Source organism: Bacillus sp. AFS073361, from assembly GCF_002567005.1.
Classification (GTDB): Bacteria; Bacillota; Bacilli; order Bacillales; family Cytobacillaceae; genus Neobacillus.
On the sequence record NZ_NUZU01000003.1, the window covers coordinates 57672 to 115342 of the forward strand.

Below are 57671 nucleotides of genomic sequence, written 5' to 3' on the forward strand. Positions count from 1 at the left end.
TGAATACGGTTGTCCAAAGAATAAACGATGTCCAATATGATCATATCCAGGACAGTGCTTATCTCTCTTCAATGATCGAGGACAATACGAATTCTTTATTTCCCCAATCCATATCAACTGAGCGCGTAGATCGGGTAGCTGCAGGTTTAACGGAAGGGAAAATTATCATTGCAGTGGATGGTTCCCCTAATCTAGTCATTGTTCCTATTACTTTATTTGAAGCGTTTATAGCGATGGAAGATTATAGCTACTCCTGGATAATTGGAAATTTTTTTCGTTTATTACGATATGTTGCATTGTACCTTTCGACGATTGTTAGTCCAATGTATGTTGCAATCATGACCTATCATTATGAATTGATTCCTGCCCCATTACTAGAAACTTTAGTGGGTTCAAGAGCATCCGTCCCCTTTCCACCGTTTTTAGAGGCATTTTTTTTAGAAATCATGATTGAAATGGTAAAAGAGGCAGGTATTCGATTACCCTATAAAATCGGACAATCACTTGGCGTAGTGGGTGGTATTGTCATCGGACAGGCCGTGGTTGAAGCGGGGTTAACTAGTAATGTATTGCTTATTTTAGTTGGACTCGGAACCTTAGCATCCTATACGGCGCCGATCTATAAATTTAGTAACACCATACGGTTTATTAAGTTCCCAGTAATTATTCTTGCCCAATGGTTTGGGTTGTTCGGTGTATTTTTGGGACACCAATTTATATACGTTCATTTATTAAGGTTAACGTCTCTCGGACGTCCTTACTTAAGCATGTTTCCAATTCGAACAACATCATTTCAAGATCTTTGGTTCAGACTTCCTTTTTCAAAGCAGCAAGAAATCCCGTCCACCCTTAGACCACAAAAGAAAAGAAAAGCAACCGGGAATCGAGAAAACCCAGAACCAGTGAACGATTTTTATGAATAAATCGTAAAGGGGTATTCATTTGCAAGTGAATAAAAGGCATCAAGTTTCTCCCTATTTAGTTTACTTTATAGTTTACAATTCACAGGTTGGAGTTGGTATTTTAGGATTCCAAAGGACTATTGCTGCGAAAGCAGGTTATGATGCATGGATTGGTGTAATCGTGGCAGGGTGTTTCGTCCAAGTGTTCATATGGATTATGTATAAGCTGCTTGAAAAAGCGGATGGAGATATTGTTGATGTCCATTCAAAGGTGTTTGGGAACATTCTCGGAAGTGTTTTGAGCTTTATCATTATGATTTATTATTGGCTGGCAAGCGTCTCAGTCTTACTTGGATTTATTGAGATTATTCAAGTATGGATGTTCCCTACATTACCTACTTGGATTCTAGGTACATTAATACTTGGATTAGTATATTATTGCGTGTCTGGGGGTTTTCGGGTTGTTGTCGGTGTTTCATTTTTATCATTTATTTTTCCACAAATAATGCTTATCGTCCTTTATATTTTCCCTTTAAAGGAAGCACATTTTTCAAATTTACTGCCAATCATGAATCATTCTTATAATGACATGTTTGATGCGGTGAAAAATTCCATGTATACATTAGCTGGAACAGAAGCGCTACTCATGTATTATCCATTTATTAGAGATGCTAAATCTTCAAAAAAATTCGCACACTTAGCTGTCCTGTTTACTACCCTACTTTATACGGTTTCTGCGATTGTTTCATTTACGTTTTATAGTGAAATTCAGATAAAAGAAACAATTTGGCCAGAATTATCTTTAATAAAAATTATTCGTCTTTCTTATTTGGAGCGCTTTGAGTACCTATATATATCAATGTATCTCATCATTGTTTCGGCCTTACTTTCCCTTCTATTATGGTGTTCTACTAGAGGTCTAAAGAGAATTTTAAAAAAGAAACAAAAGAACTTTTTTATCATTTTAAGCCTACTTAGTGTGGTAATATCTCAATTAATAACCGAACAATTTAAAGTAACACTGGATAAATATGTAACTCAAATGAATTTATGGATCTTTTACGGCTACATCCCAATCCTCCTAATAATTTTCACAATACTAAGAAGGAGAAAACAAAATGGCTAATCGAACCTTAATAGGAATATGGGTTACTATTTTCTTATTATCCGGTTGTTCTCTGATACCGACCAATATCGTCAATCAAATAAATATGAACCAGGGTGCAGGATATGATTGGGCCGGAAAGAATACGATAAAAGGAACCATTACCTATCCAATTTATAAAAAGGATAAGCCCTCTACCACTAAAGTCAAAATATCCTTAGGTGAAACGAGTAAAGAAATTCGGAGCAACATAAATAATGAGTCACGGTATCCAATAGTCAGCGGTCAATTACTGGTTGTACTTTTTGGGGAATCACTAGCAAAAAAAGGGATAACTGATGTTGTTGATACCCTAAACCGTGACCCTTCCATAGGCAGTAGGCAGTATTATTCAAATGGCTGTTGTCGATGGAGATGCCAGTGAGCTACTTAAAATAGAGAAATTCAAAACAGAAAATGTTTCGTTGTTTGTACAAGAAATGCTGGATCAATCCATGAAATCAGATAATCTTCCTGAATCAAATTTACAAACATATTTATTTCAATTTACCCAAAATGGACAGGATCCCTACTTGCCATTAATCAAACAGATAGAAGATAATATTAAAATTATTGGCATTGCGATATTAAAAGATGATCGATATGTCTTCCCTATTTTTATGGAGGAAGCATTCACTTTTAAATGTTTAGTTGATAAATATAAGCAGGGCTTACAGCGTTTCACATTAGAAAATGGTGAAATGGTCGTTCTAGATAATCTTCGTTCAAAAGCACATTATGAAGTAAAAATTAAAAAAGGCAGACCGGAATTTACAATTAATCTTAAGATGAAGACAAGGCTTCAAGAATTCACATCTCCAAAGAAAAAAAGGGTAGCATTGGATAAAAAACATATCCAAAAGGAAATTGCCGGGCAATTAGAAAAAAACTCCTTAAAACTCATCAAAAAGTTTCAAAAACATGGCGTGGACCCTTTAGGTCTAGGTGCAAAATATAGAGAGCATGATCGCAGTTTTAATAAAAAAAAATGGAAGAGATTCTATCCAACAGCAAAAGTTCATGTACATGTAAATGTGAATATCAAACAAACTGGGACTGTAAATTAATTCTTAAAAATGAACCGGATATTTTTTTTGAAAATGGTCAAAATAAAATTAGGGCTTGTAGCTCAAGTGATAGAGCAACCTGTAGTCCTTCACGCTGACTACAGTGTGTTTTGTGGGTTCAAATCCCACCAAGCCCTTTCACTTAATAAATTTCAGCATAGCAAAGGGACTGACAAAAGTCAGTCCCTTTTTTAAGATTATAATAAGCCAAAAAATCTAACCGTTTGTGTAATAATCAGTGGAACAAGAATCGCAATAACCGTCGGAATTAAGAAGGCCAAGAAGGTCCATTTCTTACTCTTTGTTTCTTTGAATATATTCAGCAAGGTAGTGCCGCACGGGTAATGAAGGAGTGAAAATAACATCATATTAAGTGCAGTAAGCCATGTCCAGCCATGGTCTAAAAAGATTTTCTTCAAATCTACTAAGTTATCGACTTCTGTCAATGAACCCGTTGATAAATAACCCATCAAAAGAATTGGAAGAACAATTTCGTTTGCTGGTAACCCTAAAATAAATGCCAACATGATGTAACCGTCAAGACCTAGCATTTTACCAAATGGGTCCAAGAATTCAACCATATACATCAAAATACTTGTATCACCAATATAAATATTTGCAATTACCCAAGTTAAGATAGCTGCAGGTGCAGCAACTTTAACGGCGCGAACTAATACAGACCAAGACTTGGTTAAAGATGACCGAATCACGGTATCAAATATCTTCGGTTTACGGTAAGGCGGTAATTCTAATGTGTAATGAGTTGGTACTCCTTTTAGGGCCGTTTTCGACAGAACCCATGAAACAAAAAAGGTTACCACTATACCAAATAAAACAATACCTACAACGACACCTGTAGTAACTAGTGATGCTGCCCCACCTGTAAAATTGGCAGCCATGAATAACGATGCTAAAACAATTAAAGTTCCCCATCGGCCATTACATGGAACAAAGTTGTTTGTCAGGATGGCCAGCATCCGCTCTCTTGGTGATTCAATAATTCTTGTTGAAATAACCGCTGCCGCATTACAGCCAAATCCCATCGCCATTGTTAATGATTGCTTCCCATGGGCACCTACCCTTTTAAAGAGACGATCCATGTTAAAGGCTACCCTTGGAAGATAACCATAATTTTCTAATAATGCAAATGTTGGAAAAAAGATCGCCATCGGCGGGAGCATAACACTAATCACCCATGTCGTTCCTCGGTATAAACCGAGAACAAGGACTCCGTGCAGCCAATCTGGTGCATGCAAGAAGGTAAAAAATGATGTTATATACCCCTCTAAGAATCCAAAAAACTCAGCTAACATGGAGGATGGGATATTTGCTCCAGCAATTGTTAAATAAAATAGAACTCCTAACATAGCAATCATGATGGGAAAACCAAAAATTGGTGAAGTTAAAACCGCATCCAGTTTTTCGGTTCGAGTATCCCTTTTTGATTTGGTATAGGTGATTCCTTCGCCACACAATTTATGACTGCGATCGTAAAGGTTTTGAACAATGTCATCTCTCAGCTTTGGTGTCGACAGCTCCTGAGCTTCAGCATAAAGCTTTTGAATACTCATTCTCTAAACCACCTCCTGCAACCAATCGGTTACTAATTTCATTCAGTAAAGATTCATCTCCATCTAGCAATCTCAAAGAAACCCAACGAGAGGATAATTGATCTCCAACAAATTCACGTACCTTAGGTTCAATTATTTTAATCTTAGCTTCGATCTCCGCAGGATAGGACACCTGAACCGGGTTGCATTCAATCACCCCAGTCACAATCCGATCAATGGTATCTAAAAGCATAGGAAATCCCTTTTTGTTCCTTGCAGAAATCTTGATGACGGGAACCCCCAACCGATTGGTCAACAATCGCTCATTTATCTGAATTCCTTGTTCTTCCGCAACATCAATTAAATTGATGCAAATGACAACATTTGTTGTCATCTCTAATACCTGCAACGCTAGATTCAAGTTCCGCTCTAATGAAGTCGCATCTAGTACCACAACCGTCACATCTGGTTTTTCAAAAACGATATAATTTCGCGCTACCTCTTCATCCGTTGAATTCGAAAAAAGTGAATAGGTGCCAGGAAGGTCAATAAGATTGAACGTTTTATCTTTATGCTGAACAGTCCCTTGCGCAAGTGAAACGGTTTTTCCTGCCCAATTTCCTGTATGCTGTCTGAGGCCGGTTAAGGCATTGAACAAGGTACTTTTCCCCGTATTCGGATTTCCAGCTAAGGCAATTCGATATTCATTACCCATTAGATACCAGCTCCCCCTCTATTCTTGAACTTTCCTCTCTTCGTAATGCGATGGTTGTTTGGCTGACACGAAAAGCAATTGGATCTCCCAACGGACTTTTTCGGATCACCTCTACAAGCGCTCCATTCACAAATCCTAAATCTAATAATCTTCTTCTCATGACACCCTCTAGATTTATATCAGTTATTTTTATTAAATTTCCTTTTTGACCATTCACAAGTTTGATAATTTTAGGGTTATCCATCTCTCTTTCCCCACCTTCAAAGTTTTTACCTTGTGCAACTTTTCTTTAATTATATGTAAAAATTCTAAAAATGTCTCCTATTTTGTAAAAATAATTATTATTTGTGTGTGGACCCTTATCTAAAAAAAGGAAAAAAAGCCATTTTTATTCATAGGAGTACTCTATATCACTGAATTTTTAACAGGTTATGGTAATCTGAAGTTATTTTTTAAATATTCTTTTAAAAATGTTGATGGGGTGATTAAATTTTTTGTTTTCGGGAACGTTTTTTATTTAAGAACTACAAACAAAACCCCTTATGGTAAAGACTCCATTAGGGGCTTATTTTTGAGAGTGCTTATAAGGAACCAACCGTAAACCTCTGCCATTCTGGCGGCAGGAGTTGTTGATATCTACGTTGTAAGAATCGATCATCAATCAACACGATGGTTCCATGGTCCTCTTCTGAACGAATTAACCTTCCTCCAGCCTGCAGTACCTTGTTCATGCCAGGATACACATAGGCATAGTCATAACCATTTTTGTTTTGTTGATTAAAATGATCTTTAATGAGATTCCGTTCAAAACACAACTGTGGCAAACCTACTCCGATCACAACTACCCCGTTTAAGCGATCACCAATTAAATCAACACCCTCCGAAAAAATTCCTCCAAGGACCGCAAATCCCAGTAATGTTTCCGTTTGATTCGGTTTAAAGGCATCCAAAAAGGCTTCTCTTTCCGTTTCAGTCATCCCAGCTGCTTGAATAATCGTTTTCGTTACTTCATCCTGCTGCTTGAATTGCTCATAAACAGCTAATAAATACTGATAGGATGGGAAAAAGATAAAATAATTCCCAGGCCGCTTTTTTATCAATGATTGAATACCTGCTGCGATCGATTCCTTCGTCTGCTCTCGATCACGGAAACGAGTGGACAATGGATGAATATAAACATCGACCTGATCACTTGAAAATGGTGAAGGAATGGATAGCGCATAATCATCCTTCTGCCCGCCGAGCAGATCTTGATAAAAGTTAATAGGCGAAAGTGTTGCTGAAAAGAATATCTTCGATCGATATCCCTTTCCCATTTGATGAAGAAGCTTAGAAGGATCCATGCAAAAAAGCTTTACAATGAGATCATTTTTCACTTTTTCTACGTAAATGACATAATGTTCATCCAAAAATTCTTTGATTTTCAAAAAATTATTGACGATAAAGTACTCTTCCAAAAGAGTTGGTGAAGCTTCTATAGGAAGTGCTTGTTCGCTAATTTCTACAAATTGAACCAGGGAATCAATCAATTCGCCATCCAGATGTTCAAGCGTGAACTCTTGCTTATCTGGATTTTCTTTTTTTAAAGATAGAAACCAGGCATTAAGCTTACTGGCTGCGTCAAACAGGGATTTATTAACACCTTTAAATTCCTTTTTCAATTGTAGAAATACATCTTTGTTTAGGGAGGATGAAAACATCTCCCGGCCGCGGTCGACAAGATTGTGGGCCTCGTCAACCAATAGGGCAGTAGACTTCTTTTGCTCTTCCAACAACCGTTTTAAGGAGACACGCGGGTCAAATACATAATTGTAATCGCAGATGATGCTATCGACGGCATAGGCAAGGTCAATCGAAAATTCAAAGGGGCAGACTGTGTGTTTCTTGGCGTAAATTTCGATTACTTCTCGATTCATGCTAGTTTCATTAGACAAGATATCAAGTATCGCATCATTGATTCGATCATAATAACCATTAGCGAATTCACAATAATCCTTTTGACAATTGGTTTCTTCCTTAAAACAAACTTTATCTTTCGCTGTTATCGTAACGGTGCTCAAACAAAGACCACAAGAGCGCATTTTCTTAAAAGCATCTTCTGCTGCTGTACGGGTAATCGTTTTAGCCGTAAGATAGAAAACTTTGTCCAAATGCCCTTCTCCGATGGCTTTTACAGATGGAAAAAGTGTTGAGATTGTTTTTCCTATGCCGGTTGGCGCTTTGGCAAACAGATTTTTCTTATCGAAAATCGACTTATAGATCACCCCAGCTAATTTCCGTTGCCCCTCGCGGTAGGTTTCAAATGGGAAGGTAAGCTCTTTACAGCTCGCATTTCGCTTTTTTCGATGACTAGAGAGAAGGTTTGCATAAGGGGAATAGTCCTCCATTACATTTTCTAGAAAGACTTCAAGTTCTGTGATGTTGTATCTTTCTTTGAAAAATATCTTCTCAAGTGTATCTACGTGGACATAGGTAAGCTGAACCGTGATTTTCTGTAAATCATTGTCCCTCGCATACATTAAGGCATACAGTTTCGCTTGTGCCCAGTGCACGGGATAGCCTTCTTGCTGGATCTGCTCCGAAGCATGCGAAAAAGATTTGATTTCATCGATAATCACCTCTTCATCACGAAACAATAACCCATCACACCTGCCATCTATAGTGAAAGAAAGTTCTCCTGCCTTGACCTCTGTACGGAGGTATACTTCTTTCTGATCGGATTCGCCATACGTTTTCTGGATCATTTGATGAATTCTTGTTCCATCTAACATTGTTGATGGTGATCGAAAACGCGAATCGATACTTCCGCTCCTAAAAACATGTTCAACGAGAGTTCTTACTGATATAGAAATAGTATCTGACACTAAAACCACCATCTTACTATAAATAATTATGGGAATATATGTTTGCTTTTATTATATCAGTTTTTCCTCTTCTTTGGATAGTTTCCAACCCATCAATAAAAAAACAGGTAAGGACCAACCAACATCCTTACCTGTTTTTTTGGTGAATCACTATGACCGAATTTGTCCAGTTCCACGGACAATCGCTTTCGTTGTTGTTAACGCTCGGAGGCCCATTGGTCCGCGGGCATGAAGCTTTTGTGTACTAATTCCAATTTCTGCGCCATAACCAAACTGCTCGCCATCGGTAAATCGGGTGGAAGCATTATGATAGAGGACCGCTGCATCCACTGCCTGGAAGAACAAACGAACATGGTCAAGATTTTCACTGATGATGGCCTCGGAATGTTTCGTTCCATACTGATCAATATGATCAACCGCTGCCTTTACATCAGTAACCAATTTTACCGCCAAAACTGGTGCTAAAAATTCATTTTTCCAATCCTCTTCCGTGGCCTGCTTTACAAAGGGATAGGCAGCTGTTAAAACTTCATCTCCACGCAGTTCCACTCCCCGGTCATGAAGCGAATATAATAATTTTTCTGCATATGGCCATTTTTCGTGAATTAGCACGGTTTCCGCTGCATTACAAACGGATGGCCGATGTAATTTTGCATTGATCGCAATATCGATAGCCATGTTTTCTTTAGCAGTTTCATCAATGAAAACATGACAATTGCCTACGCCTGTCTCTAAAACTGGAACTGTTGCATTTTGAACAACTGATTGAATTAACCCTGCTCCGCCGCGAGGAATAAGCACATCGAGGTATTCATTCAATTTAAACATTTCAGCGGCTGTTTCACGGCTCGTGTCCTCTAAAAGTTGAACGGCATCTGCTGGAATAGCCGTTTCAGTGAGTGCCTTCTGCATGACATGAACAAGCGCTTTATTGGAATGGATCGCCGAGGTGCTCCCTCTTAAAAGAACAGCGTTACCAGCTTTTAAGCACAGACTCCCTGCATCAACCGTAACATTAGGACGCGCTTCATAGACCATTCCAATGACCCCAAGCGGAACTCGAATCGTTTCGATTTGTAACCCATTCGGACGGTTCCATGCTTCAATTGATTCGCCAATTGGATCCTTTAAATCTACCAACTGTCTTACTCCATCGACAATCTGTTCAATTCTTTCATTTGTTAAAAGAAGGCGATCCAAAAGCGAATCGGAAAATCCATTTTCTTTTCCTGCTTCTATATCTTTTGCGTTTTCGGCGATTAACCATTCTTTCTCCGTCAATAAATGGTCCGCCATTGTTAACAACGCTGTATTTTTGTCTTCAGTTGACAGCATTCCCAATTGTTTAGATGCCCTTTTCAATTTGCTGGCCTTTTCTAATAATTCACTCATTTATTTTCACTCCTTTGGCATTGTGACCCAATTATCCCGATGAATCACTTCTGCTTTTTTATTAATCGAATAATCTTTTGATTGTTCACTCGGCAAGCCTTTTACTTTTAGTAGATTCTTAGAAGAATAGTAGCTTTGTCCTTTCCCAACAATTCTCCCTTTTTGATTGCGGACCACGACAACATCTAAGGCATTAAACTCTCCAATTACATTGGTCACTCCCACTGGCAGTAGACTTTTACCTTGAAACAATACTGCATTCACTGCCCCATCATCAATTTCGATTACACCACCAACCTGTGAGTGGTAGGCGATCCATTGCTTCCTCATTTGCATTTGTGTTTGGAAGGGCCCTCCAATATAAGTCCCATCCCCTTTACCAGCTAATATATCCACCAATTTTTCCTTTCCCTTACCTGTGCCGACAAAAACACTGACACCGAGGGAAAGAGCTTTTTTTGAAGCTAGTAATTTTGACTTCATTCCGCCTGTTCCTACCGAAGAACCAGCCTCGCCTGCAACTCCTAGGAGGGTTTCAGATATCTCGGGAATAAAATGATATTTTTTAGCTTCTTTAGACGTTTTGGGATTGCCATCATATAAACCATTCACATCCGTTAAGATCATCAGTGCATTGGCATGTAAGAAGCCACTCACAAGAGCAGACAACATATCATTATCACCGAAAGTCAATTCATCAATTGCCACCGAATCATTTTCATTTATTATCGGTAATACACCCTTTTGAAGCAACTTCTGAATCGTATTAAAGAGGTTATGAAACCGGACCTGGCTATAGAAGTCTTCTCGCGTTAATAAGATTTGGGCAGGTACAATATTAAACTCATTAAACAACTGAATATACTGTTGCATCAGTAGCCCTTGACCAACAGCAGCCGCTGCCTGTTTCCCCGATACCGTTTTGGGACGTGTCGGATAACCAAGTGAGCCAAAACCTGCGGCAACAGCTCCGGATGAAATAAGTAAAACATCATGCCCTTGTTCTTTCAAGAAAGCAAGTGCCTCCACATGGTCATGTATTTTTTCTTCAGAAATTGTCCCTGAGGCATTCGTGAGTGAACTGCTCCCAATTTTTACAACCACCAACTGTTTTTTCATTTCCCTCTAACCCTTCTTTTAAAATAAAAAAAACGACTCTTCTGTCCTTATAAAAAGGACGGAAAGTCGTTTCCGCGGTACCACCTTTATTGATGCCATGCACCCACTTTGGACCCGTAACGAGGGTGACGGCTTATGTTTGCATAAGCAGTGTGTGTGTGGGCAGGTTCAACCTTTTTCCGTGAGAAACCTTTCAGCCGGCGGGTTTCACTCTCTAGCACGTTCCCAAGATTTACTAATCCCAAACTATTTTTCGATTTATAATTTCTTTGATTATCCTTAGAAAATGATAAAAAGTCAATAGAATAGTTTAAATTTTTAAAATAAAAAGCTAACCGAAAGTTTTCCGGATAGCTTAAATGTCAGTCTTATTTATTGATTTGTTTATACCACGTAGTTGCGGCCTCGACTTCGCTGTAGCTTAATTGGTGTCCATTATGCTCCCAGTGAAGATGGACTTTGGCATTTGCATTTTCCAACATCTTTTCTAGGTCACCTGATTCCAGAGGCGAACAAATCGGATCATTAGTTCCTGCGCCAATAAAGACATTTACCTCTGATAAATCAGGCAATTCAATCCCTCTTAATGGCACCATTGGATGATGGAGAATGGCTCCTTTTAAGGCATCTTTGTAATGGAACAACAAACTTGCAGCGATATTCGCACCATTGGAATATCCAATTGCGATGATATTCTTACGATCAAATTCATAAGTTTGTGAGGCTTCGTCTAGGAATTCATACAATTCTTTTGTACGAAGAATAAGATCCTCCTCATCAAAAATCCCTTCAGCTAATCTGCGAAAAAAACGCGGCATCCCATTTTCAAGGACATTTCCGCGAACGCTTAAAAAAGAAGCATCTTCATCAATTTTCCCTGCAAGTGGAATCAAATCTAACTCTGTTCCTCCGGTTCCATGCAGTAATAAAAATGTTGGCTTCGTGGCGTCTTTCCCTTTTTGAAAAATATGTTTCATCGTATCGGTCCCCTTTCTTAGGTAAAAGTTCCTTACATTATTGTTAGAAACTTGGTCATTCCCTAATCGTAAAAGTTTCTTTAATCTCTTTATTTCAATTATCTCGAATATGAGATAATATTAATACTAAATGAATACCTCGTCAACTTTTTTGATTAATTGTAAAAAAAAGCACCCACTGGATGCTTTTCTTTTGATAACACCTATGTTAGGACGCTTTTCAACAAAATCCCAAAAGTAATTCCAAGAAACATCGAAGTTAGTGTTCCCAATAAAAAATACTCTGCCCAGTCCCGATCATCCATTTGTTTAAAGCGAGCAATCGATTTGGCAGCCACAATAAATCCAATCGCTGGGTAAGCGCTATAAAATGTTAACAATAAGACTAGTAATCTCTCAATATAGCCGATTAATTTCCCTCGTGAAAGATCATGCTTACTGAAAACTGTATAATTGTATTCTTCTGTTAATCCTTTTTTACCCCTCCGGCTAAACTCAGCTTCATTTCGTTCATTTTTAAATGAATATTTCCCCTCAAAGGTCAATAATTGATTGGGCAGGGAACCGAGGAGGATCTTGATCATATGTCCGCTTACAGTTGTTGTTAGAATAACAATAATAATAAAAAACAGAACAGACTCTATGAAGCTTAATCCGCCTTTCTGTTGAACAAACCCTTCAATGTTAAACCGAAAGCAGAACACACATACGAAAAGAATCACCCCTAAATGCAGAACCTGATCTAAAACAAAGTAACCGAGCCGCTTCATGTTATCTTCGTTCGTCATTTTCAATTTATCCATCAACATAATCTTGAACCAATCCACAAAGAGATGTGATGCTACAATACCAATTAAAGGGATGAACAAGGATTTAAGGATATTCTCAAAATTAAAGTAGAAAATCCAGAATCCAACTAATACAATGCCCGTAGTTAAAAGATGATGGCTGACATGTTTCCATAAATTACTTCGTTTATCAATCACCATGTCATCTGTTTGTAAATAAAAATCAGCAAGAAAGTGGGCAAGAACTAGACTTAAAAACAACATGGTTTCTCCTCTCTCTAAAGGCTGGGACTTAAGAATGAATGAATGTGTATAGGTTCCTGCAAGTGAGTCCGGATTCTGGTGGTAAGGTTTTCATTTGTTGTTTGTGGATGAATCGCACTGTCAGGATACGCTTTTTCTTGTAATGAATGCAGTATACTAATAATCTTTGAAAAAGTATTTAGGATCTCCTCACTATTTCCCTTTTTAAAATGACTTGATATCGTGGGAGCGGTTTTGCGAAGAATCTTAGCAATCTCCTTTTGCTGTTTTAAAACAAGGAAGAGTGTGCATACCATTTTCTGGATATCCGTTTGACTTTGTATCAACTTCAACTGTAAATATAATAAAGCATTAATAAGTGTTTCAAATTCATTCCTGAACTTATGGTAAGGGAACGACTCCTTTGATTCATTAGGATAGAATTGATCTAATTCGAACTTAAAAAGCATTCTGTTTTTTTCTTGTTTTATTAAATCATTTGCATATCTTGCTTGTTTAACCAATGGATGGATCCATTTTTCAATATCCAGTTCTTTTACTTCCTTGTCAATATCTCCAAAGGCCAAGCCGAAATAAGGCATATGTTCCTTGTATTTCCACACCCTGCTTACAAAAAAGGCAATCGTATACGCAGTTGAATATCCAGGACCAACAAAAATAATTTCATCTCCGGCACGATGCTTGATTTGGATCGGCCCAAGATCCTTTGTCCAATACGTGATCCAGTCCACCACTTCATCCAAATAAACAGTAAGTTCCTCCCCCCTATTTGGGGTGGAAGAATTACTTACATCCAAAATAAAAATCGATATCGGAACATTCATTTATTATCCCCTTCAGTTCCTAGTTAGATTATATAATCTAATTTTAATTAAGTTAGATTATATTGTCAAAGAAAAACCAAATTAGCTCAATTCGTGGAACTACTTCTTGTGAACTATAAGTAAACTATTCCTCCCGCTTCTGAAACTGTCCTATTAAATACTCACACATTCTCTCCGAATGGAGTCTTACTGCTATATAAGGTGGACGGACTCCTTTTGCCGCTTCTAATGGCAAACCAAGCCATAAAACCTGCTCATCAATCAAGATAAATGGAAACGGAAAGCTGTTGCTCCATATCTGATTGGGCTGTAGTTCTTCCCATGATTCTTCCGCCAAAACGGTCAATTTCACGGACTGGCTTCTTTTTTGGAGTTGTTCCTTCCACTGTTCAGAAAGATCCGTTTGCGGCGGCAAACAAAGAATAATTGATCGTTTTGCTGACCCAAGGTCTAGGAATACTTTCTCTAACTTACGTGCATGCATCCATTGCAGCCTAGGATGCTGATTCTTGATCCATTTTCCAATATCCTTCGTCCCGATTGTTTGCTGCATACGACCTTGATGTTCCACAAGCTGCCTTAGTGTTTTACCATTATACACATGTTTTCGAATAAATGATTGATCGCTGACATGTATGAACTTTCCCTTTGTTCTGGTGATGGCCACATTAATCAAACGTTCACTATCCTTACCAGTGAGAAGCATCCCTGCTCGTGTTTGCGGTTCACTGTCCACCGTGTCAAAAATCATGACATCACGTTCACTGCCTTGAAATCTGTGCACGGTCGCAGAAATAATGTCAGCGGTTGAACATTCCTTTTCATATAAGTCAGCAAGCAGTAACTCCATTAAATTAGCTTGCGCGCGGTATGGGGTCACATAACCAATTGAACGAGCCCCAGCCACATAGGACTCATGTATTAACTGAAAGGACAATAATACATGCCATATATTCATGCGTGAATTCGATGCTTTTTCTGTCATGCCATACACCCCTGAGTGACTTGTATCAAGAAGAACAGATGCCATTCCTTGAAAGGGTGAAAGATCTACGATTGGTTTTCTATTTTTTAGAACACTTTCATGATCGCCGACAAGCGAGTGGTAAATATACTGATTCGTGAAGGAGGAGATATCCGGATGCATCCTCCGTTGCTCTTTTAATAAAAAAAGGTGGGGATGCAGCATTCCATCGCGAACCCAGTCAACCACACCAGCGCGATGGAAGATATCTTCTTTTAACCACAAGGTGACTAATGGATCCCGAGAGGAGGCAATTGGTGGTAACTGTTTAAAATCACCACAAATGATCACTCGCTTTCCAAGAGTCGCAGCAAAAGCTGCTTGAGGGACATAAGCCATGCTGGCTTCATCCAGGATGACAAGGTCGAATTCTTTTTCATAAATTGCTGCATCACCCGCCGCTTTGGCAAGTGTTGACCCCACGATGTACGCATCCTTAATAAATTCAAGCTCTTTTTGGCGGATTTTTTCAAGAACTCTGGCAATTTTAGTTTCTAGTTCAAGCAAATGATTCGTGTCTCTTTTACTAAAAGAATGAGCGATATCTTGCTTTAAATTCCGTCTTTCCGCTAGTAACAGTTCCTTCTCCACTGCTAGCTGAGGATCTTCCTTCTGAAGGAGTTGACTAGTGGTCACTGCTTCATAATCGGCAAATTGTTCGCCTGTATTGAACCCATAGCGGAGCACATCCCCCTCACGAAAACGGCCTTTCTTTTGAATAAAGGCTGATATCTCATGAATGAGGACATCAACCGCTTGATTACTATGTGATAAAATTAACACTTTCTTTTCCTGGAAATACTTATTTGCGGCTACTCGGGCCAATGTATAGGTTTTCCCTGTTCCAGGAGGACCCCAAACGAATGTAACGGGGTTGTATTTGGAACGTAAAACGAGTTCATGAATATTGCTTTTACTTTTTTCAATTGGATGCTTAGCAGGCATAGAGGGGTCCATCAATCTTTTTACTCGGATTCGTTTTTGCTTATTTTTTTTCATTTCATCCAGACGTTCAATGAGCTGTTCAAGTAATTCCCATGGATCATGAAAAAGCTGTGCTTCGTGAATTAAATCTCCAAATGATTGTTCCATGGCAAGCATAACTCCCTTCCCTTCAGAAGAAAGTACTCGACCGCTCTGTTTCATACTCCCCCACTCAAGTCGAACCTGAGAACCGATAGGTATACGAATCGAAAAAGCGGTATCGAAGTAGTATGTATAAGAACCCTCCGTGGATAACAGCCTTCCATTTGTAACAAGAAACTTATTGCTGCCATATTTTTTTAAATGGAGGATTTCATTCTGTAACGCTTTTTGCCATTCTTTAATAAAATTTATAACCTTCATTAGAATAATCCCTTCTAGATGCATATCCTTAATAAAAAAGGAAAATTTGTGCTGATTCCAAATATTATACATTAAATAGAGATGGAGGGATATTTCTAATGAGTAATTTAGATTTCTTAGAAATAAGCCGGAATTTTAAGAGTTATTATCAAGCCTTACGGGATGCCCATTATTATTTAAGAAATGATCCTGATTTAAGCCAGGAAGAATTACACGCAGTTACAAAGGTATTGAGTAAATTAATTTATGGATTTATTCGGATTAAAGGGGTTTCTTTTCGAGAAATGGACCGCGAGCAATTCAAACAAGAATTTAATCTGTTTCATCAGGATTTTCTAAATGTCATTAAAAACAGCGGAGAAAATAATGTAGAATTCGAGCAATTCGCTGCTCTAATGGATGAAGTTATTGGGATTGCTGTAAAGAGAACCATTGCTCTTGGAAAAATAGAGAAAGTAAAACAACAAGCTTTATTTGAAAACGTTGAAATTGAAGAATTACCCGATGAGATAGAATTAGATGAAATAACGGATGAGCATGAATTGGAATTAAGTAGTGAAGTTGAAAATCATGATGCCGTTGAAGACATACTTGACGATACGATTGAAGAAATTGAAGAAATAGAAGAAATTGAAGAGATGGAAGAAATTGAAGTAATTAATGAAACAGAAGAGACAGTAGCTGAAGTTAAACCAAGAAATACTACTTTGAGAACTTTTAGTACTGATTTCGGGGCTCTAAAAAATGAATTTCAAGATGAAACTATTAATGATGAAGGTAGAACGTTTAGTACTGATGTTGAAACTCTAAATAATGAAGTTGAAGTTGTCTTATTTGAAATTGTAAATGATGAAGAAGATCAACCAGAACCAATTAATGAAGTGATAGGTTCAGAAGCGGTAATTGAGGCAGAGGCAGCCACTGAGACCCCTAAAAAAGTGAAATATAAATATATTGATGCTGCTCCAGTTGTGAATTATTATCAGGAAAATGAAAGTAGTGACAATTTCCGATTTAGACCTCGGAGGAGAAGAAATAGATAACACCCAAAAAAAGACCAATTTGGTCTTTTTTTATTAAAAAAAATCGCCAAAAGGCGATTTTGAATAGTATTAGATTGAAACGTCACCAATGGAGAAGGAGCAATTCAAAACATCAGAAATCTTCGCTAATGTGGAAACCTGAACATCGACTTCGCCTTCTTCTATCGCAGCAATCGTTCCGGCAGATAATCCTGAAAGCAAAGCTAATTTTTCTATCTCAATTTCACGATTTAATCTCATTTTCTTAAGTTGATGTCCAATATGGTTCATAGTAAGCCTCCTCATTATGTAAGCGATTTCATTTTGCTGATTTTATTATATTAAACTACTTAAATATTTTCAACACTTTTAATAGTAGAAGAAGAAAGAAATCTGAGTATTCCAAGTAACAATAATAGCAACTTAAAATACTCAAATTTCAACATAGCCACTGGAATAATAGCCTATTAATAACCGGTACCTTGACCGCCTGTAATAATCGCAATACTGGAACTTGCACCAATTCTTGTTGCGCCGGCTTGGATTAGCTTTCTTGCAGTATCTAAATCTCTCACACAGGCCGAAGCTTTAACACCCATTTCTGGACCGACCGCTTCACGCATAAGTTTAATGTCTTCAGCAGTAGCACAACCAGGGCCAAATCCAGTCGACGTTTTCACAAAAGCAGCTCCAGCCATTTTTGCGAGAATACAAGCTTTTTTCTTTTCTTCGATTTCAAGAAGGCCTGTTTCAATAATGACTTTTACTGGTGCATGACCATTCGCCGCTAATACAACACCTTCAATGTCTTTTTTCACTGTCTCAAAGTCCCCAGATTTTAGAGCACCAATATTTATAACCATGTCAATTTCAGTAGCGCCATTTGCAATCGCGTCACGCGTTTCTGCACACTTAACAAAAGTGCTCGTTGCTCCAAGTGGAAAACCAACAACGGTGGTTATTCCTACACCAGAACCTTTTAATTCGTGGGCTGCGGTTGCCACCCAGTAAGGATTCACACAAACAGTGGCAAATTTATGTTCTTTAGCTTCTTCACAAAGCTTCACAATTTGGTCTTTGGATGCTTCCGGCTTTAAAAGTGTGTGGTCAATCATCCGAGCCACAGATGGCCCAGTAATAATCGATGATGCTGTTCCTTCTTTATATGTCACATTTCCAGAAGTTGAAGGCTTCACTTCCTTCAACGCTTCTTTATTCGTTAATTGCTGCATAATTTGATTCGTAATTTGTTCTACTAAAGCTTCAATTTGCATCGTGCTCACCCCACATTATTATAATCGATCAACAATTCCGGCAATGACAGCATCAAAAGAACCATTAGGGTCTTCTAAAATGTCTCTTGCCGATCCACCTTCTTCTAGAATCAAGACATAATCGCCAACCCCTGCTGAAAAACGATCGAAGGCAATCATGGCATCCCCAAATTCCTTACCTGATGCGTCCACAGGGATAACTACCATGAGCTTTTTATTTTGATGACTTGGTGTTTTAATCGTTGATACGACATTTCCAACCACTTTTGCTAGTTTCATTATTTTGCAACAGGAAGAATTTTCTCGATGTCTGAATGTGGTCTTGGAATCACGTGAACAGATAAGAATTCGCCAACACGCTGTGCTGCATCCGCACCTGCTTCAGTTGCTGCCTTAACCGCACCAACGTCGCCGCGAACCATCACACACACTAATCCTCCGCCTACATTTACTTTACCTAGTAAAGTCACATTTGCTGCTTTTGTCATGGCGTCTGCTGCTTCAATTGCTCCTACTAAACCTTTAGTTTCGATCATTCCTAATGCGTTGCTCATTTATATTTCCTCCATTCGATTAGTCACATTATAGTAGTCGATAATTCCTAAGATTCCAGCATCTGATGGAACCAACTCTTTATTAAGCGGTAAGGATGATTCCCTGCTTTTTGCTAAGTAAACAAGATCTCCTTCTCCTGATTGTCCAATCGTATCTATAGCCACAAGTGGTTTACCTTTATCCTTCAATTGCTGATCTACTGGTTGGACAATCAGGAGCTTTAAACCTATTAAATTCTCATTTTTATGTGTACAGACCATATTTCCTATCACTTTGGCTACAAACATTTTTCAAACCTGCCTTTTTTCTATATAACTCTGAGTTAAACACTCCTATTTTTCTCTCTAAACTGTATATCAGCGAATCTCAGATTTAGTACTAATTCCGCCCCAGAAAACGACTTTCGATTTCCATAATCTTCGTCACACGACGATCATGACGGCCGCCGGCAAACTCCGTTTCCAACCATGTCTTTACTAATTGTTTGGCAAGGCCTTCACCAATAAATTGACCGCCGATTGATAAAACGTTCGCATTATTATGCTCCTTACTGTTAATCACAGAAGATAAGTCCCAGCAAACTGCACCGCGGACACCAGGTATTTTATTCAATACCATTCCGCTTCCAATGCCTACACTATCAATCATAATACCAACATAGTTATCATTCGTTGCTACCGTCTCGCCAACAAGAAAAGCGATATCTGGATAATCAACAGATTCATTTGCTTTACAGCCATAATCTAAATATTCGTAACCTAATTCAGTTAAATAGGCCTTTAACTTTTCTTTTAGTTCGTATCCACCATGGTCGCAGCCGATCGCAACTTTTTTCATGAATTTTGTTCTCCTTTGGCAAATGCATTGATAATCACATCAAAAACATGAGCGTTTAAGCTCGCGCCGCCAACCAATACACCATCAATATCTGGCATCGCACTGTATTCTGCAGCGTTCCTCTCATTCGCAGACCCGCCATATAAAATCGAAATACCCTCCGCTTTTTGACCCATTAATTGTCTTAAAATAGAACGAATGTACGCGTGTGTTTCTTGAGCCAGTTCAGCTGTTGCTGATTGCCCTGTTCCAATCGCCCAGACAGGTTCATAAGCAAGAATAAAATGGGCTGTATCAATATCCTTCAACGCACCGATAATTTGCTTGGATAAAACCTGTTCTGTTTGCATAGCACTCTTTTGACCTAACGTTTCTCCGATACAGATGATTGGAGTAAGACCAGACTTGAGCGCTTGCTGAACCTTTTTGTTCACTAACTCGTCATCTTCAAAAGAATATTGTCTTCTTTCTGAGTGGCCAATAATGACATATTCGCAGCCCACATCCGTCAGCATACTGCCTGATGTTTCCCCAGTATAAGCCCCTTTGTCGGCCCAGTGAACATTTTGACCGCCCAATCCTATCGGTTTTCCAGATTGTTTGATAAATAATTGAGTCGGATATAGAAGTTGGGTTGGTGGACAGATAACCACTGACACATCATGACTGCTGTTTATTTTTTGAAAAAATTCAGCGGTCTCATTAAGGTCTTTGTTCATTTTCCAATTAGCAATCACATAAGTTTGCCGATCACATTGGAGCTCTAAGCCGCCTAGATTTTGACCAATAACATCTCTGACAAGATTTTTAATATAGCTTTCAATGGATTGTTCCATTTCCATTCACCTTATTCTGATTTAGGTAAAATACCTTCTACATCACCGTTAGGACGTGGTATTACGTGTACTGATAGAAGATTCCCTACGCGTTGGGCAGCTTCTGCACCAGCTTCAGTGGCGGCTTTTACTGCACCTACATCTCCACGGACCATAACAGTCACGATTCCTGCGCCCACTAATTCTCTGCCTACCAAGGTAACGTTTGCAGCTTTAACCATCGCATCTGCTGCTTCAATCGCACCTACTAAACCTTTTGTTTCAATCATACCTAAAGCTTCTTGACCCATTTTAACTCCTCCTCTAGTAATCTCTAATTTTGATTTTTCTTGATTTTTCAGTTGCTCTTCTTGTGAAGTGACTGTTTTATCTTCTTTTGCTTTCGCCATATCCTAACACCTCACTATATGATTCTTAATCCATCTACTAAAACGCAGCGGCGCTGGCGAGTAAATGTTTTTGCACTGGTTAATCCTTCACCTGTTGGTCCGGCAATGGTTAGTGTGGTAAAGCCTTCACTTTCAAAGCCCAAGCCCGAAACTGATGGCCCATTTTTCACAAAAATCGTTGCTTGAATTTCTTGTGCCATCTTAGTTAGATTCGTAATATTTTGCGAATGCATTATTGCTGTGTGCCGGTTGCCTTTCTCTGCAATAACAGCCAGTTCGATCGCTCGATCCACATCGGTCACTCTGACAATCGGTAAGATTGGCATTAACATTTCTGTCATTACCAATGGGTGATCCTTAGTGGTTTCAGCGATTATTAACTTAACATTTGGGCTTGCCTGAATGCCCGCTGCATGTAAAATCACCGCTGCGTCTTTACCAATGAAGTCTCTGTTTGGATAAAACTTATCATTCTTCTTTACAAGTACTTTCTCAAGCAGTTTTTCAAATTGAAACCCTCTAAGTTCAATTGCTCCGTTTTTGACCATTTCTGCTTTTAGGGAATTAGCTGCCTTATCAACAACGAACACTTCTTTCTCTGCGGTGCATAATACGTTGTTATCAAAGCTGGCACCTTTCACAATATCAACAGCGGCCTTGGAGATAATAGCAGTCTCATCAACAACTACAGGTGGATTTCCTGGTCCAGCGGCAATGACTTTTTTACCAAGTGCCATCGCTGCTTTTACAACGGGTCCTCCTCCAGTTACCACGAGCGCGTTCACCTGCGGATGATTCATGACTTGAGCTGAAGTTTCAAGATTAGGAGCTGCCACAGATGTGAGCGTATTTTCAGGTCCACCTGCTGCGATAATTGCTTGGTTTAATAGCTGAAGTGTTTGAATGGAAACACGTTTCGCACTAGGATGCGGGTTATAAACCACTGTATTTCCAGCAGCTATTAACGAAATGGAATTATTGATAACTGTCGCTGCTGGATTGGTTGAAGGTGTGATGGATCCAAATACGCCAATTGGTGCATACTCAACAAGTGTCAACCCATCATCACCCGAAAAAGCTGTGCTAACTAAATCTTCAATTCCAGGTGTTTTATTCGTCGCCAGGAGAATTTTCGCAACTTTATCTTCCACTCTGCCTAAACCTGTTTCCTCAACAGCAAGCTTTGCTAACTCTTCGGCATGCTCCCGGCTCACGGCTCGCATATTCTCAATCATTTTTTCTCTGATGGAAATGGGCAGTTTGCGAAGCTTTTCCCAGGCCAGTCTAGCTGCAGCCGCTGCTTCATCAACCGTTGAAAACACGCCATTGCCTAACTTGACATCATTTTGTGATGTGACAGTTTCAGCGGGGAATGTTGATGAATTCTGCCCTAGTTGACTGAGGACCTGTTCGACCATTTTTTTGATATCGGTTTCATTTAATTGCAAGGTTAGTTACCTCCTTTATTAAAGGTTAAGGCCCCTTGAATTTCAATTTGATCAACAATACCGACGATTGCTGCATCAACAGGGACACCGTTTGTTATCTCTGTTTGTCTTGCCGAACTTCCGCTGACAAGTAAGACGACTTCTCCCACACCAGAGCCAACGGTATCAATGGCAACAAGCGGTTTTCCATCTTCTTCAATGCTCTTCAAATCAAGCGGCTGAACGATCATTAGTTTTTTTCCTTTTAATTTTTCCGCTTTTGTAGTTGATACAATGGAACCAACCACTTTACAAATGATCATAATGTCCCTCCTTTCGAGGAATCAATCGGCTTAAATTGAATCTTTAATTCCTTAGCCAGATCTATTGCTGAAGGTGTGACCCGGCTTTTTTGCGGAATCTCAATTTCCTTGAGTCCCTCCTGAAAAGCTCTTTCTACATGTTTTGCTAGAACGAGAGATTGCTTATCAAGGTAGGCTGCATATTGCTCGTCAACTGTATTAACCAATTTACTGAGCGGTACCCACTTGACCTGATCCATTTGGATTCTCCTTATGTAGGACTGTATCCGTTCCTGGACAGTTTGCGGGGCATGGATTTGTTGGTACACATTTGGTTCCACACCATTATTGGCGATGACAATCGGTTTACCTTTTAATTGATATTGGATAGCCACCCACGCTGCTGTCTCGTCATCCACCGTTAAGGCTAGTTTTGAAAGCAATCCGTACGATGCTTGAGGAATTACGAGAACGGAAGATTGATCAATCAGTGTTCCCAAATCCTCATCTGACATCTCCTCTAACAGCACACAAGAAAGCCCTTTCATTTTTTCTTGTAAAGGAAGCCATTCCTTTGTAATTAGCCACGTTACGTTATATGTATCTACCAGCTGGGTAACCGCTTCCAAAACAGTTATTGGATCGGAAGAATGATAACCTAATAGGATTGTAATTGGAGTATCCTTTTTAGGGTCCATTTTCTCTTTTAAGTAGGCTTCCACTACCTGCTGGACAAGCAGTTTAACCTGCGTTTTAACATCCACCAGCATTACTCCCCACCCACTTGTTTCGGAGTTTGGATGGAAATAATCTCACCCATTTGTCCATTTTTGATTCCAGCTGCATTGGCTTCATCCAGGTCAATATGCATTTCAAGCTTGAATTTAGGAGAAGTGCGAATTAAAACATTTGAAAAAATGATCCCGCGGACTCCATCCACTTTTACTTGAACAAGGTCCCCATCCTGAACGCCAAATGTTTCAGCATCACTCGTGTGCATATGAATGTGGCGAGCGGCAGAGATCAAGCCTTCACGAATGGTAATTTGCCCCCGTGGTCCTTGTATGGTAATTGATTCTGATCCGTTAATATCCCCAGAATTACGAATCGGCGGCTTGACTCCCAAGGTAAATCCATCAAATAATGATACTTCTACCTGTGTAATCCCCCTAGCAGGTCCGAGGACACGAACACTATGTATTCTCCCTTTCGGACCGATAAGGGTGACCGTTTCCTTTGCTGCAAATTGGCTGGGCTGTGACAAATCTTTTAACTTCGTTAATTGGTAGCCGTGTCCAAACAAACGCTCAACATGTTCAGGGGATAAATGGATATGCCGGTTAGATGCTGCAATGGGAACTGTCTTAGATTTCATAAGGGAGTTTTTGACAACCTCTTTGACGATCTCCCTAATTTTTTCTTTATTCATTTAGGTGCTCACCCCCAAAATCGAGTAATGCCCTGGCAGTATACTCATCGGTAATGAGGACATTGGCATGACGACCTTTTAACGCCCCATAGATGCCTTCGACTTTTTTGTTACCGCCTGCAATGAGGATACCATATTCTTTTTCCGCTAAATGTGAGAGTTCGATACCAATGGTTCGATCGTTCAATGTTTGATGACTAATATGGCCATTGATATCAATAAATCGAGAACAGATGTCACCGACAGTATAATTTTCCCTTAGTATTTCAATGTCACTGTCTAAAAAATATCCCGCATGCATAAGTGTTGATTGTTCACCAGGATCCCCAACAGTAAAAATGGCAATATTGGCTTGTTTGCCTAATTCCAATATTCTTTTAACATGTCGGTCTGCTATGATTGCCTGTTTGACCACAATGTGGTCTACGACGGCAGGTACCTGCAGAAAATGTGGAATTGTCTGAAATGCATGAGCAAGACCATTAACGATTTCTGATGCATAGGTATTGGATTCTGAGTAACTCACCCCTCCATTTAGCTGGACAATTGTTACATCCTTTACATTCTTAGGTTGAATTTGTTTCACTAGTTGATATAAAGTTGTCCCCCAGGTAATCCCAATTGTATCGCCGCTTTGGACAATCTTATATAAATAATCTGCGGAAACCTCCCCCAGTTTCACTTTGATCAGTTCATCCTTAAATTCGGGAATCGATGCGACAATGCAATCCTTTAATTGAAACTTTTCCTTGATCTGCATAGCCAATTCCTGAACGTCTTCAGCGGGATCGCATATTTTTATATGGACTACTCCTTCTTCAACAGCTTGAACTAGAAGCCTAGATACGGTGGGGCGGGAAATACCCAACTTTTTCGCAATTTCCTGTTGGCTGTAGTCTAATTGATAATACATCCTAGCCACTTCCACCAGGCGTGAAATCCTTTCATCCGCCATCTTTTATTCACCTAATTTTCAATGTTATTAAACTCATTTTTCACAAAAAGTAAACGGTTACAACGTTTTGTAAAAAAGAAATTAACATTTGTTCAATCTGAATATCTAAGTTATGAAATTATGTAAAATCAAATTGAACATTTGTTAATTTAATTATAACCGACGTAAATCATCTGTCAATCATTCTATCAAAAGATTTCGACATTTAATTACTAGATTCTTTATATCCTTAGATACTTTTTAACCTATTACATTTCTCCTCATGAAAAAAAGAACCCATGTATGTACACAATTGTATATACATGGGTTCTCATTTTTTTAGTTAACGTATCTTCTGGAGGGATTCGGTAAGTGTTTTCACAAGGAAAGTTAGATCCACCTGTTTGATTGTTAATGGCGGGGCAAGTGTTAACACATTATTGTATCCAGCTACGGTTGCGCCGTTCTTTCCAATGATAATCCCTTCCTGCTTACAGTTGGCAATGACTTTATTGACAAGGTCATTAGAAAGTGGTTCCTTGGTCCGCTTATCCTTCACTAGTTCAATTCCAATTAACAGCCCTTTTCCACGAATGTCCCCTACATATGGATGATCTTGTAAAAGATTCCTTAAATCGTTTAATAGCTGAGCCCCTAAATCTCGAGAACGATCAAATAATTTTTCAGTTTCCATAATCTCGAGATTTTTTAAAGCGAGCGCACATGCCGCTGGATTCCCCCCAAATGTATTGACGTGACGGAAGTAATCATATTCTTCTGTACCTTTAAATGCTTCGTATATGTCTTTGCGGACCGCTGTTGCAGAAAGAGGCAAATAGGCACTTGTGATCCCTTTTGCCATTGTGATGATATCGGGTTTCACGCCATAGTTCATATACCCGAAAGGCTTACCTGTACGGCCAAACCCGCAAATAACCTCATCAACTATGAGCAGCGCCCCGTGTTTTTCACATACTTCTTTTGCGGCTTTCATATAGCCATCCGGCGGAATGAGGACACCTCCGCCCGTAATAATCGGTTCCATAATCATTGCGGCTATCGTTTCACTTAACTCCCATGTCATCGTCCGATCGATTTCTTTTACCGAGGATAGTTCATTTGGATCGTTGACATTTATATCATCCCGGTAGGAATCAGGTGGTGAGACATGGATAAATCCTGGTGCAAGCGGTTCGTACTTGTACTTTCGCTGTGCCTGGCCGGTCGCTGCGAGTGCCCCCATCGAATTTCCATGATAAGCACGATAGCGGGAAACGATTTTGTAACGGCTTTGTTCACCCTTTTGCTGGTGGTACTGCCTTACGATTTTAAAGGCCGCTTCATTTGCCTCAGAACCGCTGTTAGAGAAAAAGATAACATACTCATCGCCTAACATTTGGTTCAACTTTTCAGCGAGTTTTATGGCTGGAACATGGCTTTGTGAAAGTGGAAAATAGGCCATTTCCTTCAGCTGTTCATAGGCTGCCTCAGCTAATTCGGTCCTTCCATAACCAATATTCACACACCAAAGGCCGGCCATCGCATCTAAATACCGTTTTCCATCAGCATCAGTTACCCATGAGCCCTCTGCCTTTGCTGCAACTAATGTCGCTTTGGGATTATAAGGTTTCATGGAGTGCCAGACATACTTTTCATCCTGTTCCAACAAAGTTTCTTGTGAACGACTCGTTTGAACCATCTTTTTCCCTCCATTACTTGTACTTTTTAATTCTTTAAAACAGACGTATCCCATTTTGATGCATTCATATATATAGATAAACCTCCTAATTTTTATCTCTTTTTATAAAATTTTCTAATAATATAAACCTTCTAAACTCATTTTCTCGTATCCAAAGCATACATTCATTAGACACAATGTGAAATGAGGCAGAGTATTTCTTTGACGATATGAGCAACTATCAGCCATTATTCCAATATTTGATATTTAGGATATTTTATACTGGATGGGGAAGATGCTAAATAGTCTTGGACCAGCAGCATAAATTCAATGGCAACTCGTTTTTCATGTTCCATAAAGTCTTCACCGAGAATGCTTTCAAGCTTTTGCAAGCGATGATAAAGTGTCTGCCTGACTATAAAAAGCTTGCTCGCCGCCTCCTGTTTTGAGCCATTGCACTCTAAATAAACCTTTAATGTCTCTAACAACTTGCCATTATATTTCTGATCATATTGAATCACTGGCTGTAAATACTCTGCAGCAAACTCTTGTAGATTGATATGTTTACTCATTTGCGAGATCAACCGATATAAATGCAAATCTTCATAAAAATAATAGTCAGCTTTATTAGACATCTTTTGCTGAATTCGCTGAGTTTCTTTTGCTGTTTGATAACTTTTATGTATTTCATTTAAATTTCCGATAAAACTTCCAGCAGCAATCATTATTTTCGCTGAACATTGTTTTCTAATAAACTCTGATTCAAGTATGGATTCGATTGCTGTTTTCATTCGTTCCTTTACATTCTTCTTGGTCCGGTTGTTTACCAGTATGAACGTTATTTCATTTCTTTTTTCAACAGAAAACACCGTGAAACCATTTTGTTCCAGGACCGAACGAAATAATAGTTTTAAATACGTTACATCTTGAGTAATTTTCTCTTTGAGGGGAATAAGCCTAGTAATTAAGACTACAGCTTCATTGGTTTTTGTTTTGACCCGATTTTGCGCAAAATATTCACTAATGCTTTCGGGGGAATGTTCACCTTCAAGCCAGCCATACAACCACTCAAACTCCTCGACACGCTTTTTTTCTTCAACATACATATCTCGTAATAAATGCTGTGCCAGCGCTGTAGCAGTCCGATCTAAAATCAATACATCGTATTCAGTGATTGGTAGATTTTTAGAATAAATAAATAACTCCGCACATTCTTGCCCAAATAAGAAAATAGGTTGGGAGGCAATGTTATCACATGGGTCTGTTTTATATGTCTTGAGCTGGTGAATGACTGTTTTTTGTTCGAGTAGATTGATGTCTGGAATAAATTCATAATCCTCATTTTTCAAACGAAAAATAACTTGTAAATCCAGAGAAGAATACAAACATTTTAGTATATCTTCATAACTTTCAATCGTTAACAGTCGTTTATTTAGGCTTTGGGAGTAATTTTCCAAATCAGATATCTTTTGGTATTGCTGATTAATAATCAGCGAGTGAATATCTTGAGTGATTTGTACAAACGGAACTTCCTTTGAAAAAACGATGATGGGGAAATTATGCTCATTAGCAACTTGTATGACCTCCGCAGGAATCTCTGTGATGTAAGTTCCCATTTCAATACATAATCCTGCAGCTTGGTTATCAAGAAACTCTTTTACCATCGAAACAAATAAGTTCGTATTCTCCCTCCAAGCAATCCCTGTTGAAAGAATAAGTTCATTTCCATTAAGAAGATTACGAATACTCGTGGCCTCGACAACATGAACCCATTTGACAAATCGTTTAATACCTTTTTCTCCCGCAATAACGTGGGATTGTTCAAAGTTCTTTCGCTTTAAGATATCTGCCACTGTTAAATGGAAATGGTCTTTAATCATTTGGTTCTCCTTAGAAAATATCATCAAAAATATTGGTTTAAAAAGGATTGGCCTTGCAACCAATCCTTTCATTTATTTCTAATGAATGATAGGGAAGTATACCTTTATTTCTCTAGGCATGGACTAGCTGGTGTGGTTTTGCTTTAATAATAGACTAGTAAAATACTTACGGGCATTTGCTGTTCCAATCTTAAGTATTTCGGTTATATTTCCGTTTGGGTGGACAAATTCAACGGTGGCCCCGTTTAGATGTTCATTTACACCACTGATCTGATACCCCTTTTGGATAAGAAAATCAATTTTATCTCTTTCATCTAAAAATTGCTGATAATCTGACATCCAAGCTCCCCCTATTAGATTGATAGTGTTTCGCTTTGGTTGACAAGTGCATTTTTATTATATTTGGCTCGCTTCAAATATTGGCCCGAACCTGGTTTACCTACAAACTGCTTGTCACGGACAACAAATTCCCCACGGGACAATACGGAAACTGGTTCACCAGTGATCTTCATTCCTTCGAATGCGTTATAATCCACAGCCATATGGTGGGTTTCAGCCGAAATTACTCGTTCGATATTCGGATCAAAAATCACAAGGTCTGCATCTGCCCCAACGGCGATTGTCCCTTTTTTCGGGAATAAACCAAATAGCTTCGCACTTCTAGTGGAAGTAATATCGACAAATTGATTTAGACTAATCCGTCCTTTTTTCACTCCCTCAGAGAATAAAACCGACAAACGATCCTCAATAATCGGGCCTCCATTCGGAATTTTAGTAAAATCATCTCTTCCTAAATCTTTCTGCCCTTTAAAATCAAAGGAGCACTGATCGGAGCCGAGAGTTTGCAGTTGACCGCTCTTCAAAGCATTCCATAAAACATCTTGATTCCACTTTTCTCGAAGCGGCGGAGACCAAACATATTTTGCTCCTTCGAAATTCGGTTTCTCTAAGTAGCTTTGATCAAGGACTAAATATTGCGGGCACGTTTCCCCCCAAACATCAAACCCTTTGCTGCGTGCTTTAGCAATTTGTTCTACTGCATCCGCACAGGAGACATGGACCACATATAGCTGTGAGTTAGCAAGCCCCGTGAAATTTGCGGCACGTCCAGTCGCTTCCCCCTCTAATTCTGGAGGTCTTGTTAAAGCATGGTAAATTGGCGCAGTATTCCCTTCATCAAGGGCTTTCTTGGTTAAGTAATCAATGACATCTCCGTTTTCTGCATGGACCATCACCAAGGCACCGTGTTCTTTTGCGGAAATAAGTGTTTTAAACAAGGTTTCATCATCTGCTTGGAATACATTTTTGTATGCCATAAATACCTTAAAGGAAGTAATACCTTCTTCATTAATTACCTGTGGAAGTTCACCCAGGACATCTTCATTGATTTCTGAAATCATTAAATGGAACCCATAATCAATGACAGCTTTCTCTTTCGATTTATCATGCCAGGTTTGAATAGAATTTTTCAGGGGCTCACCCTTGTTGGTTAAGCAAAAATCAATAACCGTTGTCGTACCCCCGAAGGCAGCTGCAATCGTGCCTGACTCAAAATCATCCTTTGTTACCGTTCCGCCAAAAGGCATGTCGAGGTGAGTGTGTGGATCAATCCCGCCCGGAAAAACAAAACAGCCCTTTGCGTCAATAACTTCCGCACCGATCGCTGATAAATTCGAGCCGATTTGGGTGATCTTGCCGTCCTCGATTAATATTTCTCCTTGATATGTGTCAGCAGCGGTAACAATCGTGCCATTTTTGATTATTTTTTTCATCGATAATTCCCTCCGTATCATTTATTTGATAATATCTGCTTTAAATTGGGCTACGCCGCTTAAGGCAGCTTGACGTTCATTCCAAGTCATTGGTGCTAATTCCCTCGTGGCCTCCACCATGTCAATGGCTCCATCAACTGGACAAACAATCGAGCATAAATTACAGCCGACGCAATCTTCTTCACGCACCTTGAGGTAACTCTTTCCATTTTCGTCTGTCAGCATATCGATACATTGGTGCGAAGTATCTTCACAGGCAATGTGGCATTTATTGCAATTAATACAAACATCCTTATTGATTTGAGCAACGATATTGTAGTTTAAATCCAAATTGCCCCAATCAGAGAATCTAGGAACGGATTTCCCAATGATATCAGAAACCGAAGCAATCCCTTTGCTATCGAGGTAATGGCTAAGACCTTCAATCATGTCCTCGACAATGCGGAAACCATGGTGCATAGCGGCTGTACAAACTTGTACACCAGTTGCACCCATCAACATAAACTCAACGGCATCCTTCCAGTTAGAAATCCCCCCAATCCCTGAAATTGGAACGTTAATTCGTGGATGTCTTGCACATTCTGCCACCATATTCAAAGCAATTGGCTTTACTGCAGGTCCACAATAACCGCCGTGTGCTCCTTTTCCGGCAACATGGGGAATGGTATTCCATGAATCAAGGTCGACCCCCATCAAGCTATTAATCGTATTAATCATAGAAATCGCATCAGCACCACCATTACAAGCCGCTTCGGCCGTCGCTGTTATATCGGTAATATTTGGCGTTAATTTTACAATAACAGGTGTCTTAGCTACTTCCTTCGCCCAATAGGTTTGCCTTTCAACTAAGGCTGGTACCTGACCGGAAGCAGAACCCATGCCACGCTCAGCCATCCCGTGTGGACATCCGAAATTTAACTCAAGCCCATCTACCCCGACATCCTCAACACGTTTAACAATCTCATGCCACTTTTCTTGCTTCGGTTCCACCATGAGTGAGGCAATAATGGCATGGTTTGGAAATCTCTTTTTCGTTTCATAGATTTCTTTTAAATTAACATCTAATGGTCTGTCAGTTATTAGTTCAATATTATTAAAGCCTGCCACTCTTTGTCCGTTAAAACTTACAGCAGCAAACCTTGAAGATACATTCAGAATAGGATCACCCAGCGTTTTCCAAACTGCCCCACCCCACCCTGCTTCAAAGGCTCTCTGTACTTGATAGCCAGAGTTGGTCGGCGGTGCTGACGCAAGCCAGAACGGGTTCGGAGATTTAATCCCTGCAAGATTAGTACGTAAATCAGCCATTTATTTTTCTCCTCTCTATTTTCATTTGAGATATTAGTTTGACATCCCTACGAAGGAAAATTGCTTATGAATCGCATAAGCAACATCTTTACCTTGTTGTGCAGCCGTAACAACCATGGCGTCACCATTGCCTTTTCCAAACACAACATCTCCGCAGGCAAATACTTTAGGGTTGGAAGTTTGTAAGGTTTCAGAGTCGACCTTGACTACCCCGCCATTATGCTCGATGCCGAACTCTTCAATCAGTTTGAGGTGTCTGGTCTGACCAATTGCTTTCACCACAGCATCGACCGGCAGGACATGCTCTGACCCCTCAATGGCTGTTGGACGTCGTCGACCATCTTTTTCAGGTTCGCCAAGTTCCATTTTGATACACTCAATGCCAGTCACCCTACCAGTTTCATCACCAATAATCTTTTTTGGAGCCGTCAACCAGCGGAATTCCACACCGTCCTGTTTGGCAAATTCATATTCAAAGTCGTAAGCGGTCATTTCTTCTTCCGTTCTTCGATATAAGATTTTGACGTTTTCTGCCCCTAATCGGACAGAACAAGTTGCCCCATCTATCGCGGTATTTCCGGCCCCAATGACAACAATGCGTTTTCCAACAAAATCTTCAGATAACTGACCGCTTTTGGTTGCTTTGACAAATTCAATCGCATCATATACACCCTCTAGGTTTTCACCTTCCACGCCAAGGTTTGGTACATGAGCCATACCTACTGCCAGGATAATATAATCAAAATTTTCCGTGATCTCTTCTACAGAAATATCCTTACCGACCAACGTGTTAGTTCTAATATCGACATTCAATTTCTCAACCTGTTCAACTTCCCAGAAGGAAATTCTTTGCGGTAATCGGAAAGATACAATTCCGTACGTATTTAAACCGCCCGCTTTCTCAGAACCTTCGAAAATTGTAACCTCGTATCCTAGCCTTGCCAGTTCTCTAGCTGCGGATAGTCCCGCTGGCCCCCCGCCGATGACAGCCACTGTCCTACCATTGGCCTGACCTGGTTGAAAAAGTGTTTGATTATTTACCATTGCCCAATCAGTAGCATATCTTTGTAAATTACCAATCATAATTGGTTTAGTAGAGTGATTCAGCACGCAAGCACCTTCACATAATTCTTCAGTAGGACATACTCGCGAACAACTTGCACCAACAGGATTGGATGACATGATTGTTTTGGCAGATCCTAATAAGTTTCCTGAAGCAATTTTTTTAATAAAAGTAGGAATATCAATACCTGTTGGACAGGCTTTAATACACGGAGCATCGTAACAATAGAGGCAGCGATTGGATTCTTCCACAGCCTCACGGTTTGTAAGCCCACTTTCCACTTCTAGAAAGTTTTTTTCAAGATTAGATAAGGAAATACGCTGCATTTTATCATTCGCCATAAAGAAACCTCCTTCATTTATATACCGATTTTTAAAACTTTTTGAAGGCAGAAAGTTGTCCTGTTTTTTTACTGAGATTAGAATGTAAGCGCTTTATAAATATGATACTACCAAAAAGGGACCAACTCCTTTTGTTCATATATGTATTTTGCAGAAAATTCTGCATCCTAATTTAATTTTACAGACTGTAAATAGGCATTTCACCTGACAATCTGTAAAAGAATGCATGCAATATATTAACCATTATGTAAAAAAGTAAGATGTCTCCTAAGAATGTAGAATCAGAGAGGGTACATTGATGTATGTAAGCATTAAAAGGAATATTGGATAAAGTTTTCATAGAGGGCAGGATTTTTTTGTATTCTTTTCTGATACTTTTTCAATTTAACATAATGATATCAAAAAAAATGTAATATTATATCGAATTGTCAATTTTTCTTACATACTTTATTTGGTGGCCTTGTAGAGTTTGATTACCTGAATTTTACATGTTTAATAGGACTTCCTCTCTCTTATAAAAACAAAATCTTTGATAAAGTATGAGTAAAAACTTCTCGACATTTTCTACTACTTAGGAATTCCGGTCTTTTAAAAAAAAAAAGTACCCACCTTAAAGGAGGTACACTTAAATCAGATTAATTCAAAAAATATTTAGCTAACTCGACCACCATAGCTCCCATTCTTTCCTTCTCAGGGACCACAATTCTTTCGATTCCCTCATCTTTTAAAGCTGCTTCGGTTACTTTCCCAACCGCACCAGCAACTACCTTTTTATTGAAAGCGGTCACGATATCTGCATAGATATTATGTTCTCTCGAGTATTCAAAAAGCGAGTGGACCTGGGTAGCTGTGGTAAAGCAAACCGCGTCACACTTATTGAACTGCAGTTCATGTATTAACCGAACTACTACCTCTTTATCTGGTGCAATATGCTGATATGGAAGAATTTTTTCTACAGTTGCCCCACGCTCTTCTAAAAATTTTGTTAACGCAGGTGCTGTTTCACCATGGAGTTGAACCATAACTCTTGTTCCCGAGAAATCAACGGATTCGAGTGCTAGTGCTAATCCTTTTGTTGTTCCATCCACATCGACCACAAGTGGTTTTAGATCATATTTTTTCAGTGCAGACAGTGTTTTGTATCCTCTCGAGGCGATCTTGGCCTCACGGATATTCTTTAAAAATAAATCACTTAATCCAAGTTTTGCAGCTAAATCCACAAGTGTTTCAAAGCCAATTCCAGTGGTGAAAATCACCCAATCCGCCCCATTTTCCACGAAATCACGTATATCTGGTTCTACTTCTTTCTCTGCTAAAAATACTGTCCCTTGAAGGGGTCGAACGAGAGGAACACCTCCTTGTTTTTCAATTAGTGTACTTATTTCTTCTATCTTTCGCGAACCACAGATAACGACTTTCTTTCCGGTCAAACCCTTTTCCATTGTACATACCTCTCAGACTAATTTTTCTTTTGCGATTTGTTCGATCTTATGCGAAGGATAAACATTCATCCCACTTTTACCAACTTTCGCTACTACTGCCATTGCCGTTGCAACGTTTTTAGCTTCAATGGCTTTATAAGGTCGTAATGGACCAACCATGAGTACATTGATAATGGCACTTGTTTTTGCGGCAATTTTTTCTCCGAAACGAAATTCTTTTCTGTCCCCTAATAAAAGTGATGGCCTAAAAATATGTAGAGATGGTAAACTTAAATTATCTAAAGATTCTTCCACTTTACCCTTTACTCGATTATAAAAAATACTTGATTTAGCATTTGCTCCCATTGCAGTGATAATAAGAAATTTCTCTACCTCACAAATTTTCGCTATTTTAGCTGCCTCGACCGGATATTCATAATCTACTTTTCGAAATGCTTCTTTACTTTTTGCTTTTTTAATGGTCGTTCCTAAACAGCAAAAAACGTCCGTTACCTGAAATAATTCTCGGTATGTATGAAGTTCCTCAAAATTAACAACATGCACTTCACATGTAGGATGATGACTTACAATTGGTCTTCGTACTAACAAATGGATTTTTTCATAGGTTTTTTGTTGGATGAGGATATTTACCAATTCTTTTCCTACTAGTCCAGTAGCACCTAGTATTAGCGCTGTTTTTCTTTTGTTTTCCATATCTAGACTCCTTTTATTCCAACCAACTGCCTTATTAAGATTATTACACAAACTTTGAATTAATAGGTGGATTTTTGTTCAATTATTTTCAGATTGGACATACTTATGAATGTGAATTTTTAATAAGGGAGGAACATATATGCCAAACGATTTTCAATTTAGTAATTTTATTAATGAGGTTTCACTGCAAACAAAAATGGAAAATGTGTGGAGTAATACCTGTGGGTCATGGCAAAATTGCAATGAAGACACCATCCAATCTTTCTTAGCTCAGTGCCTTGATTATAATATTGATCCACAATACTGTATGAGCTGGGTCGAGCAGCATAAGGATATCATACCTGATTGGACGAGTGTATCTGAAACCTCGCTGGGATGGATAAACGAACATACTTCAACAGGTTCGGCAATCTCGATTTCAAAGGAGGATCTTAGTTGAATTTTAGGGAGGGCTACTAATCCCTCCTTTTTCATTTTAGACGGTAAAATCATCTTTTGTAATCTTTTCATTTACCCTAATGAGGATAATTACACTCCTCTGGGAAATGAAAGACAGTTTTATTTACCGTTTAGTGAATTTTTATCTCCATATGGGCAATGAATGACCTGTTCATTTGCCCTAAACATCACAAGTATTCAGTGAATTCTATGGATTAACTCTACTAATCTTTCTAAACCAACAATGAGTCTTGGGGAGGGTCTGCAGTAGAGCTCTTCCTCAAGAATTATAATTCGATCATCACTTTCATATCCTAGTTTTTCAAATCCTTCACGCTTCTTAACAATACTTTTGTGGATTTTTTCTTTTCTCACTCCTACCCAAGCAAGACAAATGAAATCAGGTTCACGGCATAATACATCCTCCCATTCCGTTTGAACGCTTGCTAAATCCACATCCTGAAAAATATTCGCTGCTCCAGCAGCCTCAGAAATCTCCGTGAGCCAGTTTCTTTTACCTGGGGTAAAAATTGGCTTTGGCCACCATTCCCAGTACAATTTTGGCTTGTAATATTGATTTGCACTTCTCTGTTTAACTTTATCAAGGCGAAAACGAAATTGCCTTACTGCTTCTACTCCAAGTTTATGCTCTCCGAGTGCTTCAGCCGTTATCATTAAGTCATTTTCAATGTCTGTTAGTGATTGCGGATTTAACACAAGGTGTGGAATTCCACGTATCTGTAAAGCTTCCACATTTTTCTCCATCCCTGGAACACTTAAAGATGCAAGGACCAAATCTGGTTTTAATTCTTCAACCAAATCCATATTAATTGACAAATCAGGACCTAATTTAGGCAGACTTTCAATTGAAGCCGGCCAATCGGAAAAATCGTCGACTCCTACCAACATGTGTGTTAAACCGAGATATTCAATAATTTCTGTATTACTCGGGCATAAGGAAATGACTCGCATCTTTTAATATCTCTCCTCCCTATTTAGCGATTAATCATAAAACGCATGGATATCAATTACTATCCATGCGTCTTTGACCAAGTTTATTTCCGTTCACCTTCGACCGCTTCCACCAACTGAAATAAAAAGCGGTAAATGAGTTGAAATGCCTCACCTATGGTTAACTCTTCCTTGTAATCCTCGACAAAATTTAAGGCGAAATTCAAATTCCATAAGCCGTCATCTTGACTGAACATTAAATCAAATTTCGCTTCATCCCCGTTTAGGAGGCTATTTAAATTTTCCCTTAATGATTTTTCAAATTTCTTTTGCAGCTTTAAACCTAACATAACATCATAGGTCCCAAAGACATCATCTGCTTCTAAAGAAACAGCTTCGACACTTATTAAATCAAACCAATTTGATTCAACGTAAATAAACTCATTTTTATGCTTTTTTAAGTAATCAAGACGCTCATTTAAAAATGCTGATGATTCATTCTTCAACATGTTTTCTGTTTCTTTATCACACCGCTCAATGTATGCGTCAGCGAATCGGATACTCGCATCTTTCTCTGAAAGTTGAAGGTTTCCAGCTAGTTGGTTTTTTTCAGCATACTCCTTTTCTTCTTTAAAAAGTGTGATTGCCCCTGTCTTTTGATTGGATTGCCTTTCATCTATGTATTGTAGGATATGGTCTTTTATCATCTAAATTGCTCCTCCTTATTTTCACAGTTCCTTGTTCTCCTTATTCTACTATAAAATGAAAGGAAACAAAAAAATAGAGGTGACTTTATAGTCACCCCCATTATTTATGATTAATTTTCCGCTAATTTAGCCTTTACATTCTGTGTAGAAGGTTTTACATCCCCTGGATCTTCCGCTTGCTTCGCGCGTTTTATAAATAACGCTAGCACCAATGCAAGACCGGCGATGAAGACTGTAACAAAGAATGCATCATTTATACCCTCTAACATGGCCTTCATTTGAATATCATGCTGCATTTTTAATTGCATCGCTTCTGTAATTTTTACTGACGGATCTGCTGGCATTGCCTTTTTAGCTGCTGCAATTAATTCTGTTGCATGAGATTTCGCACGGTTTGTCATCACTGTGACCAACAATGCCGTACCAATCGCACCAGATACTTGAGACATCGTATTGTTCATCGCTGTACCGTGTGGATAAAAGCGAGCTGGTAACTGATTCAAACCGTTCGTTGTCACTGGCATGTTAACCATTGACATCCCAAACATGCGGATTGTATATAAAATAATTAAATGAGTATATGTTGTTTCAAGTGTTAATTTACTAAACATATAACTTGTTACCACAGTAATCCCTAAACCAATAATGGCTAACGTACGTCCACCAAATTTATCGAATAATTTCCCTGTTATTGGCATCATAATTGCCATTGAAATCGCACCTGGCAGTAACAATAAACCAGCATCTAAAGGAGAAATTCCTCGAATTGTTTGGACATAAATTGGTAAGAGGATCATCCCTGAAAACATCGCCATCGTAACAATCATAGAAATAGCAGATGATAAAGCAAACATTGGGTATTTATAAATCCGGAAGTTAAGAAGTGGTCGTTCTTGACTTAATTGACGAAGGATAAATATTACTAAACAAATAACACCGATTGCGAGGGTACCGTAGACCTCAAGACTATCCCATCCTTTTGTACCTGCTTTACTAAATCCATAAAGAATTCCACCGAATCCAACACTTGATAACACCACAGATAGGAAATCCAAGCGGATATCGACTTTCTCCTTCTTATCTTTAAGTAAGAAAACTCCAAGTAAAACAACAACAATCGCGATTGGTGTGACAAAATGGAAGAGCATTCTCCAGTCATAGTGTTCAATAATCCAGCCCGATAATGTTGGTCCAATGGCTGGAGCAAACATTAACACTAAACCAAAAACCCCCATCGCCATTCCACGTTTTTCAACTGGGAAACTGGTTAACATAACGTTCATTAACAATGGCATCATGATCGCTGACCCTGAAGCCTGAACCATTCGACCCGTTAATAATAATGGAAACGCATGGGCAAAACCTGCTAAAATGGTTCCTGCTGTAAACAAAATCATTGCAGCTAAGAATAACTGGCGAACAGAAAATTTTTGAATTAAGTAGGCTGATAAAGGAATGAGAATTCCGTTCACTAACATAAATCCAGTTGTCAGCCATTGAACTGTAGCTGCTTCAATCTCTAAATCCTTCATGATTGAAGGCAATGCTATATTAAGTAATGTGTTATTTAAGAAAGCAATAAAAGCTCCAACCATTAACACGGCAAGGATTCCGTACGGTGGTTTGCTAGTCTTTTTTATGGTTTGATCCATTAAATTTCCCCCTATAATAAATGTTCAAATTTTTATACCCCTGTTTCACACTTACATAATAATATACGCTCAGTTCAACTTTTGCAATTAAAAAAACCTGAAAAATTATGGATTTGTAATCATGTATTAAATAATGTACTATATTTTTATACTATTAGTACAATTTGAAATAAGTGGTGATTTTATGAATGACCGAAAACTGCATGTGGTAAATATGGCTCATCAATTATTTATCGAAAAAGGATTTCAAGCAACGTCTATTCAAGATATTTTAGACTATAGCGGGATTTCCAAAGGAACATTTTATAATTATTTTTCGTCTAAAAGCGAATTATTAATCGCTATTTATAAAACAATTTACAAGAAACTAGAAAAGGACCGAAACGATTTATTAATCGGTCAAAACCCGGCCAGTATTGAGATTTTCATTAAGCAAGTGGAATTACAAATGATTTCTAATAGGAAAAACAAATTACTTGCCCTTTATGAGGAAGTACTAGCATCAAATGACGCAGATCTCAAACAATACATCAAACGGGCGCGTTTAAATTCGCTTCGTTGGTATTACAATCGGTTTATCGACATCTTCGGTGAAGACAAAAAACCATTTCTCTTGGACTGTGCGATTATGTTTCAAGGGATAATCCAATATAATATTCAATACAATCGATTGGCCCATGAATCGGGTGAAAAAGTAAGTAGTGTGGTCCGCTACTGCGTCGCGCGAATGGTTAAAATGGTTGATGAAGTGGCTGAATCAGGGGATCAATTAATCGAACCTAAAACTTTAGAAAAATGGGTCCCTGATTGTCCAAAAAACAATCATGAAATATTAACCCAGTTGACGAAATTAGCCTTAACAATAAGGACGTCAATAACCAAGAGTATTAAGGATTTAAGTGAGCAAAACAAATACCATGAACTTTTAGATTTTATACAAGAAGAAATCATCCATACAAGATCCCCAAGAAAGTTTCTTATTCAAAGTGCCTTTCTATCTTTAAAGCAAAACCCAGCTTCACTTTGGAAAAAAGAACTTGAGCAGCTTGATGAACTGATTGAGGCTTTTTATAGTTCTAGTGAGTCGGAAGATACAAACCCCTAATCTAAGGATTAGGGGTTTGTATATGTAAGGCTTTTATTATTTGAAAAGCGTTGTTGAATTTCCCAAATAAAATAATTCCTAGAATATTGTTTTACAACTACGATTGCATCTTCACCATTTTTTGTAAATATAAGCCCTGATCCCATCTGTTCTTGAAACTTCCACCCTTTTGATTTCATATATTTTTTTACAACATTATAATGGCTATTTCCGTTACTTTCTGATAAGTATTTGCTTCGTTTCTCAGTTTTTGAGAAAAGTTCAAATTCAGAATCAGATAAGTGAAGCTTTATAGCAGAAATCATTAATGGGATGGGATTCCCCTCCTGAAAAAGTGCAGAACCAAAACTACTGACAACTATTACAGATCCTATGACCGAAACGATCACTAAGGTAATCGCCATTTTTCTAATCCACTCCACCCGTTCGCCTCCCTATATAACTCGTTATATAATTTGACGAGGGATGGATAATTTTGGTTTCGGATAGAAATATTACATTTTCGTTAAAATAGTTTTTAGGATGGACGGCTAATATTAAAATTTCCGATAAAATAGGATATTTTTTAAAGGTAAAGTTGTAAGAATAGGGGGATCATAACAGACATGACCAACGCAGAGGTAATCATAGCAATACTCCCCATGACCCCCTCTATTTCTCCCCATTCAAAGGCACGGTTGGCACCAATTGCTTGAGCAGATGTTCCTAACGCTAACCCCTTAGCAATTCTACTTCTAATCCTAGTTACATTTAAAAGAAAGGGACCAATCATTAATGAAAATATCGCAGATATACAGACAAATAAAATCGTCAGTGACGGAATCCCTCCTAATGTCTGGGATACTGATAAGGCAATTGGAGCAGTGACCGATTTTGGAATAAGAGACAACATTATTTCCTTATTCATGTGCAAAAACTTCGTCAACAAGATAATTGAAAATACACCCGTTAATGTGCCAGGCATGACCGCCCAGAAAATAATCAGGAAATTTTTCTTAATAATTCTCACATGTTTATATAAGGGAACTGCCAGTGACACGGTGGCAGTTCCTAATAAAAGGGAGAATAATCCTGTTCCAGATGAATATTGGGCCACTTGTACATGAGAAAGTGTCAATAAACACATGATGAACACTGTTACCGTATATAACGGATTTAACCATGGCTTTTTATAAGCTTTAAATACCTTATTCCCTGCTGCATAACTTATAACAGTTATGCCGGTACACAACAATATATTAGAGATTATTGTTCCCATTTTGTTTCCTCCATTTCCTTTTCGTTTCTAAATACTCAGCAATAAAAGCTGTCACAAGAAGAACAACCAAGCTGCTTGCTGCTAGGATGATGGCTAATTTGATTCCTTCTACTCTAAAAATCCCTGCAAAATGCCATACACCTATTATGAAAGGAATAAAAAAAAGTGTTATATGTTTAATATGCAGCTGGGCTGCTGTTTCGACCCATTGGAGCTTACATAAACCCGACACCAATGCAATAAATAAAAGTGCCATTCCAACAATACTTCCAGGGACAGGAAGTTCAAGCCAAGTAACGATCCTTGTTCCAGTTAAATATATAACCAATATTGTGAGAAACTGAGCAATAGTACGAACCATTCGGCTCACCCCCTGTTTTAAATTTAACCACCCATTTTTTTTATGGGTTCACAATTAATTTCTCTAACGTCAGTATTACACAACTATTTGAGTTTTTCTGTATACATGGAATAATTTCTAACATGAATTTTATTAAAGCGATTAAATTGTTGTTAGATAAACTTCCTTTTAATTCCGTGTTCCCGATGATTAATAAAAAACCGATTCCACGTAGTAGGAATCGGCTAAAAACTAAATATTTGACTATCTATTTAAGAAAGGATTTAGGCATGACTACAGCGACTACCTCGCCACGAGCACAGAGAATATCATTCGCATACACTTCTGTCTCAACCTTAAACTTTTTAGGATGTATTTCATGGACACTGCCGATTGCTTTTAAAGGGATCCCATGTGGAGTAGGCTTGAGAAAGTTCACATTTAGTGAAGCCGTCACAAACCTTGGGGGCTCTGTACCATCACCCGCTTCATGTCCATTTTTACGATGGAGTGCCAATGAAGCAGACCCTGTTCCATGACAATCTATTAATGAGGCAACAATGCCGCCATAAACAAAACCAGGAAGCGCTAAATGCTCTTTTTCTGGTGTAAAAATAGTTATAGTCTGATCACCCTGCCATCCAGTCCGAAAATGATGTCCCTCTTCGTTCAATCGACCACAGCCATAACACCAGGCAAAATCATCCGGATACTCATCTTGAATTGCATTTACAACCCTATCTTCCATTAAAATTCTCCCCCTTAAAAGAAAACGCTTTCATTCACATAATAGCACTGAAAAAATTATTAGGTCAACCAATTAACTAAATATTTGAAATATGAACTATTTTCACATGGTGCCTGACACCAACAGTCCTAAAATTAACCGGAAAGCAGTAAAGTATGTTGGATTTTTAATAGAAGGAATAGAGCAGTCATATCAATAAGGTTTATTGAAAGACCCCTTGTGTTACAAGAGGTCTTCAAACTCATTTAAAACTATTCAAACAACTTAAATGACTACACAATGGTTTGCTTCTGGTTTAACTGATCCATGAAAATACCAACAAACTTTCGACACCGCTCAATGTCATTCATTTGTAAATTCACCTCAATCTTAAGGGTGACAATTAATTTGGTGTGAACGTACAACATATCTCTAAATTCATCAACAGCGCCACAAAACTTCGGATAGCCACTATCTCCTGTGCCTACGATTCCCGTCATGGTCCTCTTCACATCCATTGTTTCGAAGGCACGATATAATTCCATCATTTCTTGAGGAATTTCCCCATTTCCCCAGGTATAGGTTCCAATCACAACGGCCTCGTAGTTGATTAGGTCTCTAATTTGAAATTCTTCTATCCGATAAAGAGTGACATCAATCTGTTCTACTAAAAATAACTTCCAAATTAAATGAACAACTTCTTCTGTATTCCCTGTTTTAGAAGAATATACGAAAGCAACTTTCATAATTCATCGAAACCGTTGGATTGTGTTACCTTAGCATAGGTCCTCGACTTCTGCTCAAAAAAATCGGATTTTGTTTCATTCATCATTTCATCACTGAAAACATGGATCCACGGCATCGGGTTTTCTCTCTCTTTAAATAAGTTCTGTAATCCAAGCTGGCGCAGCCGCTTATTGGCAAGATATTCGGTATATTTTTCATACTCGTCCAAGTTAATACCTTCTATATCCTTCAAAATCACATGGGCCCATTCCTTTTCCAGCTGGACTGCCTGTTCTACCGATTTATACACATAATCCATATTCGCTTCGGTATACAACTCCGGGTTTTCTGATAAGAGTATCCGGAGAAACTGTGCCATAAAATACGCATGCTGCATTTCATCTCGTTGGATATAACTAATCATCGTACTGGTCTTTAGCATTTTTTGCTGGCGGGCAAGATGATAGAAAAAAGCAAAACCAGCATAAAAATAGATACCCTCAAGATTTATAGAATTCACTCCAAGTTGAAATAAATGTTGAGGTGTTGGATTCTTTCTGAAACTTTCATAAGCATCTAAGATCAGGTTGTTTCTTTTTCGGACGAGGGGATCACTTTTTGCTTGATTGAACCTTTCTTTTTGTTCATGAATTGGTACAAGAGAACTTAATATGTACGAATAGGATTCATTATGCACCGCTTCCTGCTGAGCAATGACCGCAAAGATTGCTTTAAAACTAGAATCCGTCACATAGTCCATCACTTGAAACATGGTAGGTGTTTGCAGGCTATCTAATGAAGCGAGTTGTGTATTAATTCGCAGGAAAACATCTTGTTCTGTTGCACTAAGAAGATCCCACTGCTTAATATCATCCTGCATATTAATTTCTTGTGCTTTCCAAAAATTTGATAACAATGTTTGATATAAATCGTAGATCAGCGGGTAAGCAATATCATTCCAGTTGAGCAATCCAGATGATTGTCCGTTAATAATTCCAGTGGATTTATTAGGAAAATCAGGGTTTAGCAATTTAATTCTAGGCAGTGGTATGTGAATATCCATATAAATATTTCCTCCGATCGATGTTAATAGTTGTTAACTGTGGCATGCCTCACATTCGTCAATTTCAGTTTGCGAAGTGCTTCTGACATAATAAGTGGTCTTTAAACCTTGCTTCCAAGCTTCCATATGAAGGTTTAACAAGTCTTTTGCCTTTATATCGTGCCTTACATAGAGGTTAAAGCTAATACCTTGGTCAATATGGCGACCTCGTGCGGCATTCTGTTTAATGCTCCATATTTGATCTAATTCATGTCTCGAACGACGATAATATTCGTATGTTCTATGATTTAAATCAGGTGCAGTCACTTTAAATTTAAAGTTCTTCTTTTCCTCTGCAAATTCAACCGAATAGATGGGATCGATTCCATCTGTGGAACCTCCAATCTTCGCCGTTGAGGAGTTGGGTGCAATCGCCATCAACCAACCATTCCGGATCCCGTGAATTGAAAGATCCCTCTTCAGCTGATTCCACCTATTTGATTGGTAACCTTTCCGTTCAAAATACTCTCCGGTATGCCATTCAGAACCACTAAACTGGCTATAAGCCCCCTTCTCCTTAGCCAGCTCCATTGACGAACTGATAGTATGGAACGCAATTTCCTCATACAAACGATCTGCATAATTAACCGCCTCACCAGATTCCCAGTACATCCCTTTTAATGCTAATAAGTGGTGCCAGCCAAATGTACCAAGCCCAACGGCTCTGTACTTTTTATTCGTAACCTGAGCCTGTCCAACCGTTATGGTATTTAAATCAATCACGTTATCGAGCATTCTTACCTGAATACGAATGAGACGTTCTAAGACATTCGCCGGTACTGCTTTTGCTAGATTAATAGAAGATAAATTGCAAACAACGAAATCTCCTGGTTTCCGAACAATCACGATATGCCCTTCATCATTCTGGTATTCGTTCACAATCGTCGTAGCGGACATATTTTGGGCAATTTCTGTACAAAGATTACTGCAAAAAATGGATGTTCGACCTTTACCCAATACATGCTTATTTGGATTTTGTCTATTTACTTCATCACGATAGAACATGTATGGGGTTCCTGTTTCTAATTGAGCGACCATAATCCGTGTCATGATATCCATGGCACGGTAAGTTTTGCGAGGTAGAAGTGGGTTAGCTGCAGCCTCTTCATATTTTTCGGTAAAATATTTAACATCTGTTTCATCATAAAAATCCTCTAGTCCAAGCGGATTCCCCTGTTCATCCTTCCAGCCCATCATTTGTTTTACTTGATGAGGACAAAATGTATGCCACTGTCCAATACTTCTGCCCTGCTCATCCTTATCTTCCAACTTTTTCATAAAAAGGTCTGGTATAGAAACACCTGTGAAAATATCATGGGCTTTACGGCGTTCATCCCCATTATTTGTTTTCAAGTCAAGAAACCCGTTCATGATATCTTTATGGAACAAATCAAGGTACACAGCAATGGCCCCTTGACGCTGACCTAACTGATCAACACTGACAGCTGTATCATTTACCAATTTTATCCACGGAACCACACCAGATGAGTTTCCTTTAAATCTCTTAATATCGGAACCTAGGGCGCGAACTTTACCATAATAGATTCCAATTCCTCCGCCATCTTTACTTAACCGGGCAATATCCCAATTATTTAAATAAATGCCATCAAGTGAGTCATCTACTGTATCAATAAAGCAGGAAGAAAGCTGCCCAAAGCTTTTCCCCGCATTTGCTAGAGTCGGTGTGGCAACCGTCATATATAAATGACTTAATGCCCAATATGCCTCCTTCACAAGATGCAGGCGTTCAGTCATTTTTTCATCCTTCATGAGGGTCATTGCAATAATCATGAACCGTTCCTGGGGAAGTTCATAAACATTACGATTATAATCTTGAGCAAGATAACGATCTGCAAGTAAAAATAACCCTATGTAATTAAATAATAAATCATGTTCTGGATTTATCTCTTTCGCCAGCTGGTCGATTTCATCCTTACTATATAAGTTTAAAAGATCATTAGAATAGATCCCTATTTCCGTTAAATCCTTTATTAAGTTATAAAAGTCTCCATATTTTAGAGAACGATCATATCCGCGACTTTTGGCAGCCCTACCATATAGTTCATTCAGATATAAACGGGAAGCGACAAATGTCCAATCCGGCTGGTCCATTTCGATTTGATTCACTGCATATACTAGAGCTTGTTGATTTGCTTCTAGCTCTGTTACATCAAGTTGACTTAGTTTGTTTCTAAGTTCCATTGTATTAATCTGATATTTATCTGAAACTTGTTCTATAGATTCTAAAACGTAATTATGTTCAGATTGCAGTTCCTCAATTTTCATTTCATTTCCCCCTATAATAAAAAAATCCGCTCAACGGGAATTGAGCGGATGAAACGATAACATTACAAAAGGAAATAATTAACTATCTATGCCTCCTGTCGCCACCGTTCATCTTCTCAATCCCCGAAGAAGTTGAAACATCTTAAGAAAGACAGGTCTCCTGACTCATGCTTCTATCTACTTTGAACCCTTCCCATATAAGTACCTAATAGATTAGACAATCTTATACAGTGGTTTGTTCATTTCGTCAGCATTTACAGTTGCGGGGGCAGCTCTGGATTTACACCAGATTCCCTATTAAGCCACAATGGGCATCTTCTCTTAAGGCTAACACAATATATAGTTGTTTTTTTAAAAATAAAAACAATATGTAGTGAATCAATGTTATTAATAATAGTATAGTCTTTATGATATTTCAAGTCTATTATTTTTTTAAAATGAAACTAATTTGATTGAATATCCGTATATGAAGAAAGACCAAATTGAAAAGAGGCATTTTTATGGGGAACATTATTCTATTTACATTGATTATTGGGATAGCTGCTGCGCTTGTTCTAATACCAATTTTTAAACCTGAAAAGGAAAGTAAAAAAGAGGGAAAAACACTCAAAATCGGCGTGTTCATTGCACTTGTTTTGATACTCATGATAGCAGTGTTTGTATTCTATTATTTTACTAATTATGATAGAAATTTCACCTCGGTATGGCCGTTAGCTATTCTCCTAACCGCTGTTGGGGCCTTTCTTGCCAAAGGCACAGAAAGAATACTTAAAGGAATTCTCTTCCTTGCAAGTCTAGGCCTTGGAATTTATTTCTTAACCGCATTTATCTTTAATGCGGATCAAAAGTATGAAGTTGCCAAGATGGATGAAAAGGTAGAAATTCAAACTTTTGATGAGAAAGAAACACCTGCCAGTGTTCCACCGCAGTTTGCACGCAATAAAATGAAAAAAGCGTTTGGACAAGTTCCGAACACAAGCTATTATGAGCTTGGGAACCTGCAAATTCAAAAGCTGAACGATGACTATGTATATATTGCACCTGTGGAGTTTTCCGGATTTTTTAAATGGTGGAAAGGAAACAGTACACCTGGTTACTTTACCTTAAGTGCAACGGATTCTAGTGCGAATCCTAAATTCATCAAATCAGAAATGATATTTACCCCTTCCTCTTATTTTAATAAAAATATTGAGCGGCATATTCGTATGAAATATCCGAAGAAAATTTTCTTTGGCGGTGTTCAATTAGAAATTGACGAGAATGGAAAACCCTTTTACATCCGTACTTATGGGAAGTTTATTTCCGCCCGAAATGGATTTACAGCTAAAGGTCTGGTTGTCGTCGATTCTAAGAATGGTGCAATGAAAGATTATCCATTAGCAGATGTCCCGGAATTTATCGATGGCGCAGTTTCGCCAGAAGCCGTTAGTTTGCAAAACAGCTACTACGGGAATCTTGTTCATGGATTTTGGAATAGTGTCTTCGGTAAATCTGACGTGAAACTTCCATCAGATGAAGGCACGGAGTCAAATGTAAGCCCCATCTTTGATGAGAATGGACAGATGTACTATTTTACAGATTTCACTAGCCCGAAAGAAGGCGTCGATTCCATGCTCGGGTACTCGCTGACCAACTCACGAACAGGAAAAGCAACATTTTATACCGGAAACCCAGAGCAATCTTATATGGATTCACAAGGGGCATTGCAGATCATTGAGAAGAAATTTATTGAAAAGAAATGGCTTGGGCAAATGCCGATTCTCTACAATTTTTATGGTGAAGCCAGTTGGTTAACACCTGTATTAGACTCAAATGGTTTTCTGCAAAATTACTTCATTGTTTCTGCAGCGAATCCAGAAATCTCCGTATACGCCAGCACTCCTAATGAGGCCCTTAAGCAATATAAAACCGCCTTACAAAGGGGCAAAGGCACGGTAGACGGAAGCTCGAAAGCACAAGAAAAACAAATCACCGGTACAGTGATGAGAGTCTATAAGGAGAAAAACGGGGATTTCACCATTGTCTCCTTCTTATTAAACAACCGCCAAAACTTTATCATTTCTTCCGAAAAGGCTCCACTCGCTATCTACCTCAAAGAAGGGGATAAAGTTAACATTCGCTACCTCGACACAGGCGAAGACTTCCTTCCTGCCAAAGAGTTAGCAATCGAAGCCTTACAATAGGGAAACAAAAATAGGGTGTCAGGCACCAATTGGTGCCTGACACCCTATTTCTCTTTACTGAACCTTTTGAATACGATTTTGAATGCGATAAGTGAACGGTTTAGGCTGGGCTGAGATAAAGTTGACTAACGCATCCAGGTCATTAGGACCGACTTCTTTGTTTTGAGCTTGGGTAAATACAGTAAATCCGTCCCCGCCGCCAGAGAGGAAAATATTCGCTGTCACAGTATAAGATTTATTTGGATCGATTTCTGTGCCATCTGGCAATTTAATACTAACTATTCTTTGTCCGATTGGTTTATTCGCATCCCAAGAATACGTTAAACCAGAAATTTGCAGCATGTTTGTCTTGGTTGCACTCCATTGCTGGTTAAGCAAGTCACGAATCTGCTGCCCTGTCATCGTCATTTTTACAAGATCATTATTAAAGGGCTGAACGGTGTAAACTTCTCCCCAAGTTATTTCTCCAGGATCAATGTCAGCCCGAATTCCGCCAGGATTCATAAACGCGAATTCCGTTTTTAGCGCATTTCTTTGTGCATCGGCAATGAAACTCCCAAGGACAGACTCTCCATTCTCATTTTGTTTAGCTGTTAAACTTTCAGCTGTAGAGCCGATCACCCGATTAACGATGGGTCCCACTTTTGCTTCATAGCCCTCAATCATTTGTTTAATCTCTGGATCGGGCTTCATCCCCTCCTGGAACGTGGTGACAATCTCTGCTGATTTTGAGACTATCTCTTTTGTTTTTGGATCAATCTCAATATCCACATCCGAAAATGCAGTGCCATAGGAATACGATTGCACTACTAACTTATTATCGATGGTTGCATTCATATGGGCGTGATTATGTCCGCCAAAAATAATATCCACTTCATCGTCAACCCGATTGGCAATATCCACCAGCTGCCCAGTTGGATTCTCTCCATTTGGACCGGAAGTACCTGGGTTATGTGCTAAAACAATGATTGATCTTACACCTTGTTTTTTCAATTCGGCTACATTCCGATTGATTGCTTCTACTTCATCAGTGAACTTTAATCCGGCCACACCACTTGGGACAACTACTGTTGGCGTCTCGGTAGTAACAACACCGATAAAGCCAATCGGCATTCCATTTACTTTGATCACATGGTATGGAGGCAGGATTGTTTTTCCTGTTTTTTCATCGATTACATTCGCAACTATCCAAGGAAAATTTGAACCGGCAAATTTGCCGGTTTTCGGATGTGATCCACCCTTAATCAGGCGGAGCAGTTCCGTTACCCCTTCATCAAATTCATGATTACCAACAGTTCCGATATCAAAACCAAGTTTATTCAAGATTTCAATCGTCGGTTCATCCTGTAAAAGGGCAGAAACTGGCGGGCTGGCTCCAACCATGTCACCGTTTTGAATCAACAGTGTATTTTTGTTTTCTGCTTCACGCTGTTTTAAATAGGCGGCTAAATAATCTACCCGTCCAGCTGGTTTTCCGTTAACATTCCGGGTAACATTTAATTGCCCGTGCAAGTCATTTATACCTAACAATTGAATCGGAATGAAACGATTATTCGCCGCAGGCGCTTTTTTCTTTTTAGGCTTGTTCGTTTCCGGACGATTGGATTTGTGACCATGATAGCTTTCCGATAAGCCTTGTCCTTTTGCTTCCGGTGGCTTTTGTCTGTTTGCCTCTACAGACTGGGCTTGGCGTATCGAATGATCAAGGTTTTCTGATTCTCTAAGGTCCTTAGCAGCGACACTTAGATTTCCTAACCCTCCTGTTAATATAACGAGAGATAACGATATAAATGCTTTCTTAAACCATTCCATGCATGCAAATCCTCCTACTATCTAATAATTGAACCATGGTATTTTTTGTTTTCAATGGAAGGAATATGCACATCTACATATCATAATTTGAAAAAGCCCACTATTATGCTTCAACTTCATTGTTGAAGACAAAATTATGGGCTTTTTAAATCGTATTAATGTCGTTAAACGACCATCAATTCTGATAGTTTATTTGCGTATTTTATGACAAACTTTTCAATTTTCTTTGTATCGTCTGGGTGAAACATATGCCCAGAATTCTCATACCAAACCAATTCTTTGCCAAGCGGAGCATCAAGTTCCTGAAAAAATTGCTCAACTGGTCTACCGTATACATGAATATCTTTTGCCCCATGTAAAAAGGCCAGAGGGACTTCTATTCTTTTTGTTCTTTTAAAATCAACATGTGCAAAATCCTCCACTAATGCTTGGGTGTAGGTTAGTTTGTAGGAACTATAAAGTGTATGGAAGATATCTTTCATGGAGTATTCTGAACTATTTAAGAAAAGCTTTAAGCTGCCAAGGATGCCTGGGTGCTTCACGGTTTTACTTTCATAAACCATCGAATTATATTTTATCAGTGGCCTTCGGAAATCTGTCCATTGTTTCAATAACAAATATGGCGGGCGGCCTAATTCCTCTAATTTCTTCAGTGTTTTCCAATCTTTCGCTTTTTCGGCCCGAGCCTTTAACCAATCAAAACAAATCTGATCATTATCCTGCCAATTGATAATTTGCGATATGCCAAAATATGCGTGAAGTTTTTCTGGGTACCTGGATGCGATCGATAAACCGATAATCGTCCCCCAAGAATGGCCTGCTAAATAAACCTTCTCTTTTTTAAACCGACTTCTTAAGATATCGATTAAGTCATGACAATCCTGTATATATTGCTCAACTCGAAAGGACTCTTTAGGTGTATTTTTATGATAGGTTTTTCCAGCCCCCCGTTGGTCCCAAAACACCACCACGAAATGTTTAACAAGCTCCTTTGTAGAAATAGAAACAGCATAATCCTGGCCTCTTGAAACAACGCCCGGAACCGGCATACAGGGGCCGCCATGGAGAAACAACAACAAAGGCTTCGTTCCATCATTTCCCTGAATCAGAACAGAATGCTCTACTCCACCCAAGTTTATCTTGTCAACCAAGTCAATTCCCTCATCAGCAATCGTAAACTCTCGCTTCGAAAACAACCCCATAATTCACTCCCCCCTCTATTTATGTAGTAAATGCGCATGGTGTCAGGCACCATGTTATTGTTTCGCGATCAGAGCTTGGAAGGCTGCTGATGTTCTTACTTCAATGGTTAAGGCTCCTTTTTTGTAGATGGATTGGATGATAAAAGGTGCACCTGTCGTATTTTGAAATTTGAAGTCTGGGCCGCCATAGGAGACGGTGGCATCTCTGCCCGCAGGGACATAACCTACTGACAAGGAATGGTGATGTTTTTCAATATAACTAACACCTAATTGGTCCACTGAATTATACAGAGTGGAAGAAGTCTGGCAAATCCCCCCGCCAATACCATCGACTAATTGTTTATTCACGATTTCCTTTGCTTTTTGATATCCATGTTCGGCATCACTTGGCCCAACTGTCGTGTTAAAAGAGAAAATATCGCCGCTTCCCACAATAACATTATGGATTGCCTCTGCTGACAATTTGATATTTTTCGACCTTCCCACTACCCCACTGTTAAATCTGGTGGTATAGGTTGCAACGACCACTTCCCCTAATTGCTTCACATCTTCCGGCTTATACCCGCTCTCAGTCACATAAAGAGGCAGTTCCACATCTCCTCCCGCTGCCGATGCAGTTAACACCCTTTCAACCAACTCGGATTCTTCTAAAATAATTCTCGGTTTCCCTTTAATGATTTGACCGTTTGAGTCGATCTTATCGAGAACCATTCGTTGATCATAGCCAGGGGTAGTTTCCGTTCCTCTTGCCAATTCCTTTGCCCACTTTTCTAGTTCCTTTTTATACGCTTCGTTATTAGTTCCAAACCCCATGTCGGCTGGAAGAAAGGTTTTGATAATCGATTTCGTATTGGGGTCGATTACATTAACCGTAATAGGTTTTGGTTCTTCTTCCTTTTGGGGTTCTCCTTGAGGTGTTTGAACCGAATTTTGCTTTGGTTCTGTAACTTTTTCTTCAACCGCTTTTTCTTTCACTGATTTTTCTGTACAACCGGCCAATCCTAAAAAACTACAACTGACTAAAACTGCAATTAACCACGAGCTTTTTTTCATTTCCCCAACCTCTTATCCAATATTTTCATGCTTGATTTTGACTTCCAAATGAAGTCCATTCATTCTCCGATTTTATTCGAGATAACCTGTCAATATGATTGATAAGTGTTTCAAACATGAAAAAAGCCCCTATTAATTAGGAGCTATATATCATAAGAAATTATTTAATTTTCTGTATACTGGTTTATCTAATATTACTTTTCATTATAGGCTGAATCACTTTTGGTTCAGTTATAGTAAGTTCATTTTTCTTATAGGCATGCCAATAGGCCATTGCGATAAATACTGATCCGCCCACCGCATTTCCAAGAAAAACAGGGATAAAATTCTCTAAATAGGCTAACCAAGTAAAATGGCCTGCAAAAATCGCCGCAGGAATCACAAACATATTAGCAACCACGTGTTGAAAACCAATCGCGACAAAAGCCATCGTCGGAAACCAAATACCGGTAATTTTTCCGACCATATCATTTGCTCCATATGAAAGCCATACAGCCGCAGCCACGAGCCAATTACAGCCGATCCCTGAAATGAAAGCTTGGAGAAAAGTGGCTTCTAATTTATGGTCAGCAATACTAATCGTTCTTTCCAAAAATGGTCCTGTTTCCGTTAGTCCAACCAAATGTCCAAAAAAGTAAGCCACAAATAGGGCCCCGACAAAGTTACTAAACGTTACAAGGAACCAATTATAAATAACCTTCCTGGTACTAATCTTATTTGCCATACTTGCTATTGGAACTGCCATCATATTCCCAGTTAACAGTTCTCCACCAGCTAACAAGGTAAGGACAAGACCAATTGGAAAGACAGAGGCACCAATCAAGCTGCTTAATCCTTCTATATTTCCTGTAAGAGTTGCTGTTACACGGATGAAGAGTAAATAACCTAAAGCAATAAAGGCTCCTGCCTCAAAACCCAGGATCAATGTTCGTAGCAGCGGGTAATTTGCCTTTTTCACTCCATTCTCAATGGTAATTTCCATAATTTTTTCGGGTTTACTGTACCCCATCAGAAGGACTCCTTTTAAATAAACTAGATGATTGTGAAATATTTAACATATTTATTTTATAACAAATTCTTCTAAAATCCTGTGAAAATTTCTTTAACTATTTTTTAGCGCTTACATTTATCTTTGTATTCTTGCTTTTATACTCAAAATTACTTACTTCCCTCTTTTAATAGAGGTATACTGATATGGAGATAGGAATAACAAATCCAACTCATTTCGCCACACTTTAAAAAAATAACAACCTTTACACCATCAGAATATCGTCAAATGAACAGAATTGAATAAAGAAAAGAGGCTTTATTATGGATAGAAAAATCATTTATTGGAGTTTATTTGTTCATGGCCCATGGGAAATGTATCTTGCAGCAACAACCCAAGGACTTTGTTATGTTGGATCAGACCATAAGGGCTTTGAGGAATTAGTGGACTGGGTGCAGAAAAAGTTCCCTCAGCACCAATTGGAACCAGACGATCAACGAATGCACATATTTGCTGACCAATTCGCTGAATATTTTCAAGGAAAAAGGACGAAGTTTACTTTTCCAACCGATTTTTATGGAACTCCTTTTCAACAATCTGTTTGGAATGCATTAAATGAAATTCCTTACGGGTCTACCCATACATACTCGGAAATCGCAGAATTCCTTCAAAAACCTAAGTCAGTTCGTGCAGTGGCCTCTGCCATCGGGGCAAACCCAATCTTAATTACGGTTCCCTGCCATCGGGTGATTGGAAAGAACGGAAAACTCACTGGATTTCGTGGCGGTTTGGAGATGAAGGAAAAACTGTTGGATTTGGAAAAATTGCCTTCCACCATGAAGGGATTGAAAGCCCATGCCAAATAATATTTCTGTCAGGATTGAATCACTAGATTGGGATAAGTTGCATCACCTGCTAGAAATACAAGGATTTGCAAAGCTGCCTCCATTATTGGATCCGCTTCAATGCCAGGAAATGATTAAAACATACGATGATCCATCCAATTTCCGCAGCACGATAAATATGAAACGATACAGATTTGGGAAAGGAGAATACAAATACTATCAAGCGCCTCTCCCACCTTTACTACAACAACTCCGTACGGGTTTCTACCCAGAACTGGCAAAAGCAGCGAACCGCTGGTTGCAGCACCTTAGAAAAGATCAGATATATCCAGGAAGACTGTCCGAATTTCTCAACTATTGTCACGACAAGGGGCAAGTTCGGTCCACTCCGCTAATTCTGAAATATAAAACCGGTGGCTATAACTGTTTGCATCAGGATTTGTATGGTGAAGTTTACTTTCCATTCCAAGTACTATTTGTTCTAAATCAACGGGAGAAAGACTATACCGGTGGTGTTTCTATCCTTGTCGAACAAAGGCCTCGGGCCCAAAGCCGGGGACATGTGATTACACTTGAACAAGGTGAAGGCCTCATCTTCCCAACGAACTATCGTCCGATTGAAGGAACGCGCGGCTATTATAGGACTACTGTAAAACATGGAGTAAGTACCGTAACATCTGGTACGCGCTATGGCTTGGGAATAATATTTCATGATGCAAAATAAAAGCGAAACCTAACAATATTCTATATCGGGGTAAGAAAGTCCATTATATGTAAAAAAGGCAGAAGTCTCTGCCTTTTTATTTTATATATGATTTTGAAACATAACCTGTCGTTTTACCATATTTGATTTTATACCATGATCCTGTTGTGGAAACTATCGTTACGGTTTGATTTTTCTTTAAAGATCCAATCACTTTGCCTTTAGTGGAGGCTGAGCTGCGGACATTCAGTCGGGTTACAGTCACTTTTCCCGTTTTCATTTTGACAACTTTTTTAACTTCGAAACTAGTTGTCACGCTCGAACGATTTTTACTTGTGTCCGTCGCAGATATTACAACCGAATATTTCCCATTACCTAATGATTTTGTATTGTATTCCTGATTAATGGTCCCTGCTTTTGTTTGGATATCTTTTTTCAAGTAGCTAAGGATTTTACCGGAATTGTTTTTAATATACACCGTTACCTTTGCGTTTTCGTTAGTTTTAAAAGTAATGTGGGCTTTATTATTTTTGTTATCTATGCTTGCTTTAACGCTGCTGATTTTAGGTGCGGTCTTGTCTTTTTTTACCTCAAAAGATGGCAATGTCGAAGATCGATTATTACTCAAATCAACAGCAATAATTCCTGCATAATATTTTCCGTTAGCTAAAGAATAACTGTTATATTCTTTGGTAATCGTCCCTGCTCCTGTTAGTGCATCTTTTAATAAATAGGTGAAAATCTTGCCTTTGCTGTCCTTAAGATAAACTGTTACTTTTGCCTTTTCGTTCGTCTTAAAGCTAACAAATGTTTTATTTTTCAAATGATCGACATTTACTTTGACTTCACTAATCGTTGGAGCAGTTTGGTCTATAACTGGAGTCTTTGGCGTTTCCTGAACCGGTTTAACTGCCGCTAGTTCTTCAGTTGTACTAGTTTTCTGTTCTGATGGTTCTGGTTGTTCTGTGGTATCTGCTGCTTTCTGTTCGGTTGGTTCAGCTGGAGCTTCTACAACAGGCACAGGTCTGTCGCCGTACTCTCTTACAATGGATGCACCATCGTAATAAAAGGCAAGAATCTGATTGTATTTTTGGCCTGCTTCGGCACGATTCTGTGCACCCCATTGACTTAATCCAACACCATGGCCGTCACCCAATCCGGAAACTGTAATGGTTCCGTCCTTATCCGCGATGTTTGAAACAAGATAACTCAACATCATCCGATTGCCGACCATTGCACGAATCTGTGAGGCTGCTACATTTTTATATTCTAATTTTTGCGGGATATAAGCGCCATTTTCGTCAATTTTATCTTTTGTTAAAAATTCAACTGTTATATTTCCCTTGGAAACACGACCGCCAGATGTTGGGGTGTGCAAGCTTAGTACAGGTATAGCTGTAATTTTAATTTCTTTTCCAGCATAGCCATGCGTGGCCATCCAAGCTTTTATCATATTAATAATGGTAGTATCTTTTTCTTTCATTTGACTCCATGTCAAATTAGCGGGATTAAATTGTTGTTTACTTATGGAGAATTTCCAAGCAGTTTTTGCATCATACGGATCTTCTTTAATCGTTAAATATGAGAGTGGCGAGGAACCCCAGACATTGGCATTTGATTCTGTTTTCCCGCCATTACTTGCAGAGAAAACGGCACTAACTAGCCGGCCATTTGCCTTTAGGACTTCCCCTTTTGTTTCATCCACTGCAGCTGTACTATTGGGATTCCAAGTATAACCACCATAAACTTGATAATTAATCGTATCATCAATGGTTACTGATTTATAAGTAAGCGCATAGGTTCTTGCCGCTATCGCTTGCGTTTTTAATGCTTCACGGTTCCAACTGGCATACATTTCAGAAGGGACAACACCTTTTAGGTAATCTTCCATGTAAATCTCGTTAATCGGACGAACATACTTTGAATTTTCAGGGACAAATTGAAATGAACCTAAATAATTCCGATTATTAATCGATAAATAATCGGTTTCTTTGGCAGGTTTGATTTTAACGTTATCTGAGGTAAATAACGGTGTGGTCCCATCTAGTATCGTTATGTTATTATTCTTATATTGTAATAGATAAGACTTTCCAGAAGTTAATCGTACGGTTGAATTCTCGACATAATAAACACCTGATGGTTTGATCGTTAACTCTGCTTTATTTCCGAGATTATTAACCAATTTCACTTTAATCTTGGGTTCTATGTTTTCGGCTGAGACACCACCTAATTTTATCATGTTACATACTATTAAAAAGGCCAAAAAGCCCGCAAAAAATTTTTTCAATATCATTCTCCATTCATAAAAGTATGAAGTTCATATAATAGCATACTTTATGAATCTATTAATAAACAACATGATAATATTGGTAAGTCATAAGTCCCATAGTTTTGTAAAAAATAAAAAACTCACCAAAACTGGTGAGTACTATTA

Annotated in this window: 57 protein-coding genes, 1 tRNA gene and 1 riboswitch (2 of these 59 cut by a window edge); of the genes, 11 read left to right on the forward strand and 47 right to left on the reverse strand. The window is 38.7% G+C overall.

The genetic code is table 11. The features are described from left to right. From COJ96_RS01680 to COJ96_RS01700, 5 genes are all read left to right on the forward strand, one after another. A protein-coding gene (locus COJ96_RS01680) for a spore germination protein (RefSeq protein ID WP_098571270.1) crosses the window boundary here: on the forward strand, window positions 1–923 show its 3' portion. Its footprint begins 577 nt before the window's first position; the window shows 923 of its 1500 coding nt (coding positions 578–1500); its start codon lies beyond the left edge, outside the window; its stop codon occupies window positions 921–923. Window positions 924–948: 25 nt separating this feature from the next. Then, a complete protein-coding gene (locus COJ96_RS01685; protein WP_257148386.1) occupies window positions 949–2028 on the forward strand; it encodes a GerAB/ArcD/ProY family transporter in 1080 nt (359 codons plus the stop codon). Next, window positions 2021–2431 (forward strand): Ger(x)C family spore germination protein, encoded by a 411-nt coding sequence (locus COJ96_RS01690; RefSeq protein WP_098571272.1) that lies wholly within the window; start codon window positions 2021–2023, stop codon window positions 2429–2431. Before COJ96_RS01685 ends, COJ96_RS01690 begins: the two co-directional genes overlap by 8 nt. Beyond that, complete coding sequence (locus COJ96_RS01695) at window positions 2403–3113, forward strand: Ger(x)C family spore germination protein (RefSeq protein ID WP_098571273.1); 711 nt, start codon at window positions 2403–2405, stop codon at window positions 3111–3113. The genes COJ96_RS01690 and COJ96_RS01695 overlap by 29 nt, the downstream gene beginning before the upstream one ends. Window positions 3114–3164: 51 nt before the next feature. Next, window positions 3165–3250 (forward strand) — tRNA-OTHER (locus tag COJ96_RS01700). Between the two features lie 60 nt (window positions 3251–3310). Here COJ96_RS01700 and COJ96_RS01705 read toward each other — a convergent pair. From COJ96_RS01705 to COJ96_RS01750, 10 genes are all read right to left on the reverse strand, one after another. Further along, window positions 3311–4684, reverse strand: coding sequence for a nucleoside recognition domain-containing protein (locus tag COJ96_RS01705; protein ID WP_098571274.1), 1374 nt, complete (start codon window positions 4682–4684; stop codon window positions 3311–3313). Next, entirely contained in the window at window positions 4659–5378 is a 720-nt protein-coding gene (locus COJ96_RS01710; RefSeq protein WP_098571275.1) for a FeoB small GTPase domain-containing protein, read from the reverse strand. The genes COJ96_RS01705 and COJ96_RS01710 overlap by 26 nt, the downstream gene beginning before the upstream one ends. Continuing rightward, window positions 5371–5622 (reverse strand): FeoA family protein, encoded by a 252-nt coding sequence (locus COJ96_RS01715; protein ID WP_098571276.1) that lies wholly within the window; start codon window positions 5620–5622, stop codon window positions 5371–5373. The genes COJ96_RS01710 and COJ96_RS01715 overlap by 8 nt, the downstream gene beginning before the upstream one ends. Before the next feature lie 337 nt (window positions 5623–5959). Then, window positions 5960–8242 (reverse strand): ATP-dependent DNA helicase, encoded by a 2283-nt coding sequence (locus COJ96_RS01720; RefSeq protein ID WP_098571277.1) that lies wholly within the window; start codon window positions 8240–8242, stop codon window positions 5960–5962. Window positions 8243–8392: 150 nt separating this feature from the next. Beyond that, entirely contained in the window at window positions 8393–9634 is a 1242-nt protein-coding gene (locus tag COJ96_RS01725) for a glutamate-5-semialdehyde dehydrogenase (protein WP_098571278.1), read from the reverse strand. Window positions 9635–9640: 6 nt separating this feature from the next. Continuing rightward, window positions 9641–10753, reverse strand: a complete 1113-nt coding sequence (gene proB / locus COJ96_RS01730) for a glutamate 5-kinase (RefSeq protein WP_098571279.1) — start codon at window positions 10751–10753, stop codon at window positions 9641–9643. A gap of 368 nt (window positions 10754–11121) precedes the next feature. Next, on the reverse strand, window positions 11122–11730 hold the full coding sequence (locus tag COJ96_RS01735; RefSeq protein WP_098571280.1) for an alpha/beta hydrolase: 609 nt from the start codon (window positions 11728–11730) through the stop codon (window positions 11122–11124). A gap of 203 nt (window positions 11731–11933) precedes the next feature. Beyond that, complete coding sequence (locus COJ96_RS01740) at window positions 11934–12782, reverse strand: DUF3307 domain-containing protein (protein ID WP_098571281.1); 849 nt, start codon at window positions 12780–12782, stop codon at window positions 11934–11936. A 14-nt stretch (window positions 12783–12796) separates the two neighbouring features. Beyond that, the gene (locus COJ96_RS01745; RefSeq protein WP_098571282.1) at window positions 12797–13606 is read right to left on the reverse strand and encodes a hypothetical protein; all 810 of its coding nucleotides are present in this window, start codon (window positions 13604–13606) and stop codon (window positions 12797–12799) included. 124 nt (window positions 13607–13730) lie between these two features. Further along, window positions 13731–15977 carry a DEAD/DEAH box helicase gene (locus COJ96_RS01750; protein ID WP_098571283.1) on the reverse strand — a complete coding sequence of 749 codons (2247 nt, stop codon included), beginning with the start codon at window positions 15975–15977 and terminating at the stop codon, window positions 13731–13733. A 98-nt stretch (window positions 15978–16075) separates the two neighbouring features. Here COJ96_RS01750 and COJ96_RS01755 point away from each other — a divergent pair, with 98 nt between their 5' ends. Beyond that, window positions 16076–17020 carry a hypothetical protein gene (locus COJ96_RS01755; protein ID WP_098571284.1) on the forward strand — a complete coding sequence of 315 codons (945 nt, stop codon included), beginning with the start codon at window positions 16076–16078 and terminating at the stop codon, window positions 17018–17020. Window positions 17021–17089: 69 nt separating this feature from the next. Here COJ96_RS01755 and COJ96_RS01760 read toward each other — a convergent pair whose 3' ends face one another. The 21 genes from COJ96_RS01760 to COJ96_RS01860 form a co-directional block, all read right to left on the reverse strand. Next, entirely contained in the window at window positions 17090–17290 is a 201-nt protein-coding gene (locus tag COJ96_RS01760; protein WP_180229945.1) for a helix-turn-helix domain-containing protein, read from the reverse strand. A gap of 176 nt (window positions 17291–17466) precedes the next feature. Then, window positions 17467–18114 carry a deoxyribose-phosphate aldolase gene (deoC, locus tag COJ96_RS01765; protein WP_251459021.1) on the reverse strand — a complete coding sequence of 216 codons (648 nt, stop codon included), beginning with the start codon at window positions 18112–18114 and terminating at the stop codon, window positions 17467–17469. Between the two features lie 177 nt (window positions 18115–18291). Next, window positions 18292–18552, reverse strand: a complete 261-nt coding sequence (locus tag COJ96_RS01770; RefSeq protein WP_098571286.1) for a EutN/CcmL family microcompartment protein — start codon at window positions 18550–18552, stop codon at window positions 18292–18294. Further along, a complete protein-coding gene (locus tag COJ96_RS01775) occupies window positions 18552–18827 on the reverse strand; it encodes a BMC domain-containing protein (RefSeq protein WP_026567441.1) in 276 nt (91 codons plus the stop codon). The genes COJ96_RS01770 and COJ96_RS01775 overlap by 1 nt, the downstream gene beginning before the upstream one ends. Then, window positions 18828–19115: a EutN/CcmL family microcompartment protein gene (locus tag COJ96_RS01780; protein WP_098571287.1), complete on the reverse strand. Its 288-nt coding sequence runs from the start codon at window positions 19113–19115 to the stop codon at window positions 18828–18830. 91 nt (window positions 19116–19206) lie between these two features. After that, window positions 19207–19665 carry a ribose 5-phosphate isomerase B gene (gene rpiB / locus COJ96_RS01785; RefSeq protein ID WP_098571288.1) on the reverse strand — a complete coding sequence of 153 codons (459 nt, stop codon included), beginning with the start codon at window positions 19663–19665 and terminating at the stop codon, window positions 19207–19209. Beyond that, window positions 19662–20501, reverse strand: coding sequence for a triose-phosphate isomerase (gene tpiA, locus COJ96_RS01790; protein WP_098571289.1), 840 nt, complete (start codon window positions 20499–20501; stop codon window positions 19662–19664). The genes rpiB and tpiA overlap by 4 nt, the downstream gene beginning before the upstream one ends. 11 nt (window positions 20502–20512) lie before the next feature. After that, entirely contained in the window at window positions 20513–20791 is a 279-nt protein-coding gene (locus COJ96_RS01795) for a BMC domain-containing protein (protein WP_098571329.1), read from the reverse strand. Between the two features lie 113 nt (window positions 20792–20904). Continuing rightward, on the reverse strand, window positions 20905–22338 hold the full coding sequence (locus tag COJ96_RS01800; protein WP_098571290.1) for an aldehyde dehydrogenase family protein: 1434 nt from the start codon (window positions 22336–22338) through the stop codon (window positions 20905–20907). A 2-nt stretch (window positions 22339–22340) separates the two neighbouring features. Continuing rightward, a complete protein-coding gene (locus COJ96_RS01805) occupies window positions 22341–22640 on the reverse strand; it encodes a EutN/CcmL family microcompartment protein (RefSeq protein WP_098571291.1) in 300 nt (99 codons plus the stop codon). Then, window positions 22637–23389 (reverse strand): hypothetical protein, encoded by a 753-nt coding sequence (locus COJ96_RS01810; RefSeq protein WP_098571292.1) that lies wholly within the window; start codon window positions 23387–23389, stop codon window positions 22637–22639. Before COJ96_RS01810 ends, COJ96_RS01805 begins: the two co-directional genes overlap by 4 nt. After that, the gene (gene pduL, locus COJ96_RS01815; protein WP_098571293.1) at window positions 23389–24048 is read right to left on the reverse strand and encodes a phosphate propanoyltransferase; all 660 of its coding nucleotides are present in this window, start codon (window positions 24046–24048) and stop codon (window positions 23389–23391) included. Before pduL ends, COJ96_RS01810 begins: the two co-directional genes overlap by 1 nt. Next, window positions 24041–25003: a DNA-binding transcriptional repressor DeoR gene (locus COJ96_RS01820; protein WP_098571294.1), complete on the reverse strand. Its 963-nt coding sequence runs from the start codon at window positions 25001–25003 to the stop codon at window positions 24041–24043. Before COJ96_RS01820 ends, pduL begins: the two co-directional genes overlap by 8 nt. A 322-nt stretch (window positions 25004–25325) precedes the next feature. After that, on the reverse strand, window positions 25326–26681 hold the full coding sequence (locus COJ96_RS01825) for an aspartate aminotransferase family protein (protein WP_098571330.1): 1356 nt from the start codon (window positions 26679–26681) through the stop codon (window positions 25326–25328). A gap of 227 nt (window positions 26682–26908) precedes the next feature. Then, complete coding sequence (locus tag COJ96_RS01830; RefSeq protein WP_098571295.1) at window positions 26909–28540, reverse strand: PucR family transcriptional regulator; 1632 nt, start codon at window positions 28538–28540, stop codon at window positions 26909–26911. 123 nt (window positions 28541–28663) lie between these two features. Continuing rightward, window positions 28664–28879 (reverse strand): hypothetical protein, encoded by a 216-nt coding sequence (locus COJ96_RS01835; protein ID WP_098571296.1) that lies wholly within the window; start codon window positions 28877–28879, stop codon window positions 28664–28666. Between the two features lie 14 nt (window positions 28880–28893). Further along, the gene (gene hydA, locus COJ96_RS01840; protein ID WP_098571297.1) at window positions 28894–30312 is read right to left on the reverse strand and encodes a dihydropyrimidinase; all 1419 of its coding nucleotides are present in this window, start codon (window positions 30310–30312) and stop codon (window positions 28894–28896) included. 21 nt (window positions 30313–30333) lie between these two features. Beyond that, window positions 30334–31620 (reverse strand): NAD-dependent dihydropyrimidine dehydrogenase subunit PreA, encoded by a 1287-nt coding sequence (gene preA / locus COJ96_RS01845; protein ID WP_098571298.1) that lies wholly within the window; start codon window positions 31618–31620, stop codon window positions 30334–30336. Window positions 31621–31653: 33 nt separating this feature from the next. Next, window positions 31654–33024 carry an NAD(P)-dependent oxidoreductase gene (locus COJ96_RS01850; RefSeq protein ID WP_251458880.1) on the reverse strand — a complete coding sequence of 457 codons (1371 nt, stop codon included), beginning with the start codon at window positions 33022–33024 and terminating at the stop codon, window positions 31654–31656. Window positions 33025–33659: 635 nt separating this feature from the next. After that, the gene (locus COJ96_RS01855) at window positions 33660–34466 is read right to left on the reverse strand and encodes a uroporphyrinogen-III synthase (protein WP_098571299.1); all 807 of its coding nucleotides are present in this window, start codon (window positions 34464–34466) and stop codon (window positions 33660–33662) included. A gap of 12 nt (window positions 34467–34478) precedes the next feature. Further along, window positions 34479–35159: an NAD(P)H-binding protein gene (locus COJ96_RS01860; protein WP_098571300.1), complete on the reverse strand. Its 681-nt coding sequence runs from the start codon at window positions 35157–35159 to the stop codon at window positions 34479–34481. A 139-nt stretch (window positions 35160–35298) separates the two neighbouring features. On the opposite strand from COJ96_RS01860, the gene COJ96_RS01865 reads away from it, so the two are divergent. Continuing rightward, on the forward strand, window positions 35299–35598 hold the full coding sequence (locus COJ96_RS01865) for a hypothetical protein (RefSeq protein WP_098571301.1): 300 nt from the start codon (window positions 35299–35301) through the stop codon (window positions 35596–35598). A gap of 197 nt (window positions 35599–35795) precedes the next feature. Here the strand turns inward: COJ96_RS01865 and COJ96_RS01870 are convergent, their stop codons facing one another. The 3 genes from COJ96_RS01870 to COJ96_RS01880 form a co-directional block, all read right to left on the reverse strand. After that, window positions 35796–36569 carry a cobalamin-binding protein gene (locus COJ96_RS01870; protein ID WP_098571302.1) on the reverse strand — a complete coding sequence of 258 codons (774 nt, stop codon included), beginning with the start codon at window positions 36567–36569 and terminating at the stop codon, window positions 35796–35798. A gap of 83 nt (window positions 36570–36652) precedes the next feature. Beyond that, on the reverse strand, window positions 36653–37255 hold the full coding sequence (locus tag COJ96_RS01875) for a branched-chain amino acid aminotransferase (RefSeq protein WP_098571303.1): 603 nt from the start codon (window positions 37253–37255) through the stop codon (window positions 36653–36655). A gap of 110 nt (window positions 37256–37365) precedes the next feature. Next, window positions 37366–38907: a DHA2 family efflux MFS transporter permease subunit gene (locus COJ96_RS01880; RefSeq protein WP_098571304.1), complete on the reverse strand. Its 1542-nt coding sequence runs from the start codon at window positions 38905–38907 to the stop codon at window positions 37366–37368. A 184-nt stretch (window positions 38908–39091) separates the two neighbouring features. Here COJ96_RS01880 and COJ96_RS01885 point away from each other — a divergent pair, with 184 nt between their 5' ends. Then, the gene (locus tag COJ96_RS01885; protein ID WP_098571305.1) at window positions 39092–40012 is read left to right on the forward strand and encodes a TetR/AcrR family transcriptional regulator; all 921 of its coding nucleotides are present in this window, start codon (window positions 39092–39094) and stop codon (window positions 40010–40012) included. An 8-nt stretch (window positions 40013–40020) separates the two neighbouring features. Here COJ96_RS01885 and COJ96_RS01890 read toward each other — a convergent pair whose 3' ends face one another. The 7 genes from COJ96_RS01890 to COJ96_RS01920 all read right to left on the reverse strand — a co-directional run bounded on the left by COJ96_RS01890 (window position 40021) and on the right by COJ96_RS01920 (window position 46451). Beyond that, the gene (locus tag COJ96_RS01890; protein ID WP_180229946.1) at window positions 40021–40416 is read right to left on the reverse strand and encodes a hypothetical protein; all 396 of its coding nucleotides are present in this window, start codon (window positions 40414–40416) and stop codon (window positions 40021–40023) included. A gap of 161 nt (window positions 40417–40577) precedes the next feature. Continuing rightward, entirely contained in the window at window positions 40578–41270 is a 693-nt protein-coding gene (locus tag COJ96_RS01895; protein WP_098571307.1) for an LrgB family protein, read from the reverse strand. Continuing rightward, window positions 41251–41631 (reverse strand): CidA/LrgA family protein, encoded by a 381-nt coding sequence (locus COJ96_RS01900; protein WP_098571308.1) that lies wholly within the window; start codon window positions 41629–41631, stop codon window positions 41251–41253. Before COJ96_RS01900 ends, COJ96_RS01895 begins: the two co-directional genes overlap by 20 nt. A 247-nt stretch (window positions 41632–41878) precedes the next feature. Continuing rightward, complete coding sequence (locus tag COJ96_RS01905) at window positions 41879–42358, reverse strand: PaaI family thioesterase (RefSeq protein ID WP_098571309.1); 480 nt, start codon at window positions 42356–42358, stop codon at window positions 41879–41881. A 272-nt stretch (window positions 42359–42630) separates the two neighbouring features. Continuing rightward, window positions 42631–43083 (reverse strand): flavodoxin domain-containing protein, encoded by a 453-nt coding sequence (locus COJ96_RS01910; protein ID WP_098571310.1) that lies wholly within the window; start codon window positions 43081–43083, stop codon window positions 42631–42633. Beyond that, entirely contained in the window at window positions 43080–44126 is a 1047-nt protein-coding gene (locus tag COJ96_RS01915; RefSeq protein ID WP_098571311.1) for a ribonucleotide-diphosphate reductase subunit beta, read from the reverse strand. Before COJ96_RS01915 ends, COJ96_RS01910 begins: the two co-directional genes overlap by 4 nt. 33 nt (window positions 44127–44159) lie before the next feature. After that, complete coding sequence (locus COJ96_RS01920; protein ID WP_098571312.1) at window positions 44160–46451, reverse strand: ribonucleoside-diphosphate reductase subunit alpha; 2292 nt, start codon at window positions 46449–46451, stop codon at window positions 44160–44162. A gap of 134 nt (window positions 46452–46585) precedes the next feature. Next, window positions 46586–46785: riboswitch (cobalamin riboswitch) on the reverse strand. 166 nt (window positions 46786–46951) lie between these two features. Between COJ96_RS01920 and COJ96_RS01925 the strand changes: the two genes are divergently transcribed. After that, window positions 46952–48634, forward strand: a complete 1683-nt coding sequence (locus COJ96_RS01925) for a hypothetical protein (protein WP_098571313.1) — start codon at window positions 46952–46954, stop codon at window positions 48632–48634. A 54-nt stretch (window positions 48635–48688) separates the two neighbouring features. Here the strand turns inward: COJ96_RS01925 and COJ96_RS01930 are convergent, their stop codons facing one another. The 4 genes from COJ96_RS01930 to COJ96_RS01945 form a co-directional block, all read right to left on the reverse strand. Beyond that, window positions 48689–50446, reverse strand: a complete 1758-nt coding sequence (locus COJ96_RS01930; RefSeq protein WP_098571314.1) for a bifunctional metallophosphatase/5'-nucleotidase — start codon at window positions 50444–50446, stop codon at window positions 48689–48691. Window positions 50447–50610: 164 nt separating this feature from the next. Beyond that, window positions 50611–51648 (reverse strand): alpha/beta fold hydrolase, encoded by a 1038-nt coding sequence (locus COJ96_RS01935; RefSeq protein WP_098571315.1) that lies wholly within the window; start codon window positions 51646–51648, stop codon window positions 50611–50613. A 54-nt stretch (window positions 51649–51702) separates the two neighbouring features. Further along, entirely contained in the window at window positions 51703–52701 is a 999-nt protein-coding gene (locus tag COJ96_RS01940; RefSeq protein WP_098571316.1) for a VanW family protein, read from the reverse strand. A 184-nt stretch (window positions 52702–52885) separates the two neighbouring features. Then, window positions 52886–53710, reverse strand: coding sequence for a formate/nitrite transporter family protein (locus tag COJ96_RS01945; RefSeq protein ID WP_098571317.1), 825 nt, complete (start codon window positions 53708–53710; stop codon window positions 52886–52888). Window positions 53711–54012: 302 nt separating this feature from the next. On the opposite strand from COJ96_RS01945, the gene COJ96_RS01950 reads away from it, so the two are divergent. Together COJ96_RS01950 and COJ96_RS01955 are read left to right on the forward strand one after the other, a co-directional pair. Next, the gene (locus COJ96_RS01950) at window positions 54013–54555 is read left to right on the forward strand and encodes a methylated-DNA--[protein]-cysteine S-methyltransferase (RefSeq protein ID WP_098571318.1); all 543 of its coding nucleotides are present in this window, start codon (window positions 54013–54015) and stop codon (window positions 54553–54555) included. Beyond that, complete coding sequence (locus tag COJ96_RS01955; RefSeq protein ID WP_098571319.1) at window positions 54545–55258, forward strand: 2OG-Fe(II) oxygenase; 714 nt, start codon at window positions 54545–54547, stop codon at window positions 55256–55258. Before COJ96_RS01950 ends, COJ96_RS01955 begins: the two co-directional genes overlap by 11 nt. 76 nt (window positions 55259–55334) lie before the next feature. Here COJ96_RS01955 and COJ96_RS01960 read toward each other — a convergent pair whose 3' ends face one another. Together COJ96_RS01960 and COJ96_RS01965 are read right to left on the reverse strand one after the other, a co-directional pair. Continuing rightward, window positions 55335–57524 carry a SpoIID/LytB domain-containing protein gene (locus COJ96_RS01960; protein ID WP_180229947.1) on the reverse strand — a complete coding sequence of 730 codons (2190 nt, stop codon included), beginning with the start codon at window positions 57522–57524 and terminating at the stop codon, window positions 55335–55337. Between the two features lie 144 nt (window positions 57525–57668). Then, window positions 57669–57671 carry the 3' portion of a hypothetical protein gene (locus tag COJ96_RS01965; protein ID WP_098571321.1) on the reverse strand. It continues 1158 nt past the right edge of the window, so 3 of the gene's 1161 nt are visible here — the last part of the coding sequence; the start codon falls outside the window, past its right edge; it ends in the stop codon at window positions 57669–57671.

Excerpts from the sequence above, each read along its gene's own strand:
- COJ96_RS01690 (WP_098571272.1), top strand. The coding sequence starts at position 2,021 with ATGGCTAATCGAACCTTAATAGGAATATGGGTTACTATTTTCTTATTA.
- COJ96_RS01695 (WP_098571273.1), top strand. The coding sequence starts at position 2,403 with ATGGCTGTTGTCGATGGAGATGCCAGTGAGCTACTTAAAATAGAGAAA.
- COJ96_RS01705 (WP_098571274.1), bottom strand. The coding sequence starts at position 4,684 with ATGAGTATTCAAAAGCTTTATGCTGAAGCTCAGGAGCTGTCGACACCA.
- COJ96_RS01710 (WP_098571275.1), bottom strand. The coding sequence starts at position 5,378 with ATGGGTAATGAATATCGAATTGCCTTAGCTGGAAATCCGAATACGGGG.
- COJ96_RS01715 (WP_098571276.1), bottom strand. The coding sequence starts at position 5,622 with ATGGATAACCCTAAAATTATCAAACTTGTGAATGGTCAAAAAGGAAAT.
- COJ96_RS01725 (WP_098571278.1), bottom strand. The coding sequence starts at position 9,634 with ATGAGTGAATTATTAGAAAAGGCCAGCAAATTGAAAAGGGCATCTAAA.
- proB (WP_098571279.1), bottom strand. The coding sequence starts at position 10,753 with ATGAAAAAACAGTTGGTGGTTGTAAAAATTGGGAGCAGTTCACTCACG.
- COJ96_RS01735 (WP_098571280.1), bottom strand. The coding sequence starts at position 11,730 with ATGAAACATATTTTTCAAAAAGGGAAAGACGCCACGAAGCCAACATTT.
- COJ96_RS01740 (WP_098571281.1), bottom strand. The coding sequence starts at position 12,782 with ATGTTGTTTTTAAGTCTAGTTCTTGCCCACTTTCTTGCTGATTTTTAT.
- COJ96_RS01745 (WP_098571282.1), bottom strand. The coding sequence starts at position 13,606 with ATGAATGTTCCGATATCGATTTTTATTTTGGATGTAAGTAATTCTTCC.
- COJ96_RS01750 (WP_098571283.1), bottom strand. The coding sequence starts at position 15,977 with ATGAAGGTTATAAATTTTATTAAAGAATGGCAAAAAGCGTTACAGAAT.
- COJ96_RS01755 (WP_098571284.1), top strand. The coding sequence starts at position 16,076 with ATGAGTAATTTAGATTTCTTAGAAATAAGCCGGAATTTTAAGAGTTAT.
- COJ96_RS01760 (WP_180229945.1), bottom strand. The coding sequence starts at position 17,290 with ATGAACCATATTGGACATCAACTTAAGAAAATGAGATTAAATCGTGAA.
- deoC (WP_251459021.1), bottom strand. The coding sequence starts at position 18,114 with ATGATTGACCACACACTTTTAAAGCCGGAAGCATCCAAAGACCAAATT.
- COJ96_RS01770 (WP_098571286.1), bottom strand. The coding sequence starts at position 18,552 with ATGAAACTAGCAAAAGTGGTTGGAAATGTCGTATCAACGATTAAAACA.
- COJ96_RS01775 (WP_026567441.1), bottom strand. The coding sequence starts at position 18,827 with ATGAGCAACGCATTAGGAATGATCGAAACTAAAGGTTTAGTAGGAGCA.
- COJ96_RS01780 (WP_098571287.1), bottom strand. The coding sequence starts at position 19,115 with ATGTTTGTAGCCAAAGTGATAGGAAATATGGTCTGTACACATAAAAAT.
- rpiB (WP_098571288.1), bottom strand. The coding sequence starts at position 19,665 with ATGAAAAAAGTTGCGATCGGCTGCGACCATGGTGGATACGAACTAAAA.
- tpiA (WP_098571289.1), bottom strand. The coding sequence starts at position 20,501 with ATGGAACAATCCATTGAAAGCTATATTAAAAATCTTGTCAGAGATGTT.
- COJ96_RS01795 (WP_098571329.1), bottom strand. The coding sequence starts at position 20,791 with ATGGGTCAAGAAGCTTTAGGTATGATTGAAACAAAAGGTTTAGTAGGT.
- COJ96_RS01805 (WP_098571291.1), bottom strand. The coding sequence starts at position 22,640 with ATGATCATTTGTAAAGTGGTTGGTTCCATTGTATCAACTACAAAAGCG.
- COJ96_RS01810 (WP_098571292.1), bottom strand. The coding sequence starts at position 23,389 with ATGCTGGTGGATGTTAAAACGCAGGTTAAACTGCTTGTCCAGCAGGTA.
- pduL (WP_098571293.1), bottom strand. The coding sequence starts at position 24,048 with ATGAATAAAGAAAAAATTAGGGAGATCGTCAAAGAGGTTGTCAAAAAC.
- COJ96_RS01820 (WP_098571294.1), bottom strand. The coding sequence starts at position 25,003 with ATGGCGGATGAAAGGATTTCACGCCTGGTGGAAGTGGCTAGGATGTAT.
- COJ96_RS01825 (WP_098571330.1), bottom strand. The coding sequence starts at position 26,681 with ATGGTTCAAACGAGTCGTTCACAAGAAACTTTGTTGGAACAGGATGAA.
- COJ96_RS01830 (WP_098571295.1), bottom strand. The coding sequence starts at position 28,540 with ATGATTAAAGACCATTTCCATTTAACAGTGGCAGATATCTTAAAGCGA.
- COJ96_RS01835 (WP_098571296.1), bottom strand. The coding sequence starts at position 28,879 with ATGTCAGATTATCAGCAATTTTTAGATGAAAGAGATAAAATTGATTTT.
- hydA (WP_098571297.1), bottom strand. The coding sequence starts at position 30,312 with ATGAAAAAAATAATCAAAAATGGCACGATTGTTACCGCTGCTGACACA.
- preA (WP_098571298.1), bottom strand. The coding sequence starts at position 31,620 with ATGGCTGATTTACGTACTAATCTTGCAGGGATTAAATCTCCGAACCCG.
- COJ96_RS01850 (WP_251458880.1), bottom strand. The coding sequence starts at position 33,024 with ATGGCGAATGATAAAATGCAGCGTATTTCCTTATCTAATCTTGAAAAA.
- COJ96_RS01855 (WP_098571299.1), bottom strand. The coding sequence starts at position 34,466 with ATGGAAAAGGGTTTGACCGGAAAGAAAGTCGTTATCTGTGGTTCGCGA.
- COJ96_RS01860 (WP_098571300.1), bottom strand. The coding sequence starts at position 35,159 with ATGGAAAACAAAAGAAAAACAGCGCTAATACTAGGTGCTACTGGACTA.
- COJ96_RS01865 (WP_098571301.1), top strand. The coding sequence starts at position 35,299 with ATGCCAAACGATTTTCAATTTAGTAATTTTATTAATGAGGTTTCACTG.
- COJ96_RS01870 (WP_098571302.1), bottom strand. The coding sequence starts at position 36,569 with ATGCGAGTCATTTCCTTATGCCCGAGTAATACAGAAATTATTGAATAT.
- COJ96_RS01875 (WP_098571303.1), bottom strand. The coding sequence starts at position 37,255 with ATGATAAAAGACCATATCCTACAATACATAGATGAAAGGCAATCCAAT.
- COJ96_RS01880 (WP_098571304.1), bottom strand. The coding sequence starts at position 38,907 with ATGGATCAAACCATAAAAAAGACTAGCAAACCACCGTACGGAATCCTT.
- COJ96_RS01885 (WP_098571305.1), top strand. The coding sequence starts at position 39,092 with ATGAATGACCGAAAACTGCATGTGGTAAATATGGCTCATCAATTATTT.
- COJ96_RS01890 (WP_180229946.1), bottom strand. The coding sequence starts at position 40,416 with ATGGCGATTACCTTAGTGATCGTTTCGGTCATAGGATCTGTAATAGTT.
- COJ96_RS01895 (WP_098571307.1), bottom strand. The coding sequence starts at position 41,270 with ATGGGAACAATAATCTCTAATATATTGTTGTGTACCGGCATAACTGTT.
- COJ96_RS01900 (WP_098571308.1), bottom strand. The coding sequence starts at position 41,631 with ATGGTTCGTACTATTGCTCAGTTTCTCACAATATTGGTTATATATTTA.
- COJ96_RS01905 (WP_098571309.1), bottom strand. The coding sequence starts at position 42,358 with ATGGAAGATAGGGTTGTAAATGCAATTCAAGATGAGTATCCGGATGAT.
- COJ96_RS01910 (WP_098571310.1), bottom strand. The coding sequence starts at position 43,083 with ATGAAAGTTGCTTTCGTATATTCTTCTAAAACAGGGAATACAGAAGAA.
- COJ96_RS01915 (WP_098571311.1), bottom strand. The coding sequence starts at position 44,126 with ATGGATATTCACATACCACTGCCTAGAATTAAATTGCTAAACCCTGAT.
- COJ96_RS01920 (WP_098571312.1), bottom strand. The coding sequence starts at position 46,451 with ATGAAAATTGAGGAACTGCAATCTGAACATAATTACGTTTTAGAATCT.
- COJ96_RS01925 (WP_098571313.1), top strand. The coding sequence starts at position 46,952 with ATGGGGAACATTATTCTATTTACATTGATTATTGGGATAGCTGCTGCG.
- COJ96_RS01930 (WP_098571314.1), bottom strand. The coding sequence starts at position 50,446 with ATGGAATGGTTTAAGAAAGCATTTATATCGTTATCTCTCGTTATATTA.
- COJ96_RS01935 (WP_098571315.1), bottom strand. The coding sequence starts at position 51,648 with ATGGGGTTGTTTTCGAAGCGAGAGTTTACGATTGCTGATGAGGGAATT.
- COJ96_RS01940 (WP_098571316.1), bottom strand. The coding sequence starts at position 52,701 with ATGAAAAAAAGCTCGTGGTTAATTGCAGTTTTAGTCAGTTGTAGTTTT.
- COJ96_RS01945 (WP_098571317.1), bottom strand. The coding sequence starts at position 53,710 with ATGGGGTACAGTAAACCCGAAAAAATTATGGAAATTACCATTGAGAAT.
- COJ96_RS01950 (WP_098571318.1), top strand. The coding sequence starts at position 54,013 with ATGGATAGAAAAATCATTTATTGGAGTTTATTTGTTCATGGCCCATGG.
- COJ96_RS01955 (WP_098571319.1), top strand. The coding sequence starts at position 54,545 with ATGCCAAATAATATTTCTGTCAGGATTGAATCACTAGATTGGGATAAG.